At 72.3% G+C, this 57,671-nt stretch carries 45 protein-coding genes (2 of these 45 running past the window's edge); 11 read left to right on the top strand and 34 right to left on the bottom strand.

Annotation, left to right across the window (positions count from 1 at the left end; all coding sequences use genetic code 11):
* The 3 genes from ACGFI8_RS13100 to ACGFI8_RS13090 form a co-directional block, all read right to left on the bottom strand.
* Nucleotides 1–596 carry the 5' portion of a hypothetical protein gene (locus tag ACGFI8_RS13100; protein WP_392803807.1) on the bottom strand. 205 nt of this gene lie to the left of the window's left edge, so the window shows 596 of its 801 coding nt (coding positions 1–596); it begins with the start codon at nt 594–596; the stop codon falls past the left edge of the window.
* A 355-nt stretch (nt 597–951) separates the two neighbouring features.
* Entirely contained in the window at nt 952–3,489 is a 2,538-nt protein-coding gene (locus ACGFI8_RS13095; protein ID WP_392803805.1) for an ATP-dependent Clp protease ATP-binding subunit, read from the bottom strand.
* A 424-nt stretch (nt 3,490–3,913) separates the two neighbouring features.
* Nucleotides 3,914–4,270 carry an Lsr2 family protein gene (locus tag ACGFI8_RS13090; RefSeq protein WP_392803803.1) on the bottom strand — a complete coding sequence of 119 codons (357 nt, stop codon included), beginning with the start codon at nt 4,268–4,270 and terminating at the stop codon, nt 3,914–3,916.
* Between the two features lie 400 nt (nt 4,271–4,670).
* On the opposite strand from ACGFI8_RS13090, the gene ACGFI8_RS13085 reads away from it, so the two are divergent.
* Nucleotides 4,671–5,393 (top strand): class I SAM-dependent methyltransferase, encoded by a 723-nt coding sequence (locus ACGFI8_RS13085; protein WP_392803801.1) that lies wholly within the window; start codon nt 4,671–4,673, stop codon nt 5,391–5,393.
* Here the strand turns inward: ACGFI8_RS13085 and ACGFI8_RS13080 are convergent.
* A complete protein-coding gene (locus ACGFI8_RS13080; RefSeq protein WP_392803799.1) occupies nt 5,390–6,151 on the bottom strand; it encodes a type III pantothenate kinase in 762 nt (253 codons plus the stop codon). The two genes, ACGFI8_RS13085 and ACGFI8_RS13080, sit on opposite strands and share 4 nt — an antisense overlap.
* Before the next feature lie 44 nt (nt 6,152–6,195).
* On the opposite strand from ACGFI8_RS13080, the gene ACGFI8_RS13075 reads away from it, so the two are divergent.
* Nucleotides 6,196–8,136, top strand: a complete 1,941-nt coding sequence (locus ACGFI8_RS13075; protein WP_392803797.1) for a hypothetical protein — start codon at nt 6,196–6,198, stop codon at nt 8,134–8,136.
* An 11-nt stretch (nt 8,137–8,147) separates the two neighbouring features.
* Here ACGFI8_RS13075 and nadC read toward each other — a convergent pair whose 3' ends face one another.
* The 7 genes from nadC to ACGFI8_RS13040 form a co-directional block, all read right to left on the bottom strand.
* The gene (gene nadC / locus ACGFI8_RS13070) at nt 8,148–9,026 is read right to left on the bottom strand and encodes a carboxylating nicotinate-nucleotide diphosphorylase (protein WP_392803795.1); all 879 of its coding nucleotides are present in this window, start codon (nt 9,024–9,026) and stop codon (nt 8,148–8,150) included.
* A gap of 7 nt (nt 9,027–9,033) precedes the next feature.
* On the bottom strand, nt 9,034–10,659 hold the full coding sequence (locus ACGFI8_RS13065; protein WP_392803793.1) for an L-aspartate oxidase: 1,626 nt from the start codon (nt 10,657–10,659) through the stop codon (nt 9,034–9,036).
* Between the two features lie 121 nt (nt 10,660–10,780).
* Complete coding sequence (locus ACGFI8_RS13060) at nt 10,781–11,650, bottom strand: septum formation family protein (protein WP_392803791.1); 870 nt, start codon at nt 11,648–11,650, stop codon at nt 10,781–10,783.
* Between the two features lie 62 nt (nt 11,651–11,712).
* Nucleotides 11,713–12,618 (bottom strand): septum formation family protein, encoded by a 906-nt coding sequence (locus ACGFI8_RS13055; RefSeq protein ID WP_392803790.1) that lies wholly within the window; start codon nt 12,616–12,618, stop codon nt 11,713–11,715.
* Nucleotides 12,619–12,798: 180 nt separating this feature from the next.
* On the bottom strand, nt 12,799–13,221 hold the full coding sequence (gene panD / locus ACGFI8_RS13050; protein ID WP_392803788.1) for an aspartate 1-decarboxylase: 423 nt from the start codon (nt 13,219–13,221) through the stop codon (nt 12,799–12,801).
* Nucleotides 13,218–14,027 (bottom strand): pantoate--beta-alanine ligase, encoded by an 810-nt coding sequence (gene panC / locus ACGFI8_RS13045; RefSeq protein ID WP_392803786.1) that lies wholly within the window; start codon nt 14,025–14,027, stop codon nt 13,218–13,220. The genes panD and panC overlap by 4 nt, the downstream gene beginning before the upstream one ends.
* Complete coding sequence (locus ACGFI8_RS13040) at nt 14,024–14,923, bottom strand: Rossmann-like and DUF2520 domain-containing protein (RefSeq protein ID WP_392803784.1); 900 nt, start codon at nt 14,921–14,923, stop codon at nt 14,024–14,026. Before ACGFI8_RS13040 ends, panC begins: the two co-directional genes overlap by 4 nt.
* A 206-nt stretch (nt 14,924–15,129) precedes the next feature.
* Here ACGFI8_RS13040 and ACGFI8_RS13035 point away from each other — a divergent pair, with 206 nt between their 5' ends.
* Nucleotides 15,130–16,605, top strand: a complete 1,476-nt coding sequence (locus ACGFI8_RS13035; protein WP_392803782.1) for an RNA-guided endonuclease InsQ/TnpB family protein — start codon at nt 15,130–15,132, stop codon at nt 16,603–16,605.
* Here the strand turns inward: ACGFI8_RS13035 and ACGFI8_RS13030 are convergent.
* A complete protein-coding gene (locus ACGFI8_RS13030; RefSeq protein ID WP_392804094.1) occupies nt 16,602–17,147 on the bottom strand; it encodes a TetR/AcrR family transcriptional regulator in 546 nt (181 codons plus the stop codon). The two genes, ACGFI8_RS13035 and ACGFI8_RS13030, sit on opposite strands and share 4 nt — an antisense overlap.
* Nucleotides 17,148–17,419: 272 nt before the next feature.
* On the opposite strand from ACGFI8_RS13030, the gene ACGFI8_RS13025 reads away from it, so the two are divergent.
* Nucleotides 17,420–18,709 carry a D-arabinono-1,4-lactone oxidase gene (locus ACGFI8_RS13025; RefSeq protein ID WP_392803780.1) on the top strand — a complete coding sequence of 430 codons (1,290 nt, stop codon included), beginning with the start codon at nt 17,420–17,422 and terminating at the stop codon, nt 18,707–18,709.
* A gap of 40 nt (nt 18,710–18,749) precedes the next feature.
* Here the strand turns inward: ACGFI8_RS13025 and topA are convergent, their stop codons facing one another.
* The 6 genes from topA to ACGFI8_RS12995 all read right to left on the bottom strand — a co-directional run bounded on the left by topA (nt 18,750) and on the right by ACGFI8_RS12995 (nt 26,835).
* Nucleotides 18,750–21,542 carry a type I DNA topoisomerase gene (topA, locus tag ACGFI8_RS13020; protein WP_392803778.1) on the bottom strand — a complete coding sequence of 931 codons (2,793 nt, stop codon included), beginning with the start codon at nt 21,540–21,542 and terminating at the stop codon, nt 18,750–18,752.
* A 273-nt stretch (nt 21,543–21,815) separates the two neighbouring features.
* Nucleotides 21,816–22,808 carry a hypothetical protein gene (locus ACGFI8_RS13015; protein ID WP_392803776.1) on the bottom strand — a complete coding sequence of 331 codons (993 nt, stop codon included), beginning with the start codon at nt 22,806–22,808 and terminating at the stop codon, nt 21,816–21,818.
* Entirely contained in the window at nt 22,799–23,323 is a 525-nt protein-coding gene (locus ACGFI8_RS13010) for a hypothetical protein (protein ID WP_392803774.1), read from the bottom strand. Before ACGFI8_RS13010 ends, ACGFI8_RS13015 begins: the two co-directional genes overlap by 10 nt.
* Before the next feature lie 92 nt (nt 23,324–23,415).
* Entirely contained in the window at nt 23,416–25,788 is a 2,373-nt protein-coding gene (locus ACGFI8_RS13005; RefSeq protein WP_392803772.1) for a sodium-translocating pyrophosphatase, read from the bottom strand.
* 209 nt (nt 25,789–25,997) lie between these two features.
* Complete coding sequence (locus ACGFI8_RS13000; protein WP_392803770.1) at nt 25,998–26,474, bottom strand: ATP-binding protein; 477 nt, start codon at nt 26,472–26,474, stop codon at nt 25,998–26,000.
* A 4-nt stretch (nt 26,475–26,478) separates the two neighbouring features.
* The gene (locus ACGFI8_RS12995; RefSeq protein WP_392803768.1) at nt 26,479–26,835 is read right to left on the bottom strand and encodes an STAS domain-containing protein; all 357 of its coding nucleotides are present in this window, start codon (nt 26,833–26,835) and stop codon (nt 26,479–26,481) included.
* Between the two features lie 153 nt (nt 26,836–26,988).
* Between ACGFI8_RS12995 and ACGFI8_RS12990 the strand changes: the two genes are divergently transcribed.
* Nucleotides 26,989–29,205 (top strand): DEAD/DEAH box helicase, encoded by a 2,217-nt coding sequence (locus tag ACGFI8_RS12990; protein ID WP_392803766.1) that lies wholly within the window; start codon nt 26,989–26,991, stop codon nt 29,203–29,205.
* 189 nt (nt 29,206–29,394) lie between these two features.
* On the opposite strand, the gene ACGFI8_RS12985 is transcribed toward ACGFI8_RS12990, so the two are convergent.
* From ACGFI8_RS12985 to ssd, 7 genes are all read right to left on the bottom strand, one after another.
* Nucleotides 29,395–29,751, bottom strand: coding sequence for an Rv3654c family TadE-like protein (locus tag ACGFI8_RS12985; RefSeq protein ID WP_392803765.1), 357 nt, complete (start codon nt 29,749–29,751; stop codon nt 29,395–29,397).
* Complete coding sequence (locus tag ACGFI8_RS12980) at nt 29,748–30,293, bottom strand: TadE family type IV pilus minor pilin (protein ID WP_392803763.1); 546 nt, start codon at nt 30,291–30,293, stop codon at nt 29,748–29,750. Before ACGFI8_RS12980 ends, ACGFI8_RS12985 begins: the two co-directional genes overlap by 4 nt.
* Nucleotides 30,290–30,469, bottom strand: a complete 180-nt coding sequence (locus ACGFI8_RS12975; protein ID WP_392803761.1) for a DUF4244 domain-containing protein — start codon at nt 30,467–30,469, stop codon at nt 30,290–30,292. The genes ACGFI8_RS12980 and ACGFI8_RS12975 overlap by 4 nt, the downstream gene beginning before the upstream one ends.
* A 71-nt stretch (nt 30,470–30,540) precedes the next feature.
* On the bottom strand, nt 30,541–31,146 hold the full coding sequence (locus tag ACGFI8_RS12970; protein WP_392803759.1) for a type II secretion system F family protein: 606 nt from the start codon (nt 31,144–31,146) through the stop codon (nt 30,541–30,543).
* Nucleotides 31,146–32,063, bottom strand: a complete 918-nt coding sequence (locus tag ACGFI8_RS12965; RefSeq protein ID WP_392803757.1) for a type II secretion system F family protein — start codon at nt 32,061–32,063, stop codon at nt 31,146–31,148. Before ACGFI8_RS12965 ends, ACGFI8_RS12970 begins: the two co-directional genes overlap by 1 nt.
* A complete protein-coding gene (locus ACGFI8_RS12960) occupies nt 32,060–33,448 on the bottom strand; it encodes a TadA family conjugal transfer-associated ATPase (RefSeq protein WP_392803756.1) in 1,389 nt (462 codons plus the stop codon). Before ACGFI8_RS12960 ends, ACGFI8_RS12965 begins: the two co-directional genes overlap by 4 nt.
* Entirely contained in the window at nt 33,445–34,563 is a 1,119-nt protein-coding gene (ssd, locus tag ACGFI8_RS12955; RefSeq protein ID WP_392803754.1) for a septum site-determining protein Ssd, read from the bottom strand. Before ssd ends, ACGFI8_RS12960 begins: the two co-directional genes overlap by 4 nt.
* Before the next feature lie 688 nt (nt 34,564–35,251).
* Between ssd and ACGFI8_RS12950 the strand changes: the two genes are divergently transcribed.
* Nucleotides 35,252–36,085, top strand: coding sequence for an HAD family hydrolase (locus ACGFI8_RS12950; protein ID WP_392803752.1), 834 nt, complete (start codon nt 35,252–35,254; stop codon nt 36,083–36,085).
* Between the two features lie 287 nt (nt 36,086–36,372).
* Here the strand turns inward: ACGFI8_RS12950 and ACGFI8_RS12945 are convergent, their stop codons facing one another.
* Nucleotides 36,373–37,116 (bottom strand): oxidoreductase, encoded by a 744-nt coding sequence (locus tag ACGFI8_RS12945; protein ID WP_392803750.1) that lies wholly within the window; start codon nt 37,114–37,116, stop codon nt 36,373–36,375.
* Nucleotides 37,117–37,236: 120 nt separating this feature from the next.
* Here ACGFI8_RS12945 and acs point away from each other — a divergent pair, with 120 nt between their 5' ends.
* The gene (gene acs, locus ACGFI8_RS12940) at nt 37,237–39,201 is read left to right on the top strand and encodes an acetate--CoA ligase (RefSeq protein WP_392803748.1); all 1,965 of its coding nucleotides are present in this window, start codon (nt 37,237–37,239) and stop codon (nt 39,199–39,201) included.
* Between the two features lie 874 nt (nt 39,202–40,075).
* Here acs and ACGFI8_RS12935 read toward each other — a convergent pair.
* From ACGFI8_RS12935 to ACGFI8_RS12925, 3 genes are all read right to left on the bottom strand, one after another.
* Nucleotides 40,076–41,449 carry a DUF1501 domain-containing protein gene (locus ACGFI8_RS12935; RefSeq protein ID WP_392803746.1) on the bottom strand — a complete coding sequence of 458 codons (1,374 nt, stop codon included), beginning with the start codon at nt 41,447–41,449 and terminating at the stop codon, nt 40,076–40,078.
* A 22-nt stretch (nt 41,450–41,471) separates the two neighbouring features.
* On the bottom strand, nt 41,472–43,460 hold the full coding sequence (locus ACGFI8_RS12930; protein WP_392803744.1) for a DUF1800 domain-containing protein: 1,989 nt from the start codon (nt 43,458–43,460) through the stop codon (nt 41,472–41,474).
* A 257-nt stretch (nt 43,461–43,717) separates the two neighbouring features.
* The gene (locus ACGFI8_RS12925) at nt 43,718–44,806 is read right to left on the bottom strand and encodes a C45 family autoproteolytic acyltransferase/hydolase (RefSeq protein WP_392803742.1); all 1,089 of its coding nucleotides are present in this window, start codon (nt 44,804–44,806) and stop codon (nt 43,718–43,720) included.
* A gap of 61 nt (nt 44,807–44,867) precedes the next feature.
* On the opposite strand from ACGFI8_RS12925, the gene ACGFI8_RS12920 reads away from it, so the two are divergent.
* Complete coding sequence (locus ACGFI8_RS12920; RefSeq protein WP_392803740.1) at nt 44,868–45,791, top strand: alpha/beta fold hydrolase; 924 nt, start codon at nt 44,868–44,870, stop codon at nt 45,789–45,791.
* Between the two features lie 575 nt (nt 45,792–46,366).
* Here the strand turns inward: ACGFI8_RS12920 and ACGFI8_RS12915 are convergent.
* Together ACGFI8_RS12915 and ACGFI8_RS12910 are read right to left on the bottom strand one after the other, a co-directional pair.
* A complete protein-coding gene (locus tag ACGFI8_RS12915; RefSeq protein WP_392803739.1) occupies nt 46,367–46,732 on the bottom strand; it encodes a hypothetical protein in 366 nt (121 codons plus the stop codon).
* Nucleotides 46,729–51,432, bottom strand: a complete 4,704-nt coding sequence (locus ACGFI8_RS12910) for an SseB family protein (protein WP_392803737.1) — start codon at nt 51,430–51,432, stop codon at nt 46,729–46,731. Before ACGFI8_RS12910 ends, ACGFI8_RS12915 begins: the two co-directional genes overlap by 4 nt.
* Nucleotides 51,433–51,636: 204 nt before the next feature.
* Between ACGFI8_RS12910 and mycP the strand changes: the two genes are divergently transcribed.
* Nucleotides 51,637–52,887, top strand: a complete 1,251-nt coding sequence (mycP, locus tag ACGFI8_RS12905) for a type VII secretion-associated serine protease mycosin (protein ID WP_392803735.1) — start codon at nt 51,637–51,639, stop codon at nt 52,885–52,887.
* Between the two features lie 411 nt (nt 52,888–53,298).
* On the opposite strand, the gene ACGFI8_RS12900 is transcribed toward mycP, so the two are convergent.
* The gene (locus tag ACGFI8_RS12900) at nt 53,299–53,592 is read right to left on the bottom strand and encodes a WXG100 family type VII secretion target (protein ID WP_392803733.1); all 294 of its coding nucleotides are present in this window, start codon (nt 53,590–53,592) and stop codon (nt 53,299–53,301) included.
* A 25-nt stretch (nt 53,593–53,617) separates the two neighbouring features.
* Nucleotides 53,618–53,941 (bottom strand): WXG100 family type VII secretion target, encoded by a 324-nt coding sequence (locus ACGFI8_RS12895; RefSeq protein WP_392803731.1) that lies wholly within the window; start codon nt 53,939–53,941, stop codon nt 53,618–53,620.
* A 135-nt stretch (nt 53,942–54,076) separates the two neighbouring features.
* On the opposite strand from ACGFI8_RS12895, the gene ACGFI8_RS12890 reads away from it, so the two are divergent.
* Nucleotides 54,077–54,874, top strand: coding sequence for a DNA adenine methylase (locus tag ACGFI8_RS12890; RefSeq protein WP_392803729.1), 798 nt, complete (start codon nt 54,077–54,079; stop codon nt 54,872–54,874).
* Nucleotides 54,875–54,902: 28 nt separating this feature from the next.
* Here ACGFI8_RS12890 and eccB read toward each other — a convergent pair whose 3' ends face one another.
* Entirely contained in the window at nt 54,903–56,249 is a 1,347-nt protein-coding gene (gene eccB, locus ACGFI8_RS12885) for a type VII secretion protein EccB (protein ID WP_392803727.1), read from the bottom strand.
* Between the two features lie 67 nt (nt 56,250–56,316).
* Here eccB and eccE point away from each other — a divergent pair, with 67 nt between their 5' ends.
* Nucleotides 56,317–57,671, top strand: partial view of a type VII secretion protein EccE gene (gene eccE / locus ACGFI8_RS12880; RefSeq protein WP_392803725.1) — the 5' portion only. Its footprint extends 556 nt past the window's final position; the window shows 1,355 of its 1,911 coding nt (coding positions 1–1,355); the start codon lies at nt 56,317–56,319; its stop codon lies beyond the right edge, outside the window.

Here is a 57,671-nt window from a genome sequence, read left to right as displayed (position 1 = left end):
CGCGCGAGCCGTCGCACGACCTCCCGGTCGTCGCCGTCCAGCCCCGCGAGCACGGCCGGCACGAGATACTCCGCGAGTCCCTGCTCGACCCGGGCGAGTGTCCGCAGCCGCTGCCGCCGCTCCGCGTCCGGCTGCTGCGCCAGCCACACCCCCGCCAGCGCGACGAGCCCGGGCCACCCGTTGGTCAGCAGGTGCAGGTCGGGCGCGAGCGCATCGGCCGCCTCGGCGTCCCCGAACGCCCCCGCCAGCACCTGGTACGTCTCGTCCTCCGCAAACACCAGCTCCCGCGCCGAGATCCGCTCGACCCCGGCGATCCCCGGCTCGTCGTCGGCCGCCACGACGACCCCGCGCCGCCTGGCCAACCACTCGAGCCCGGACCCGTCCGCCACGGTGACCCCGTCGATGGCGAGCACCCCGCCCGTTTCCCACTCGCCCGGGCTCTCCTCGGCGAGCTCCCATTCGCCGTGGTTCCAGCCGGCGAGATCGACCATCGCCCCGCCCCGGGCGGCCACCCAGGCGTCCAGCAGGGTGCTCTTCCCGGCGCCCGCCCCGCCCACGACGACGACCATGCCGTCCGCGGCGTCGAGCCGTCCCATCAGCGCGGGCCGCAGAATCGGCCGCGCGCCGGACCGCCGCCCGAATCGTCCGGACCCGAACGAAGGGCGCCCCTTACTCACGCGGGCAACATACCCGCCGCTCACCCCGCAAACGCACGCCGCGTCCCCCTCAACCCCTCCCGCGCCGCATCGCGACTCGCCGCCTCGCACGAAAGAAGCAGCAACCGCGGTGGCCGCTGCAGGGAAGCTGCGCGGTGGCGGAAGAGCGACGCGGAAAGGCCCCCGTCCCAAAGAGGACGAGGGCCTTTCCAAACGCTCGTGGCCGGACCGCGGTAGCCGATCTGCGCGGAAGCCGCGCGGCGGGGAAAGACCCCGCCGCGCGGACCGTCAGACGTTACGCGGCCGGCTCGTCGGCGGAGCCGCCGCCGGACAGCTCGGCCGGGACCGCGTCGGGCACCGCGCCCGGGCGGTCGGCGCCGTCGAAGACCAGCTTGGCCTTCTCGAACTGGGCCGGGTCGCCCTCGCAGTCGATGACCACGATCTGGCCCGGGCGCAGCTCGTTGAACAGGATGCGCTCGGACAGGGCGTCCTCGATCTCGCGCTGGATCGTGCGGCGCAGCGGCCGCGCGCCCAGCACCGGGTCGTAGCCCTTGTTGGCCAGGAACTTCTTGGCGTTGTCCGTCAGCTCCAGACCCATGTCCTTGTTGCGCAGCTGGGTCTCGATCCGGGCGATCATCAGGTCGACGATGCCGAGGATCTGGTCCTGCATGAGCTGGTGGAAGACGATCGTGTCGTCGATACGGTTGAGGAACTCCGGGCGGAAGTGCTGCTTCAGCTCGTCGTTGACCTTCTGCTTCATCCGCTCGTAGTTGGACTCGTTGTCCTCCGACGCCTGGAAGCCCAGGGACACGGCCTTGGCCACGTCGCGGGTGCCCAGGTTGGTGGTCAGGATGATCACCGTGTTCTTGAAGTCCACGATGCGACCCTGACCGTCGGTGAGCCGACCGTCCTCGAGGATCTGCAGCAGGGTGTTGAACACGTCCGGGTGGGCCTTCTCGATCTCGTCGAAGAGGACCACCGAGAACGGCCGGCGGCGGACCTTCTCGGTCAGCTGGCCGCCCTCGTCGTAGCCCACGTATCCGGGAGGCGCGCCGACGAGGCGGGACACCGTGTACCGGTCGTGGAACTCGGACATGTCGAGCTGGATGAGCGCGTCCTCGGACCCGAAGAGGAACTCGGCGAGCGCCTTGGACAGCTCCGTCTTCCCGACGCCGGACGGGCCGGCGAAGATGAACGAGCCGGACGGGCGCTTCGGGTCCTTCAGGCCGGCCCGGGTGCGCCGGATCGCCTTCGAGACCGCCCTGACCGCGTCCTCCTGGCCGACGAGGCGCTTGTGCAGCTCGTCCTCCATGCGCAGGAGGCGGGCCGTCTCCTCCTCGGTCAGCTTGTACACCGGGATGCCGGTCCAGTTGGCCAGCACCTCGGCGATCTGCTCGTCGTCGACCTCGGAGACGACGTCGAGGTCGCCGGCCTTCCACTCCTTCTCGCGCTGCGCCTTCTGGCCGAGCAGCTGCTTCTCCTTGTCCCGCAGCTGCGCGGCGCGCTCGAAGTCCTGCGCGTCGATGGCGGACTCCTTGTCGCGGCGCACCTGAGCGATGCGCTCGTCGAAGTCGCGGAGGTCTGGCGGAGCGGTCATCCGGCGGATGCGCATCCGCGCGCCGGCCTCGTCGATCAGGTCGATCGCCTTGTCCGGCAGGTAACGGTCGGAGATGTAGCGATCGGCGAGGGTCGCCGCGGCCACCAGGGCGGCGTCGGTGATCGTCACGCGGTGGTGCGCCTCGTAGCGGTCCCGCAGGCCCTTGAGGATCTCGATCGTGTGGGCGAGGGACGGCTCACCCACCTGGATCGGCTGGAAGCGCCGCTCCAGCGCCGCGTCCTTCTCGAGGTGCTTGCGGTATTCGTCCAGGGTGGTCGCACCGATGGTCTGCAGCTCGCCACGGGCCAGCATCGGCTTGAGGATGCTCGCCGCGTCGATCGCGCCCTCCGCGGCACCCGCACCGACGAGCGTGTGAATCTCGTCGATGAACAGGATGATGTCGCCGCGGGTGCGAATCTCCTTCAGAACCTTCTTCAACCGCTCCTCGAAGTCACCGCGGTAGCGGGAGCCGGCGACCAGCGCGCCCAGATCGAGGGTGTAGAGCTGCTTGTCCTTGAGCGTCTCGGGCACCTCACCCTTGACGATCCGCTGGGACAGCCCCTCGACCACCGCGGTCTTGCCCACGCCGGGCTCGCCGATGAGGACCGGGTTGTTCTTGGTACGGCGGGACAGCACCTGCATAACCCGCTCGATCTCTTTCTCCCGGCCGATGACCGGATCGAGCTTGCCCTCGCGCGCCGCCTGGGTGAGGTTCCGACCGAACTGGTCGAGCACCAGGCTCGTCGACGGGGCAGCCTCGCCGGGAGCGCCGGTGCCGGCCGCGGCCGGCTCCTTGCCCTGGTAGCCGGAGAGCAGCTGGATGACCTGCTGGCGGACCCGGTTGAGGTCTGCGCCCAGCTTGACCAGCACCTGGGCGGCGACGCCCTCACCCTCCCGGATCAGGCCGAGCAGGATGTGTTCGGTGCCGATGTAGTTGTGCCCGAGCTGCAGCGCCTCCCGCAACGACAGCTCCAGCACCTTCTTGGCGCGTGGCGTGAACGGAATGTGTCCGCTCGGCGCCTGCTGGCCCTGGCCGATGATCTCCTCGACCTGCTGGCGGACACCCTCCAGCGAAATGCCGAGGCTCTCGAGCGCCTTGGCCGCCACGCCCTCACCCTCGTGGATGAGGCCGAGCAGGATGTGCTCGGTGCCGATGTAGTTGTGGTTGAGCATCCGGGCTTCTTCCTGCGCCAGGACGACAACCCGTCGTGCTCGGTCGGTGAACCGCTCGAACATCCCTGCTCCTCACGTGCCGTGTCCGTCGCCGCCGCTTCTACGCGGAACCCCCGTCGAGCGGGGGTCGCCACGCCGAAGCTCTGTCGGACGCCAACGTGACCGTGCCATCACTCTATCGCCGCGGGCCGACACATTGCGGGTGTGCGGCGTTGCCGCACCTCCACATCCGGGGCGCCGGGACCCACGATCTCTAGTTGCCTACCCTCCGGGAACCGCGTGTACCCGGTGCTTCTGCCCAACGTTCGCATCTCCTGGCCTGTTCCAGCACTCCCGCCGGTACGCCAAGAGCGAAATCGGGCGACCCAACGGCGAACACCCACCGTAACTGAACCGCTACGATGGGTGTCTGAACTCTCTAGAATCGAACAGCTTGGCCTGAACGTCCCCTTAGCAGACCTCGACCGGACGAAACGGTCAACGGGGGCTATCGGCCCGCTTCGGCGTTATAGCGGTCAACGATTTCCTGCTTGATGCGACCCCGGTCGGACACCTTGATGCCCTTGTTCTGCGCCCATTCCCGAATCGCCTTGTTCTGCTCGCGATCCGCGGCGGCACCACCCCGGCCGCGCGCGCTGGCCGCGCGCCCGCCGACAACGACGCCACCCCTGCCGACCTTGGTCCCGGCGGCCAGGAACGGTCCGAACGCATCGCGCAGCTTCGTTGCGTGCTTCTTGGACAGGTCGATCTCGTACTGCACGCCGTCGAGCGCGAACTTCACCGTCTCGTCGGCTTCTCCGCCGTCGAGGTCGTCGACCAGCACGTGGATGGTCCGCTTGGCCACTGTCATATTCCCTTCAAAGAAGCCCGCCCGCGATGTGCGAATGCAAAGATAACGCAGTAAGGCCGCGCTACGTCAACGGTACGCCGAAACTACCTCGCCCGCACCAGAAGAAAGCGATCGTTTCCGGCACGCGAAGGCGATCGATTCCGTGCCATCCCGCCACCGACCACCGGCGCGGATGTACGGAATGCCACCGGGCTGACGCAATGCGCAAGTCGGCGCCGATCCCCAAGCCCCGCCCGGCGCCACCCGGCAGGTCAGCGCGTCGGAAATAGCCCGGAAGCAATGCGGGCGTACAGATCCGTGTCGGGCACCTTGCTATGTGTGACCAAGTGCAGTGTCATCTAGCAACTGCAACATGGCACCGGAGGAGAATTCGGCAGGCGCGTACGGTTGGGGCGTGGACTTCGCAAAACACGCGTCCTCGTTCGGCGCGGCCGCCGCCCTCTACGACCGAATCCGCCCGCGCTATCCGGAAGCGGCGCTGCGCTGGGCGCTCGGCGACGAGCCACGCGCCATTGTCGACCTGGGCGCCGGCACCGGCATTCTGACCCGCCAGCTGGCCGAACTGGGCCACCGCGTCATCGCGGTCGAGCCGGACGACGAAATGCGCCGGCAGATCGGCGGCGATGCCCGGCCCGGCAGCGCCACCGCAATTCCGCTCGGCGATGCCACACAGGACGCCGTCACCGCCGGCCAGGCATATCACTGGTTCGCCGGCGAGCCCGCCCACGCCGAGATCGTCCGCGTGCTGCGCCCCGGCGGCTTCTTCGTGCCGATCTGGAACGTGCGCGACGAGTCGGTGCCGTGGGTGGCCGAGCTGTCCGAGGTGTTCGACGGCCACCGGGCCCGCTCCGTCATCGACGAGCGCCATCTGCCCCCGGAGCAGTTCGGACCCCTATTCGCCGCCGCGGAGCTGCGCCTTTTCCACTGGAGCACGCCGCACACCGCCGATTCCCTGGTCGAGCTGATCCGATCCCGCTCCTATTATCTCGTCTCCGACGACGACACCCGCGCCGCCCTGGAGCGGCAGGTCTGCGAGCTGGCTTCGCGCGAGTTTGGCGAACGGGAATACTTCGATCTGCCATATGTCACATACGCATATCGCGCCGCGAAGGTCTAGGTGTTGCGCTCGAATATCAGGCGGAGACCGATCAGCGTGAGCATCGGCTCGTGATGCGTCACACTCTCGCACTCCCCGATCACGATCGACGCCAGCCCGCCGGTGGCGACGACCGCCTTGACGTTGCCGCCGAGCTCCGCGGTCACCCCGCGCACCACCCCGTCGACCTGGCCCGCGAAGCCGTACACGACGCCGGCCTGCAGGCACTCGACCGTGTTCTTGCCGATCACCCGCGGCGGCTTGACCAGCTCGACCTTGCGCAGCTGCGCGGCGCGGTCGGCCAGCGCGTCGACGGAGATCTCGATGCCCGGGGCGAGGACCCCGCCCAGGAACTCGCCCCGCGCGGACACCACGTCGAAGTTGGTCGAGGTGCCGAAGTCCACGACGATCGAGGGGCCGCCGAAGAGGGTGTACGCCGCCAGGGTGTTCGCCACCCGGTCGGTGCCGACCTCTTTCGGGTTGTCGATGGCGAGCTGAACTCCGGTGCGCACGCCGGGTTCCACGATCACCGTGGGGACGTTCCCGTAGTACCGCTGCAGCATCGTGCGCAGCGAGCGCAGCGCGGCGGGGACCGTCGAGCACGCCGCGATCCCGGTCAGGGACACGGCGTCGGTGGCCAGCAACCCCCGGTAGAGCAGGCCGAGCTCGTCCGCGGTCGCGCGGGCGTCGGTCTTGATCCGCCACGAGTGGACGATCTTCTCACCCTCGAACGTGGCGAGCACCGTGTTGGTGTTTCCGATGTCGATGCACAGCAGCACCCCGGAAGCCTAACCAACGACCGTTCAATTACGATCGCGTGCCAATGATCTCGAACGCCCGCACGCTGCTCGCACTGCTCCCGGTGGTCACGCTGGCGTTCGCCGCCGTCGCGCTCCGCCCGCGCGCCGAGGCCGATCGTCGCCTCGCGGTCGTCCGCGCCGCCATCGCCGTCGCGTGCGGCACGGTGCTCGGCGTCGAGCTACTCTCCCTGCTCAACCTGGTCTCCGCGGGCCCGGTGATCGCCGTGTGGTGCGTTGCGGCGGCCGCGACGGGCTGGCTGGCCTGGCGCGGCAAGACCGACATCCGGTCGTTTTTCACGAAAAGTCCACCCGACGCCCGCGTCCGCGTCCTCATGGGCGCTGTCGGGCTCCTCGTCGCCGCCGAGCTCGTCCTGGCCCTCGCCTCGTCGCCGAACAACTACGACTCCAACAGCTACCACCTGCCCAAGATCGAGCACTGGATCGCCGACGGAAACGTCGGCAACTTCGCCACCGCGCAGACCCAGCAGCTCATCCTCGTGCCCGGCGCCGAGTTCCTGCTGCTCCAGCTGCGCCTGCTCACCGGCGGTGACGGCACCCTCAACCTGCTGCAGTGGGCCGCGGGCCTGCTCGGCGCGCTCGCCCTGGCCCGCTGCGCCGCCCAGCTCGGCGCCGGCCGGGCCGGCCAGTGGCTCGCCGCGGCCGTCTTCCTCACCGCGCCCGCGATCGTCCTGGAGTCCACCAGCACCCAGAACGACCTGGTCGTCACCGCCTGGATCGCCTGCGCCGCGACGATCGCCCTGGACGCGCGGCGCCGCCCCGCCACCGCCGCCGACGTACTCGCCCTCGCTGGCGCCGCTGGCCTGGTCATGGTGACCAAGTCCACCGGCCTCATGGCGCTGCTGCCGGTGCTGGCCTACTGGGCGGTCTGCCAGCTCAGGCGAAAAAAGATCAAGCCGACGTTGTACGGCGGGTGCGCCGTCGCCGCCGCCTGCGCCCTGCTCGCCGGGCCCTCGCTGCTGCGTGTCCAGGAGGCGTTCGGCTCCCCGTTCGGGCCGCCCGGCTACCGCACCGCGCTCTCCACCACCCGCCACGACCCGCCCGCGGTGCTGGTCAACGGCCTGCGGCTGGGCGCCTCGACGCTGCTCACCCCGGTGCCGCAGGTCAACGCCGCGGTCGGCGGCGCGGTCGTGCGCATCGCCGGCCTCGTCGGCGTGGACCCGAACGACCCGGCGATCACCCAGTGGCGCAGCGTGTTCCCCGGCGACCGGTGGAAGCCCGACGAGGACCGCTCGCCGTACCCGGTCCAGTCCGCCCTCGCCCTGCTCGCCACCGCGCTCGGCCTGTGCTTCCGGCGCACCCGGGGCTACGCCGCGATGGTGCTCGGCGCCCTCGTCCTGACGGCCGCGATCGTGAAGTGGCAGGACTGGGGCAACCGCCTGATCCTTCCCGCCTTCGCCGTCGCGACGCCCCTGGTCGGCTTCTACCTGGAAAAGGTGACAGGCCCGAACGACGACGCGGACCCGGGCGGGCGAGCCGGCCGGGCCGGCCGGGCGGGCCGGATCGTCGCCGGGGTGCTCGCGGCGGTCGTCGTCGGGGCCGGCGCCGTCCACGGATACGTCGCCGTGCTCTACGGCCAGCCGCGCCGCCTCGTCGGGCAAGGGTCGGTCTTCACGCTGGACGACTGGCAGGAGCGCTTCGTGCGCATGCCCGACCAGGCCGCCGGGTACCGCACCGCGATCGACCAGGTCCGCGCCAGCGGCGCCCGGCGGGTCGGGCTCGTGCTGGACGGGGACCTCTGGGAGTACCCCCTCCAGATCGAGCTGCGCGACAAGCAGCTGATCGAGCTCGAGTCCCGGGTCCCCAGCGAGCCGGCCGGGAGCGTCACGACGGTCGATGCGGTCATCTGCGTCTCCACCCAGGAGCTGTGCCGGGGCATCGTGCCGCAGGATTGGCGGTACAACCGCATCGACCAGTTCGTGACGACGGCCTTTCCGTCCCGTTAGGCTCCCGTCACTCAGTGCAGCCGCAGGTCCATCGCGATGTCGAGGATCGGCGAGGAGTGGGTGAGGCCGCCGACCGACAGGTAGTCGACGCCGGTCGCCGCGTACTCCGCGGCCGTGGCCAGGGTCAGGTTGCCCGTCGCCTCCAGCTCCGCCCGCCCGCCGACCGCGCTGACCACCTCGCGCAGCAGCTCCGGCCGCATGTTGTCCAGCAGCAGGAACGTCGCGCCGGCCGTGACCGCCTCGACGGCCTCGCCGACCGTGGTGATCTCCACCTGCACCGGCACATCCGGGAACGCCTCACGAACGCGTTCGTACGCGGCCGTGATCCCGCCCGCCGCCAGCTTGTGGTTGTCCTTGATCATGGCGACGTCGTAGAGCCCCATGCGCTTGTTGGTGCCGCCGCCCGCCCGGACCGCGTACTTCTCCAGGACCCGCAGGCCCGGCGTGGTCTTGCGGGTGTCGAGGACCAGCGCCTTGGTGCCCTCCAGCAGGTCCGCCCAGCGGCGGGTGTGGGTGGCGACGCCGGACATGCGGCACAGCAGGTTGAGGGCGGAGCGCTCGGCGGTGAGCAGTGCCCGGGTGGGCCCACTCACCGTGGCCAGCACATCACCGCGGGCCACCCGCTCGCCGTCCCGCCTCCTCACTTCCGCGGTGGTACCGCCGGACGCCGCCTCGAACACCGCCACCGCCACCCACAGGCCGGCCACCACGCCGTCGGCCCGGGCCACGATGTCGGCCTCGTCGGTCTGGTCCTCCGGAACGGTCGCCACGCTGGTCACGTCCAGGCCCTCGGGCCCGAGGTCCTCGGCCAGGGTGCGCCGTACGATCTCGTCCACGGCCGCGGGGTCGAGCCCCACCTTGCGAAGCTCGGCCTCGGTCTGGATCCTCACTGCGTCTTCACGCGTCCTCCCAGGTCTCGGTCAGCGCGCCGGCGTCGTCAAGGGCGGCGAGGAAGTGGCCCCGGTAGACGTCGCTGGCGTCTGGAAAGTCCTCCCGCCAGTGGCATCCCCGGGTCTCCTGCCGCTGCGTTGCGGCGGCGACCAGGGCACTGGCGACGGTGAGCAGATTGGTGGCCTCCCAGGCGGCCACGTTCGGGGTCGTGCGATCGAGCGACAGCTTCGTGAGCGCCTGCCCGGCCTGGTCGAGCGACTCGGCGCTGCGCAGTACCGACGCGTGCGCCGACATCGCGGCCTGCAGGTGCGGCCGGATCGACGGGTCCGCGGACCAGGCGGCGCGCTCCGGGGTGGCCGGGTCCGCCTGCCGGGGCAGGTCGCGCGCGATGTCCTCGGCGATGCGCCGGGCGAAGACCAGCCCCTCCAGCAGCGAGTTGGACGCCAGCCGGTTCGCGCCGTGGACGCCGGTGCAGGCGACCTCGCCGCAGGCGTACAGGCCCGGGATCGACGTCCGCCCGCGCAGGTCGGTCCGCACGCCGCCCGACGCGTAGTGCGCGGCCGGCGACACCGGGATCAGGTCGGCGGCCGGGTCGACGCCCGCGGCGCGGCAGGACGCCACGATCGTCGGGAACCGCGTCTCGAGGAACTCGCGGCCCAGGTGCCGCGCGTCCAGCCACACGTTGTCGGTGCCCTCGGCGCGCATGACCCGGTAGATACCCTTGGCCACGACGTCGCGCGGCGCCAGCTCGGCGAGCTCGTGCCGGCCGACCATGAAGCGGTTGCCCTCGGCGTCGCGCAGATACGCGCCCTCGCCACGCAATGCCTCACTCACCAGTGGCTGCTGGGAGTCGCGGTTGCCCAGCGCGAGCGCGGTCGGGTGGAACTGTACGAACTCGATGTCGGTGACCCTCGCCCCGGCCCGCAGCGCGAGCGCGACGCCGTCACCGGTCGACACGATCGGGTTGGTGGTGGCGGCGAAGATCTGCCCCATGCCCCCGGTGGCCAGCACGACCGCCCGCGCCATGACCGCGCCGACGCCGTCCTCGGCGCCCTCGCCGAGCACGTGCAGGGTCACCCCGCAGGCCCGCCCGCCGGCGTCGGTCAGCAGGTCCAGCACGAGCGCGTGCTCGATGAGGCGGATCCACGGGTCGCGGTGCACGGCGGCGTGCAGCGCGCGCTGCACCTCGGCCCCGGTCGCGTCGCCGCCCGCGTGGATGATGCGGTTGGCGTGGTGCCCGCCCTCGCGCGTCAGCATGAGCGAGCCGTCGGTGTTCCGGTCGAACTCGGCGCCCCACCGGATCAGCTCGCGCACCCGGGTCGGCCCCTCGCGCACGAGCACGTCCACGGCCGCCGGATCGCAAAGCCCGACCCCGGCGACGAGCGTGTCCTGCGCGTGCGCCTCGGGCGTGTCGAGCGGATCGAGCACCGCTGCGATCCCGCCCTGAGCCCACCGCGTCGACCCGTCATCGATGTTGACCTTGGTAACGACGGTGACGTGCAGCCCGGCCTCACGGAGGTGGAGCGCGGCGGTCAGCCCCGCCACCCCGGATCCGATGACCACGACGTCGGTCGGCTCGGCCCACCCGGGCTGTGGCCCGTCAAGCCGGCGCGGCACGATCGGCCCGTTCATGCCTTGAGTCATCCCTACAGTCAACATCACTCATACGGACGGCGGGTGGTGATGCTCGTCGCCCTCCCGTATCCCCTTCTCACGCTCGGTAATGCCACGAGGTCACCGGTCCGGCGGGTCGTCAGGCCAGTGGGAGTGGGGCCGAGCCGATGCCGCGCACGGTGGCCTTCAACGGCTTGGGGCTCATCAGGTAGCACGCGAACGCCTGGTCGCTGCCCAGCCAGTCCGACGCCGTCTTCGGGCCGGCCGAGCCCGGCGCCAGATCCTCGCGCGAACCGTTCTCCGGCAGGCCCAGGTATTTGAGGCCGACCGTCGTGCAACCCTTCGCCGTCGCCGACTTGACGGCCGCCTCGTCGAACGGGGCCTCCGGCGGGGTGATCGTGTACACGCCCGAGTACTCACCGTCGTGGGTTTCGGAGCACCCGACGTACCGAAGCAGATCTCCGCTCCGCTGCACACAAGCGATCGCGAGCGGTGAATCCTGCGCGAGCGCCCCCTTGAGCGTCCCCTCGTGGGCGGCGAACTGATCGCCGGTCGGGCCGGTCACCTCGGCCACGCCGCAGCCGAAGAACCCGTCGGTCGCGGGCTTGACCCACGACGCCACGATCTGCACCCGCGCCTCGTGCCAGCCGCCGGCGAGGAAGAGCGGCCCCTGCACGAGGCAGGCGCGGCGCGCCTGGGCGTAGAGCAGCGCCTGCGTGATCTTGACGTCGTCGCCCTTCGCGTCGTCGAGGCGATGCAGCAGGTCCTTGCCGACCTGGCCGACGTAGAACAGCTCGACGGTGTGCGCCCCGGCGCAGTCGACCGGGTCACCGACCCACGGCAGCGCCGCCTTGACCCCGTCGGCGTCGACCTTGTAGCAGGTCCCGGCCTTCGGCGCGCCGGCCGGCGGGCTGCTCGGGATGTCCCGCCCCTGTCCGCGCTCGTACATCCAATACACGCCGCCGCCGAGTAGCGCCACGACCACGACGATGAGGGCCACCCGCTTCATGAGGAAGCAGTCTGCGTTACCCGCCGGTAACTGTCCAGTCACGCGCCCGGCGTGAGACGGCGCTAAATCGTGCCGCTGCCGACGTTCTTGATCGAGCGCGACACCGTCTTCTTGTCGAAGAGCATCGCGTAGCAGCGTGCCGAGCGGTTGCCGCGGCTCCAGTTCTCCTCGTCGACCATCCAGAAGCCGATGCCGACCTGCTGGTGGTTGGTGAGCTGCGACGCGGTCATCCCCAGGTACTTCGCCCCCAGCGCCTCGCAGCCCGGGCGGATCGCGGTCTTGCGCTCGTCAGCGTTGCTCGGGAACGGGCGGTCGTTCGAGGTGTACGTCCCGACGTACTCCATGTTGTGTGTGCTCGTGCACGCCGTCGGCGTGTAGTCCAGCCACGTCTTGCCGTCGGTGTCGTAGACCTCCATCGCGCAGGTCAGCGCGAGCGGCTTGTCCCCCGTCAGCGTGCCCTTGAGGCTGCCGGTGCGGTTGACCGGCTTGTCGCCGTCGCTGACCACCTCGGCCAGGTCACACCGCAGGTAGCGGGCGCCGCTGGCCCACTGCGTCGAGGACGGGACCAGGACCAGCAGCTCGAGCCGGCCGTCGTGGTAGTCGCCGCCGAGGAACTTCTCGGCCTCGGTCGCGCACTTGGTCCAGCCGTCCTTGAGCGCCGCGCCCTTCGGCGGGGTCGTGCCGCTGGCCGCGCTGCCGGTGAGGTCGCCGACGTAGAAGGTCTCGCTCCCGTGCGAGGCCGAGCACGAGTCCGCCGGCTTGAAGGAGAACAGCGTGGTGGTGTCGGTCGCGAAGTAGTCGACGGAGGTGGTGTAGCAGGCGTCGACCGGCGGCAAGGGGACCTTCGGCGTGGCGAGCATCTGCCAGTTGTTGGTGAGGTCCCGGTCCGTGCCGGCGGGCGTGCCGCAGCCGGCCAGCAGGGCCAGGGCCATCGCCGGCACCAGCGCCGAGATCAGCTTGCGCGCCATCCTCGTCCGTCCTCCCCCAGCTCGGCAGATGCCATCCTGTCCGATGCCCGATCGGCCAGGAGCCGGACCGGGCGCAGGCAGTCTGCCCAACCATAGACGCGATTGGCAACACCGCGATAAAGGCCACGAAGCCAATGAAGGCGACGAAACCAGTAAAAGCGACGAACTCGACAAAGGCGGCTAGCGCCGAACGAGGTCGCCCCGGACGGGAGCACCCACCATTCCGGGCGCGGCGCCGGCCGCGTCTTGGTCGAGCGAGATCACGCGGTTGTCGGCGTCGACGTGCACGATGCGGGGCTGGTAAGCACGGGCGGCGGCGTCGTCGAACTGGGCGTACGAGATCAGGATGACCAGGTCGCCCGGGTGCACCAGGTGGGCGGCGGCGCCGTTGATGCCGATGACGCCGGACCCGCGCGGCCCGGCGATCACGTACGTCTCCAGCCGCGCCCCGTTGGTGACGTCGACGATCGCGACCTGCTCGCCGGCGAGCAGGTCGGCGGCCTCCATGAGGTCCTCGTCGACTGTCACGGATCCGACATAGTGAAGGTCGGCCTGGGTCACCGTGGCCCGGTGGATCTTCGACTTGAGCATCGTGCGGATCACGGCAGGTCCACTCCAAGGTTGTCGATCAGTCGCGTGGCGCCCACCCAGGCGGCGGTCAGGAGCCGAGCCGGGCCGTGCTGCGGCGCGGGACCGAGCATCGGGTCGGTGAGCACCAGGTAGTCGAGCTTGACCTCGGGGACCTTGGCGAACTCGGCCAGGCCCGCCTCGACGTCCCCCGCGGCCGCGGCCGCCCGCAGCGCGCGGTGCAGAACCAGCGCCGCCTCCCGCTCGGCCGGGGCCAGGTAGCGGTTGCGGCTGCTCAGGGCCAGGCCGTCGGGCTCGCGCACGGTCGGCACGCCGCGCACGTCGATCGGCAGGTCGAAGTCGCGGGCCATCGCCCGGATCAGGCCGAGCTGCTGGTAGTCCTTTTCGCCGAAGTACGCCTGGTCGGGCCGCGTCAGCTGGAACAGCTTGTTGACCACGGTGAGGACCCCGTGGAAGAAGCCGGGCCGGCTGGCGCCCTCCAGCACGACGCCGAGCGGGCCGGGGTCGACGCGCACGGCGGGCTCGCCGGACGGGTACATGACCTCGCGCGTCGGGGCGAAGACCAGGTCCACGCCGCAGTCGCGGGCCATGTCGAGGTCGGCCTCCAGCGTGCGCGGGTAGCGCTCGAAGTCCTCGGTGGGGCCGAACTGCAGCGGGTTGACGAAGATGGTGAGCACGAGCGACCCGGCCTCCGCGCGGGCCCGGCGCAGCAGCGCCTCGTGCCCGGAGTGCAGCGCGCCCATGGTCATCACCACGGCGACGTCGCCGGTCAGCGCGGCGCGCCCCGCCCGCAGCTCCGGACGGGTGGAGACGACCTTCACGCGGCACGCTCCTTGGCCGCGTCGCGCAGGACGTCCAGCATCGGCTCGGCGTCGATCGGGCGCAGCCGGCCGGCGGCGATGACCCGGTCGGCGGTGCGCCGGGCCAGCGCCAGGTACGGCGGCACGGACCCGGGCGCGACGGCGTCGAGGGCCCGCAGGTGCTTGGCCACGGTGCCGGCGTCGCCGCGGGAGACCGGGCCGGTGATGGCGGCGTCGCCGAGGCGCAGCGTGTTGTCGAGCGCGGCGCCCAGCAGCGGCGCCAGGACCCGCTCGGGCTCCTGCACGCCGGCGTCGCGCAGCCGGTCCATCGCCTCGCTGACGAGCGTGGCCAGGTGGTTGGCGCCGTGGGCGAGCGCGGCGTGGTACAGCGGCCGCCGCTCCTCGGCGATCCACTCGACGACACCGTGCAGGTCGGCGACCAGCGACTCGGCCATGGCGCGCAGCTCGCCGGGGGCGGTCACGCCGAAGGAGACGCCGGCCGCGAGCCGGTCGAGGTCGGCCTCGGTGCCGGTGAACGTCATGGCCGGGTGCAGCGCCAGCGGCAGGGCGCCGGCGGCGACGACGGGGGCGAGCACCGCCAGGCCGTGCGCGCCGGAGGTGTGTGCGACGACCTGACCGGGGTGCAGCGCGCCGGTCTCGGCCAGGCCCTTGACCAGGCCGGCGAGGACGTCGTCGGGGACCGCCAGCAGCACGAGGCCCGCGGCGGCGGCGACCTCGTCGGCGGGCAGGAGGCGCGCGTGCGGCAACAGGCGCTCGGCGCGGGACTTGGAGGCGGCGGAGACGCCCACCGCGGCGATCACGGTGTGCCCGGCTCGCTCGAGCGCGGCGCCGAGCACCGCACCGACTCGACCGGCACCGATGATGCCGATGTTTTGCCTGTTCACAGCGCTGTTCATCGGAAAGATCCAGTCCTCTTCAACGGGGTACCGGTCGATCAGAAGTATGCGCTGCAGCGGGCAAAGCGGACAGGCGTTGTGGGATTGTCAACAGCGCGTCTCGTCCGCCTCACCCCCCGCAAAACCGCAGCTAGTGCGGTGGCCATAAACGTTGGCAGGGTGGCGGCGGGGCGGGTTCTGTCGTACGTGTGTGCTAGAACCTGTGGGTGCCTCGTCGTCGGGATCCGGATGCGCCGCGGGTGGTGTACCGCACCGCCCGGGTCGGCCTGCGCCTGACCCGGGCGCAGCGGCACCGCTGTTTCGGGCTGCTGCGCTCGGCCGGCGACGTCTGGGCGTGCGTCCTCGAGGTCAATGCGTGGCGGCGGCAGCGCCGCGACCCGCCGCTGGTGGCCTATCAGGCGTTGTGCCGGGAGTTGGCGGCGGCCGGGCCGGGCACGTTCGGCGAACTGGACAGTGTGGGTGCCCGGTCGGTGCTGCGCCGCTACTCGGACGCCTGGTTCGCCGCGGCGAAACGCCGCCGGGGCGGCGATGTGACGGCGCGGTTTCCGCGGCGGCGACGTGGCCTGGTGCCGGTGCGCTGGTATCACGGCACGTTCACCCTCGACGGGCAGCGGCTGCGGCTGCCCGCCGCGGTCGGGTGTGCGCCGTTGTGGCTGCGGCTGGACCGGGCGGTGCCGTACCCGGTGGGGCAGGTGCGGTCCGTGACGTTGCTGGCCGAGGGTGGCCGGTTGTGGGTGGAGGTCACCGCCGAAGTCCCCATCGCCGCATATCCGCCGGGTGTCGGTCCGGATGCGGGCCGGGTGGCCGGGGTCGATCTGGGGGTCATCCATCCGTATGCGGTGGCCGGGCCGGACGGGCAGGGGTTGCTGGTGTCGGGGCGGGCGATCCGCGCTGAGCATCGCATGCACCTGGCCGACTCCAAGGCCCGCCGCCGTGCGGTCGCGGGCCGGGCGCCCACGCCTGGGCAGCGGGGGTCCAGGCGGTGGCGGCAGTACCGGCGCCGAGCCCGGCAGGTGGAGGGCCGGCACCGGCGGCGGGTCCGGCAGGCCCAGCACGAGGCCGCCAAGACCGTCATCGCCTGGGCCGTCGAACACCGCATCGGCACCCTGACCGTCGGCGACCCGCGGGGTGTCCTCGCCCTGGACGCTGGGCGGCGGCACAACCTGCGGCTACGGCAGTGGCAGATCGGCCGGGCCATCGCCGTGTTGCGGGACAAGGCCGAACTGGCCGGCATCACCGTCCAACTGGTCGACGAGCGGGGCACGTCCTCGACCTGCCCCGCCTGCCGGCAGCGCATCCGCAAACCGGCCGGGCGGACCATGACCTGCACCACCTGCCACACCTCGGGGCACCGTGACCTGTTCGCGGCGGCCACCATCGCCACCCGGACCCCTGCCGGTGGCGGCAACAGCAGCACGGCGGCGGTCCTGCCGCACGTGATCACGCACCGTCGAGCCGGACGGCACCTGCCCGGTGCCGGTCGGTCCCGGCGTGACCCCCGCCGACCACACCGACCACCACCCGCACCAGCGGTGGCGGCCGGCGCGGCGGTCATGGGGTCGGTTGGCCGGCTGAGGCCCGCCCCACCGCACACAGCGGTGGGGAGTCGCTCGACCGCACCCCGCGGCGAGGAACCACAAACCCCAACCCAACCCGGTAAACGTTTGTGGTCACAGCACTAGAGCCGGTGGTGCAGGTACTCCCTGATCAGCGCCTTGGCCTCGCCGAGCACGACGGGATCCCCGTCCTGCGAGCGCCGGAACGCGAGCTTGATCAGCGCGTCGGCGGCCTCGACCGCGATCGCCAGCACGAACTGCAGGCGCTGGGCGTCGAGGATGCCGAACCGCTCGATCAGCAGTCCGGCGAGTTGCGAGACGATGACGTCGTTGTTGTCCCGCTCGTCGTCGAGCAGATGGATGTCGACCACATCGCCGAAGTGCAGGGTGCGGAACCCCGGCACCGTGCGGTGCATGTCGATGTACTCGTCGATCGCCGCGTCGACGGCGTCCCACCAGTGCGAAATGTCCTCGTCGGCCAGCCGGGCGCCGAGGCGCTCCAGGTAGCCCTCCAGGCTGCGCAGCGTGAGCGCCTGGACGATGGCCCGCTTGTCCGGGAAGAACTGATAGACGGAGCCGATCGCCACCCCCGCCCGCTCCGCCAGTAGCGTCGTGGTGAGCCCGTCGTAGCCAACCTCGTCGACGAGTTCGGCGCAGGCGTCGAGCATCCGCCCGACCCGCGCCACGCTGCGCCCCTGCACCGGCACCCGGCGCAGCGGCTTCGTACCGGCGCCGGCCACAGTCTGCGTCGCCACCCGGTCTTCCCCCCTTTGTCTCGTCGGATCTGACCGGTAACTCCCGCTCAGACCCGCCTTTGAAACCTACTCACGTCAACGACCGGGCACGATCGACGGATAGCCCATTTCACCCTTGTGATTGACCTGGGTCTTGCACGCCGGGAGCATTGACTGGGGGCATACGTGAAGGGTACTCAGGTTTCGTGACATCTCCGTGGTCCAACTGGGCCGGCAACCAGACCGCGACCGCCGCCCGCGTCGCGCACCCGGCCACCGCCGCCGAGCTGGGCGAACTCCTCCGCGCCGCGGCCGGCGACGGTCTGCGGGTCAAGGCGGTCGGCAGCGGCCACTCCTTCACGCCGGCCGCCCTGACCGACGGGGTGCGGGTCGAACTCGACCGGATGGCGTCCCTCGTCCGGGTCGACGGGGACCTCGTCACGGTGCAGGCCGGCATGCCCCTGTCGGTGCTCAACGCGACGCTCGCCGCGCACGGCCTGGCCATGCCCAACCTCGGCGACATCGACGCGCAGACGATCTCGGGCGCGCTGTCGACCGGCACGCACGGTACCGGTGCCGGATTTGGTTGCCTGTCCACGTTCATCGAGGCGCTCACGCTGGTCACGGCCGATGGCGCCGAGCTGTCCTGCTCGGCCACCGACAACCCGGACCTCTTCGCCGCGGCGCGGGTCAACATCGGGGCGCTGGGCGTGCTGAGCACCGTCACGCTGCGCTGCGCTCCGGCGTTCACGCTGCGCGCCGACGAGCGCCCGGCCATGCTCGGCGACGTGTGGTCCGGCCTGCCGGAGCACATCGGGGCCAACGACCACTTCGAGTTCTACTGGTTCCCGTACACCGACCGGGTCCAGATGAAGCGCAACAACCGGGTGCCGGCCGCGGACTCGCCGCTGCCGGGCTGGCGGCGCTGGCTCGACGACGACTTCCTGTCCAACACGGTCTTCGGCGCCGCCTGCCGTCTCGGCCGCGCATTTCCGGCGACGGTACCGCCGATCAGCCGCATTTCGGCGCGTGCGCTGTCGGCGCGCACCTACACGGCATCCTCGCACGAGGTGTTCTGCACGCCCCGGCGGGTCAAATTCGTGGAGATGGAGTACGGCCTGCCCCGCGAGGCACTGCGCGAGGCGTTCGACGGGCTGCGGGCGGTGATTGCCGGCCTGCCGTACAAGATCCAATTCCCGGTGGAGGTCCGCTTCACCGCCGCCGACGACATCTGGCTGTCGCACGGCTACGGGCGCGACAACGCGTACATCGCGATCCACCAGTACGTCGGCGCGCCCTACGAGGAGTACTTCCGCCGGTTCGAGGCGGTGACCACGCCCCTGGGCGGGCGGCCGCACTGGGGCAAGATGAACTTCCGCACCGCCGAGTCGCTCGCCCGGGCGTATCCCCGCTTCGCCGACTTTCAGGCGGTCCGGGACAAGCTCGACCCGAACCGCCTGTTCGCCAACGCCTACACCGAGTGCGTCCTGGGTTAGTCCAGGGTTAGTCCTGGGCTAGTCCAGGCCTAGTCCAGGGCTAGTCCTCGGAGGGGGCCGCCTTGCGCGTCGAGGTGGCCTTCTTCGGCGCGGTCTTCTTCGCCGGGGCCGCCTTCTTCGCCGCCGTGGTCTTCTTCGCGGCGGTCGTGGTCTTCTTGGCCGCCGTCGCCTTCTTCTCCGCCGGAGCGGCCTTCTTCGCCGTCGAGCGGGCCTTCTTCGGCGCCGGGCCCTTCGCGCGCTTCTCGGCCAGCATCTCGCTGGCCTCGTCGAGCGTCAGGGCCTCGACGGTCTGGCCGCGGCGCAGCGAGGCGTTGAACTCGCCGTCCGTCACGTAGGGCCCGAACCGGCCGTCCTTGATGACCAGCGGCTTCTCGGTCGCCGGGTCGTTGCCCATCTCGCGCAGCGGTGGCTTGGCCGCCTGCCGGCCGCGGGTCTTCGGCGCGGCCAGCAGGGTCAGCGCCTCGTCCAGCGTGAGCGTGAACAGCTGTTCGTTGTTCTCCAGGGACCGGGTGTCGGAGCCGCGCTTGATGTACGGCCCGTAGCGCCCTGGCGAGGCGGTGATCTCCTGGTCCTCGGCGTCGTGGCCGACGACTCGCGGCAGCGACAGCAGCCGCAGCGCCTCCTCCAGGGTCAGCTGCTCGGGGTTCTGCGTCTCGAACAGCGACGTGGTCTTGTCGCCGCTGGACACGTACGGGCCGTACCGGCCCGACTTCACCACGATCGGCTCGCCGGTCTCGGGGTGTTCGCCCAGCTTGCGCTCGCCGCCGGTGCCGCCCACGAACAGCTCGCCGACCTTCTCCGGGGTGAGCTCGTCGGGGGCGATGCCCTCGGGCACCGGGGCGCGGTCGCCCTCGTCGCCGTCGGGCGCGCCGGGGACGAAGCGCTGCAGATACGGGCCGTAGCGGCCGACGCGAACCACGACGTCGCGGCCGGCGTCGTCGCGGAACAGCGGGATCGAGTTGATGCCGCGCGCGTCGATCTCGCCGAGGCGCTCGGTCACCATCCGCTTGAGGCCGCCCTGACGCGCCACCGAGCCCTCGTCGCCGGTGTCGCCGCCGAAGTAGAACGGGCGCAGGAAGTCCACCGTGCTCTCGTCGCCGTTGGCGATCTCGTCGAGCACGTTCTCCATCGAGGCGGTGAAGTCGTAGTCGACCAGCCGCGGGAAGTGCTGCTCCAGCAGCCCGATCACGGCGAACGCGAGGAAGGACGGGATCAGCGCCTGGCCGCGCTTGAACACGTAGCCGCGGTTGTTGATCGTCTCCATGATCGACGCGTAGGTCGACGGGCGGCCGATGCCGAGCTCCTCCATCGCCTTGACCAGCGACGCCTCGGTGTAGCGGGGCGGGGGCTGGGTGGTGTGGCCGGTCGGGGTCAGCCCCTGCTCGGTGACCGGCTGGCCCTTGACCAGCACCGGCAGCCGCCGCTCGGTGTCGTCGGTCTCGGCGGACTCGTCGTCGGTGGACTCCACGTAGGCGCGCAGGAAGCCGGGGTCGGTGATCGTCTTGCCGGTGGCGCCGAAGTCGACCGACTCCTGCTGCGGGGTGACCGCGTTGATCCGCACCGAGGTCGAGTTGCCGACGGCGTCGTTCATCTGCGAGGCGATGGTCCGCTGCCAGATGAGCTCGTAGAGGCGCAGTTCCTCGCCGTTGAGCTCCTTGGCGACGTCGCCGGGTGTGCGGAAGGAGTCGCCGGCCGGGCGGATCGCCTCGTGCGCCTCCTGGGCGTTCTTGACCTTGCCGGTGTACCGCCGGGGCTGCGCCGGAACCGCGGCGGCCCCGTAGAGGTCGTGGATCTGCTGGCGCGCCGCCGCGATCGCCGACTCGGAGAGGTTCACCGAGTCGGTACGCATATAGGTGATGTAGCCGTTCTCGTACAGCCGCTGCGCGGTGCGCATCGTGTTCGCCGAGGACAGCCGCAGCTTGCGGGCGGCCTCCTGCTGCAGCGTCGAGGTGATGAACGGCGGATACGGCTTGCGGCGGTAGGGCTTCTCCTCGACCCGGGTGACCGTGAACGGCCGGCCCTCCAGGCGCGCGGCCAGGCCGCGGGCGCCCGTCTCGTCGAGGTGGATGACCCCGGCGCCGGGCCGGATCTGGCCGGTCTCGGGGTCGAAGTCGCGGCCGGTGGCGACCCGGTCGCCGTCGATCGCGATCAGCGTCGCGTTGAACGTGCGCGGGTCGTTCTCGGCCAGCAGCTTGGCGACGATGTCCCAGTAGTCGGCGGAGCGGAACTTCATCCGCTGCCGCTCCCGCTCGACGACGATGCGGGTCGCCACGGATTGCACCCGCCCGGCTGAGAGGCCGGGCTGGACCTTCTTCCACAGCACCGAGGACACGTCGTAGCCGTAGAGGCGGTCCAGGATGCGCCGCGCCTCCTGGGCGTCGACCAGCGAGCGGTTGATGTCGCGCGGGTTGGCGACCGCGGCCTGGATCGCCGGCCGGGTGATCTCGTGGAAGACCATCCGCTTGACCGGCACCTTCGGCTTGAGCGTCTCCAGCAGGTGCCAGGCGATGGCCTCGCCCTCGCGGTCCTCATCCGTGGCGAGGTAGACCTCGCTCGCCTGCTTCAGGAAGTCCTTGAGGCGGGTGATCTGCCGGCGCCGGTCCGCCGAGATGATATAGACCGGGGTGAAATCGTTGTCGATATCCACGCCGAGGTACGCCCACGGCTTGCCCTTGAGCGCGTCGGGCATGTCCTTCTTGCCCACCGGCAGATCGCGGACATGGCCGAAACTCGCCTCGACGACATAGTTCGGGCCGAGGTAGCCCGAAATCGTCTTGGCCTTCGCCGGCGACTCCACGATCACCAGCCGCTTCGTGTTGGCGGAGTTCGGCACAGTTCTCCCCGGTGCGGACGGACAGACGTCAAAGGTAACGCGCGCCCTTGCGCCGAGTTGCGCAATAGGACGCCCCGGCGCGGCTTGCGACACGCCGATCGGCGCCACGGTACACCCATGCACAACCGCGACCTGCCCGATCTTGCGAACGTGTCGCACTGCCTGCCGTATTTGTGGTGTTTTGTCCCCAGCGCGAGGGGCCAGTTTTCCGCAAATCACATCACCGGTACGGCACCGCCACCCTACGCGGAGTAGCCCAGCCGCCGCCTGGCACTATGCCGGCCAGCACCCCTCCGGCGCGTCCACCGGAGGCTCACCCACAAGCTCCGCAAGGCGAGTGATGCGCCGGAGTCCCACGATGCGGTACGCCGGGCCGCCCGAGTCCGCACCGACGAGCACGGCCGGCAGCCCGACCGCCATGAGCGCGTCGCCGACCGCGATCCAGTTGTCGGCGACCTGCCGGTCGATCCCCACCGGTTCCTCCTCGACCTCCCCCGCCACGTCCTCCGCGACGGGCTCGGTCACCCGCTCCGACACCGGGTCGAGCACGACGGTGGGCAGGTCACCGACCCCGGAATCGGGCCATTCATCCGCGGCGTCGTCGCCGAAGAACTCCTCGGCGTCGGCGAACTCGTCGGGCCCAGGATCGAAGGCTGTGATTTTGCTCTCGCTCTTGCGCTTGCGTACGTTCGGCCGCTCGGCGCGCTGCGGCCGGGCCGGAGGCCGCACGGCCGGGACCGGGGCCGGCGGCGCTGCCGGATCCGGCTCCGCCGCCTCCATCGCGACGGCCTCCCCAGGCTCGTCCGAATAGCCCGGATCATCCGGATCTTCCGGGGGCCGCAGGGGCCGCGGCGCGAGGCGCAGCAGGTAGGCGCGCGGCCCGTCGTAGCTGCCGGCCGCCGCGACCCACAGCCGCAGGCTCCGGCCGTCGAGCGCGAGCCCGCGCGGCGACACCTTGGTCCCCTCGTCGTCGAGCCACCGCGCGGCGAGCGGGGCCAGGGCGGCCGAGTACGCGGTGCGAAGCTGCCAGCGGTCCTCCTCGCCGGTCGGCTCGCAGCTCACCACCAGGCCGCGCGCCTCGAGCTCGGCACGCACCACCGCGCACCGCCACGCGTCGTCGACCACGATCGACACCCGGCCGGTGCCGCCCATCCGGCCGACCTGGCCGGCGCCGGCGAGCAGCCCCTCCAGGTCGATCGGCGCGGACGGGCGCGCCTCGACCCCGAACAGCGACAGTTGCCGGCCGCGGGCCGGCGTCATCGGCACTCGGGTACCTCGTCGAACGCCTGCTGCAGATCGGCCGGGCCGACGTGCGCCGGGTCGATCGCGCTGCGCTCGTACTCGTCCTTCAGCGTCGCGAACGCCGAACCGACGGCCGCGTAGAAGGTCTTCGCGTCGGCCGTGGGCAGGCCCGACACGGTGCGCTTGGCGTTGCCGTACGCGTCGCGGGCCTTGGCCAGCGACGCCGTGAACTGCTCGGCGACCTTCTTGCCGTCGGTGACCCGGGGCACACCTGCGCCGTCGACGCCGGCCCGGGCCTTCTCGCTGGCCGACTCGGCCCCGGCCAGCAGGTCCACGATGTTGGTCTTGATCTGCGCCGGCGTCTTGGCCGCCTGGAGCTGCTGCTGCGCCTTCGCGGTCAGGTCGGCGATCTCGGTGCGCCAGGGGGCCAGCGCGGTGCAGACCGACTTCGCCCACCGCTTCGGCTCGATCCCGTCGCCGCCGCACCCGGCCACCACGCACAGCAGGACGGCGGCGGCGAGGAGGCGGGCGGCGCGCATGGTGAGCAGCGTAGAACCGATCGTCTGTTCGAGAAAACGCGACGCTCCGGCCGAGACCGGCCGGAGCGTCGCGGTGTTGCGGATCGATGGGGTCAGGCGGTGACCTTCTCGGGAGCCGACTCCTCCGAGGCCGTGCCGTTGCCGGCGTCGACGGCGACCGGCTTGCGCTTGCTCAGCACCACCGCAACGACGATGACCAGCACCGCGGCGATCGAGATGACGTAGCGGAACGCGTGGTTGCCGTTGCCGACCGTGAGCGTGACCACGCCGGGCGCGATGAGCAGGGCGACCAGGTTCATGACCTTGATCAGCGGGTTGATGGCCGGACCGGCGGTGTCCTTGAACGGGTCGCCGACGGTGTCGCCGATGACCGTCGCGGCGTGCGCGGGCGAGCCCTTGCCGCCGTGGACGCCGTCCTCGACCAGCTTCTTCGCGTTGTCCCACGCCCCACCGGAGTTGGACAGGAACACCGCCATGAGCGTGCCCGTGCCGATCGCGCCGGCCAGGTAGGCCGCCAGCGGGCCGACGCCGAGGCCGAAGCCGACGGCGATGGGCGCCATGACCGCCAGCAGGCCCGGCGTGACCAGCTCGCGCTGGGCGTCGCGGGTGCAGATGTCGACGACCTTGCCGTACTCCGGACGCTGCGAGCCGTCCATGATGCCCGGGAACTCGCGGAACTGCCGCCGGACCTCGAACACGACCGCACCCGCCGAGCGGGCCACAGCGTTGATCGCGAGGCCGGAGAACAGGAACACGACCGCGGCGCCGATGAGCAGGCCGACCAGGTTGCCCGGGTTGGCCACGTTGAGCAGGATCGCGGTGGCCGCGTCGTCGGCCGCCTTGCCCGCGTTGCCGAGGGCGGTCTTCATCGTGTCGGTGTAGGAGCCGAACAGCGCCGTCGCGGCGAGCACCGCGGTGGCGATCGCGATGCCCTTGGTGATCGCCTTGGTGGTGTTGCCGACCGCGTCGAGCTCGGTCAGCGTGCGGGCGCCCCGCTCGTCGATGTCGCCGGACATCTCCGCGATGCCCTGCGCGTTGTCGCTGATCGGGCCGAAGGTGTCCATGGCGACGATGACGCCCACCGTGGTGAGCAGGCCGGTGCCGGCCATGGCGACCGCGAACAGCGACAGGGTGATCGAGCCGCCACCGAGCAGGAAGGCGCCGAAGACGCCCGCCCCGATGACGATGGCCGAGTAGACGGCCGACTCGAAGCCGACGCTGACGCCCGCGAGCACGACCGTGGCGGGGCCGGTCAGCGCGCTCTTGCCGATGTCCTTGACCGGGCGGCGCTCGGTCTCGGTGAAGTACCCGGTCAGGGCCTGGATGATCGCGGCGAGCGCGATGCCGATGACGACGGCGATGATGGCGGTGACGTGCGGGCCGAACGGCGGGGCGTCGCCGCCCTTGAGCTCGATGATCCTCTTGAGCCCCTCGGTGTCGCCCGACAGGCCCGCCCACGTGCTCGGCAGGTAGAACAGCGCGGCGGCGCTGACCAGGATCGCGGAGGCGACCGCGGAGATGTAGAACGCCCGGTTGATCGCGACGAGGCCGTTGCGGTCGGACTTGCGCAGGCGGGTGAGCGCGACACCGAGGATCGCGATGATCACGCCGATGGTCGACACGATCAGCGGGAACACCAGGCCCTGCTCGCCGAAGGCGGCGCGGCCCAGGATCAGCGCCGCGACCAGCGTGACGGCGTAGGACTCGAACAGGTCGGCCGCCATGCCGGCGCAGTCGCCGACGTTGTCGCCCACGTTGTCGGCGATGGTCGCCGCGTTGCGCGGGTCGTCCTCGGGGATGCCCTGCTCGACCTTGCCGACCAGGTCGGCGCCGACGTCCGCGGCCTTGGTGAAGATGCCGCCGCCGACCCGCATGAACATCGCGAGCAGCGCCGCGCCGAAGCCGAAGCCCTCGAGCACGATCGGCGCCTTGTCCTTGAAGATGAGCACCACCAGGGACGCGCCGAACAGGCCGAGACCCACGGTGAGGAAGCCGACCACGCCGCCGGTGCGGAACGCGATCTGCATCGCCTTCTCCCGGCCGCCGTCCTCCCGGGCCGCCGCCGCGACGCGCAGGTTGGCGCGGGTGGCCAGCGCCATGCCGGCGCCACCGATGAAGGCCGAGAAGACCGCGCCGACGACGAAGAACGCCGACCGGCCGATCTTGATCATGGTTTCGTTGGTTCCGGCGTCGTTCACCGGGAGCAGGAACAGCAGCACCACCGCGATCACGACGAAGATGCCCAGGGTCTTGAACTGGCGCGTGAGGTACGCGGACGCGCCCTCCTGCACCGCCCCGGCGATCTCCTGCATCTTGGGTGTGCCCCGGCCGGTCGCGAGTACCGCCTTGACCAGTGCCGCGGCGAAGCCCAGCGCCACGAAGGCGATGACGAGCGCGACAGCGACGTAGGTCAGGTTGCTCCCGGAAAGGGAAATCTCGCCGCCAGCGACGAGTGATCCGGACATTCGTTGTCCTCCTGTACCGACACATGACAGCGCCGCGAGCGGTCAGGCCGGCGGCGGGTTCTCCACGCGGGGAGCCGTGCTGAGCGACCGAGGTACCCAATGACCAGGGACGTCATACACGATCGCAGTACTCTAGCCGCCCTGCGTGTTCGTGGTCACACCGACTTGCACGTTTAAACAAATCGCTTCCTGTCGATTTGCTCACGTCGCTAGTCGCTGGACCGCTCCAGAGGCCACGACATACGGACCTCAGTCCCGACACCATCGGATAATTCGGACACAGTCAGGTCGTCGACGAGGCCCGCGAGCAGGGCCAGACCCATCCGTGCGGCGACCGCCTCCTCCGCCAGCAGGTCGGGCGGGGCGGTCAGCGGCAGGGCCGGGTCGGACAGCAGGACAACAGCCTCGTCCTGAGGGGCGCGGGAGACCATCGCGCCATTGGCCGCGCGGTCGACCACGCGGACGGTGAACCGGTCGCCGTCGGCCATGGCGACGTCGACCAGGTCGTCGAGGCCGTGCGAACGGTGCAGCGCGACGGCCCGCGAGCAGGCCTCACCGATCGCGAGCCGGACCTCCTCGAGCAGCTCCTCGCCCACGCCGGCCCGCCGCGCGACGGCGACGCCGACGAGGCGCGCCGTGCGGACGTGGGCCGGCGCCGGCGAGAAGGAGAGACGTACCGTCGGCATGGACCTACGCCGGGGGGGGTTCGGTGCCCGCGCCGGTCGCGGCGGCCACGGTGTCGTACAGCTGGAACACGCGGTCCAGCGCCGTGATCCGGAAGATCTTGAGCAACCGCTCGTGCGAGCACACCAGGCCGAACGTGCCGTTGACCCCACGGAGCCGCTTGAGCGCGCCGACCAGCACGCCAAGCCCGGTCGAGTCGAGGAACTCCACCCGGCTGAGATCCACGACGACGTGCCGGGCACCCTGCTCGACAAGCTCGACGAGCTTCTCGCGCAGTCGCGGCGCGGTGTAGACGTCAACCTCGCCGCCGACCTCAAGCACCGTATGGTCGCCGGAGTCGTACGTCGACAACGACAGCTCCATGCGGACCTCCTCCTCTGGCGGCCAAAATGTGCGAGCCCTCCACGGGCATCTAACCATCGACGCCCGAGCCGGGCGACGCTCCACCCCCTTTCCCACATTTGGTCGGCGTGTATCGCAATCCGGCTTTCGAACAGGTGTTTTAGAGTGCTGGGCGTGCTGCTCCACACCGAAACGCTCCCCCGCCGCGACGGCGTCGTCGTCCCCTGGCCGGAGTGGGTGCCCGAGCCGGTCCGCACGGCCTTCGGCTTCCAGCCCTGGCGCCACCAGGCCCTCGCCGCCACCGCCGCCTGGGAGGGCACCCACACCGTGGTCGCGACCGGCACCGGCTCGGGCAAGTCGCTGGCCTACCAGGTACCCGCGCTCGCCCGCCTCCTCACCGACGAGCGGGCCACGGTGCTGTACGTCTCGCCGACCAAGGCCCTCGCCGCCGACCAGCTGCGCGCCCTGACCGACCTCGGCCTGCCCGGCCTCTACCCGGCCACCTTCGACGGCGACACCTCCCGCGAGGAGCGCGACTGGGTCCGCCGCCACGCCCGGGTCGTGCTCACCAACCCGGACATGCTGCACCACGGCATCCTGCCCGGACACGCCTCCTGGGCCCGGTTCCTGCGCGGGCTCGCCTTCGTCGTCGTGGACGAGTGCCACGCGTACCGCGGCGTCTTCGGCTCCCACGTCGCCCACGTGCTGCGCCGCCTGCGCCGCATCGCCGCCCGCTACCGCGCCACCCCCTGCTTCGTCCTGGCCTCGGCGACCTCCGGCGACCCGGCCGCCTCCGCCGAGCGGCTCACCGGCCTGCCGGCCACCGCCTTCACCGAGGACTCCTCCCCGCGCGGCCCGATCACGTTCAAGCTCTGGGAGCCGCCCCCAGCCACCCCAGCCACCCCCGACGGCCCGCGCCGCTCCGCGCTCACCGACACGGCCATCCTGCTCGCCGACGCCGTCTCCCGCGACGTCCGCACCCTGGCCTTCGTCCGCTCGCGCAAGGGCGCCGAGCTGGTCGCCACCATGGCCCGGCACAGCCTCGACGCGGCCTCACCCGGCCTCGGCTCGCGCGTGGCCGCGTATCGGGCCGGCTACCTGCGCGAAGACCGCCGCGCCCTGGAACGCGACCTCATGGACGGCACGCTGCTCGGCCTCGCCTCCACCAACGCCCTCGAACTCGGCGTCGACCTCACCGGCCTCGACGCCGTGATCATGTCCGGCTACCCCGGCACCCTCGCCTCCCTCTGGCAGCAGGCCGGCCGCGCCGGCCGGGCCGGCCGCGCCGCGACCTGCGTCCTCGTGGCCCGCGACGACCCCCTCGACACCTACCTCGTGCACCACCCCGAGGCCCTCTTCGGCCGCCCGGTCGAGGCCACCGTCTTCGACCCGGCCAACCCGCACGTGCTCGCCCCGCAGCTGTGCTGCGCCGCCGCCGACCTCCCCCTCACCCCCGCCGACCTCGCCCTCTTCCCCGACGGCACCCCGGCCGTGCTCGACGCCCTGGTCGCCGCGGGCCTGCTGCGCAAGCGCCCGTCCGGCTGGTACTGGACCGAGCGCGACCGCCCGGACGTCGACCTGCGCGGCGCCGGCGGCGGCCCGATCGCCGTCGTGGAGTCGGCCACCGGCCGCCTCCTCGGCACGGTCGACACCGGCTCGGCGCACCACCAGGTGCACACCGGCGCCGTGTACCTCCACCGCGGCGCCACCTACGTCGTCGACAAGCTCGACCTCGCCGACTCCACCGCGCTCGTGCACGCCGAGGACCCCGACTGGAGCACCCACCCGCGCGACGTCACCTCGATGACCGTCCTGGCCGTGCGCGAGTCCCGCACCACCGGCCCGGTCACCCTGTCCCTCGGCGAGGTCGAGGTCACCAACCAGGTGGTCAGCTACCAGCGCCGCCGCCTGATCTCCGGCGAGGTCATCGAGACCTGCCCCCTCGACCTGCCCGAGCGCATCCTGCGCACCGTCGCCGTCTGGTGGACCATCGACCCCGACGCCCTGGACGACGCCGGCATCCCCGACGTGGAATGGCCGGGCGCCCTGCACGCCGCCGAGCACGCCGCCATCGGCCTCCTGCCCCTCGTGGCCACCTGCGACCGCTGGGACATCGGCGGCCTGTCCACCGCGGCCCACGCAGACACCGGCCTGCCGACCGTCTTCGTGTACGACGGCCACCCCGGCGGCGCGGGCTTCGCCGAGCGCGCCTACTCCACGGCCGTCACCTGGCTGACCGCCACCCACGACGCCATCCGCGGCTGCCGCTGCGAGCACGGCTGCCCGTCGTGCGTGCAGTCCCCGAAGTGCGGCAACGGCAACAACCCCCTGAACAAGCCCGAGGCCGCCCGCGTCCTGTCCCTGGTACTCACCCACCTCCGATCGCCATGACCTCCCGCCACCGTGAGGGACTCGGACATCGCCAAACCCGAACCCCTCTCGGCGTGCCAGACTCAGCGCCTCATCCACACCTCCGTTTCTCCCTCCGATCGCGGTCCCGCGGCGCTCTGCTCCCTGAACGCCGCGAACCGAGGTCTGTCACGTGCCGGCCTCACACACCCGGCGCGGACCGCGCCGGCCTCATGCGGTCATGACGGGGCCGGCCCGTGCCTCGGCCCTGGCGGCGAGGCCCGTGAGCGTGGGGACCTCGACGGTCACCGTGACGACCGGCCCCGCGACCGCGCAGGAGGCGAGCCGCCCGCCGTTCTCGCCGGCCAGCCGCCCCGCCGCCGCGCAGGCCGCCGCCTCGCCCTCGCCCTCGACCGCCGCCATCGCCCCGGCGAGCGCCCCGGCATCGGCCGCGTTTCGGGCCCGGTGCCGGGCCACGACCACCCCGCCGCCGGTCACGAACCCGAGCGCGAACAGCACCAGCGCGAGCCCGACGCCGAGCATCAGGAGCGAGGCCGAGCCCCGATCGCCGCGGCCCGGCCCGCTCACGGCCCGGCGACGGCCTGCGGCTCGGTCATCGCCACCGCCCGCTCCTCGACGGTGAACCCGGACAGCATCGGCGCGGGAACCCGCATGCGTACGGTCACCCGCACCAGGTCCCCGTCGTGCTCCACCGCCACGTCGGCGCCCTCCACGAGGTCGGGCACCGGCTCGCCCCGCGCCACCGCCCGGGCCGCGACCCCGGCCGCGTCGAGGCAGTTCAGCTTCGCGAACAGGGCCGTGAACGTGACCATGCCGGTCACGAGAAGGACCACGATCACCGGCATCGCGATCGCGACCTCGAGCGCCGCCGAGCCGCGCTCCCGGCTGCGCCGGTGCCGGGCGGTCCCGCGGTGCCCGCGCACATGCCGCTCGGCCCGCCGCCGATCGGCACCGCGACGCCGCGCCGATGCCGGGCCGGGACCGAGGTTGGGGTTGACCTTGATGTTCGGGCCCGGGTTGAGGCCCGGGTTCGGGCTGGGGTCGGCGGCAGGCGCCGGCCCAGCAGCATGCAGGGCGGCGTGCAGTGCGGCGCGGCCGCGGGCGATCATGCGAGGCTCCGCATGACGATGCCGGTCAGGTGCGCCCGCACCTCCGCGGACGTGACGATGGCCAGCAGGACGCCGGCGAGGGCCACGCAGATGATCATCACCATCGCGTATTCGACGGTCATCGACCCCTCCTCCCCGCGGCGAACGGCGAGCAGGCGGGCCTTGATGGAGTACACGGTCAGATCTCTCCTTCTGGATCGGAACAGGACTGGATCGGAACCACGTCTTCGGGTCTGCACGCCGCGTCTCACAGCGCGGCGAACACGTCGTGGAGGACGGAAACGACCACCGGGACCACCCCGGCGAGCACGAACGCGGGCAGGAAGCACAGGCCCACCGGCAGCACGGCCAGGACGCCCACCCGGCGCACCGCGGCCTCGGCGGCGGCCGCCTTGGCCACACGCAGGTCCGCCGCCTGGCGATCGAGGGTCCGGGTCAGCGCGATCCCGTGCTCGGCGCTGCGGGTCGCCGCCCGGGCGAACCGCGCCCCGCCCGGCAGGTCCGCCAGGTGGGCCCACGCTGCGTCTGGGGCGGCCCCCAGCCGCAGCGCCCGCCCGGTGCGGGCCAGTCGCAGCCCGACCGGCCCGCCGAGCGCCTCGCCGACCGTGACCGCCGCCAGGTCGGGCGGCGCGCCGGCCCGCAGCGCCGCGGCCAGCAGATCGGCCGCGAACGGCAGGTCGGACCGCGCGGTCGCGCGCTCCCGGCGGGCCGAGGCCGGCTCGATCCGCCGCAGCAGCAGCCCGCACCCGACGGCGACCGCCGCGCCGACCACGAGCCCGCCCGGGCCACCGATCCCCACCGCCATGCTCAGCCCGGCCAGCACCGCCGCCGGCCACCGCAGCCAGGGGCTCATCAGCGCACCTCCGTGGTGGCCGCGTGGACCATCCGGGCGGTCCACAGGAACCCGCCGCACTGCAGCGCGACCGCGACGACGGCGCAGGCCGCCCCGAGCGGGGTGTGCAGCAGCTGCCGTACCGGATGGGTGTTCAGCGCCGCGCCCACCCACAGCCCGGCGAGCGGCAGCGCCAGCAGCACCGCGGTCGTGGCCTGCGCGGCCGACAACTGGGCCGCGACCCCGCCACGCAGCGCCTGCCCGGAGCGCAGGTCGGCGTCGACCCGATCGAGCAGGTCGGCGAGCGGGACGCCGAGAGCCTCGCTCAGCCGGTATGCCGCCTCCAGCCGCGCCTGCGCCACCTCGGCCGCCGCCTCCGCCCAGCGCCCGTGCCGGACCGCCGCCGCGCCCCGATCGCCATCGCCAGCCTTTCCACCGGCGGCCTTCGGGACCAGGGCGTTGGTCTTCGGCGTCTGGGCGCTCGTCGAGGTCTGCGCGGCGGCGCCGTCCTGGATGGTGCCCGCGCGCAGTCCCTCGGCGGTCGCGTCGACGGCGTCGAGCAGCGCGGCGACCCGCCGCTCGGCCTCCTGCCGGACCAGCCGGCGGCGGACGGTGACGAGGGCCATCAGGGCGTAGAGCGCGGCGACGACGGCCGCCACCGGCCCGGCGAGCAGCAGCGCCGCCCCGGACAGCAGGGCGATGACCGCGCCACCGGCCGTGACCGGGCGCCGCAGCAGCGCGACCCCGGCCCGCCGGCCGAGATCGCCGTGACGGGTCCGGCGCGCCACTCGCCCGCCGGGAACGGCGTCGCTCCCCGCAGCGGAGACGCGGGTCAGGCGGGCCAGCCGGGTCGCCGCCCGTCGTCGGCGCAGCCAGTAGGCCACCCAGCCGGCGGTGAGCGCCACGCCGGCCGCGATGGCCAGGTCGAGGGCGCTCATGACCAGCCTCCGCCCGGCGTGTATCGCCGGTGCCCCTCGGGCCGGGGCGGCTCCACGCCACGGCGCGACAGCAGCTCGTCGAGGTCCGTGGCGGCGGGCCCGGGGCCACTGCCGCGCCGCCACGCCGTCACCACCCCGGCCGTGTGCCGCTCCGGGTGCGGCGAGATCACGCAGATCTCGGTGAGCTCGCGCCGGCCCGACGGGTCGCGGTGCAGGTGGATGACGACCCGCAGGGCGGACACCACCATGGCGTGCAGCGCGGCCCGCGGCACCCCGCCGAGCAGCCCGAGCGCCTCCAGCCGCGCGGGCACGTCGGCCGGGGAGTTGGCGTGCAGCGTGGCCGCCCCGCCCTCGTGGCCGGTGTTGAGCGCACCGAGCAAGTCGACGATCTCCGCGCCGCGGCACTCGCCGACGACCAGGCGATCGGGGCGCATCCGCAGGGCCTGCCGGACCAGGTCGCGAAGCGACACGGCGCCGGCGCCCTCCACATTGGCCATCCGGGTCTGCAGCGACACCACGTGCGGGTGCATCGGCCGCAGCTCGGCGGCGTCCTCCACGACGATCAGCCGCTCGCCGGGCGACACCACCGACAGCAGCGTCGACAGCACCGTGGTCTTGCCGCTGCCCGTGCCCCCGGTCACCAGGTATGGCAGCCGCGCCGCCACCACGGCCCGCAGCAGCCGGGCCGCGCCCGGGTCGACGGTGCCGCACGAGACCAGCTCGTCGATGGAGAACGCCCGCTGCCGAAACGTGCGCAGCGACAGATACGGCCCGCCGAGCCCGACCGGCGGCAGGACCGCGTGCATCCGGGTGCCGTCGGGCAGGCGCACGTCCACGAACGGGCTCGCGTCGTCGAGGCGGCGGCCCGCGGTGGACGCGAGCCGCTGCGCGAGTTTGCGCACGTCCGCCGCGTCGCCCAGGGTCCCCATCACCCGGCGCAGCCCGCCGCCGCCCCGGTCGACCCAGACGTGGACGCCGTTGACGAGCACGTCGGTCACGGCCGGGTCAGCCAGCAGCGGGGCGAGCGGCCCGGCGCCGATCATCTCGCCGGCGAGCCGCCCGGCGACCTGGCGCAGCGTCTTCTCGCCGAGCAGTACCGCGCCCGGCTCGGCCCGCACCGCGGCGGCCACGGCGCCGGGCGTCGCGTCGGCGCCCTCGACGGCCATCCGGGCGCGCACACGCTCGGCCAGGGCGGGAACAGCGCCCCCGGGCAGCCCGGGAACGGCGCCGGCGGGAAGGATCGCGTCCGGTACGAGCGCCTGGGCCACATCCGGTGCCGGGCCCGCTGCGGAGTCCGGTGCGCCGGCCGCGAGGCGTGCGGGCAGCGCGGGAGAGGTCGCCAGGCGCGGGCCGACCCTCCCCCGTGAGCGCGGGCCGGTCCTCATGCCGCCGCTCCCCGGCCGGAGCCGAGGCCGTCGCCCTTGCCGAGGCCATCGCCACTGCCGAGGCCGACGTCCTCGAGGATCCGGCGGCACAGGCCGGCGAGCGGGCCGCGCCCGCCCGCGGCTGGAGGCTCGCCGTGCTCGAGGCGGCGGGGCAGTCCGGGCTCGGCGCGCAGCGTGCCGGCCAGCGGCAGGCCCAGCGAGCGCGCGATGTGCCTGGTGCGCAGCCGGCCCGGCGCGGGACCGCGCACGACGAGGTGCAGCGCGTCGGTGTGCGGGGTGAGCGTCGCGGCGACCCGAGCGGCGGCCACGCAGGCCCGCAGCTCGGCGGGGACCACGAGCAGCACCCGGTCCGCGGCCCGCAGCGCGAGGACCGCGGCGTCGTCGAGGCGGCGCGGCAGGTCGGCCACGACCAGGTCGCGGCCGCGGCTGCCGGCGTCCAGCGCGGTGGCCATCGCCTCGTGCGGCAGGCCGCCGGGGGCGTTGCGGTCGCAGGACAGCACGGCCACGTCGCCCCGGCTCGGCAGGGCGCCGACCAGCGTGGGCGGGTGGACGGCGCCGCTGGTGGCCGACAGCGCGGGCCAGCGCAGGCCGGCCACGTCCTCCCAGCCGAGGACCAGGTCGGCGCCGCCGCCGAGGGGGTCGGCGTCGACGAGCAGCGAGCGCAGCCCGACGTTGCCGGCGGTGACCGCCAGGCCCGCGGCGAGCACGGTCGCGCCGGCGCCGCCCCGGCCGCCGACGACGGCGAGGACGCGGCCGCGTGCCGCGGTGGCGACGGCGGCGTCGGACGACAGCCGCACCAGGCGGCGGACCAGGTATCCGACGCCGTCGGGGAACCGCACGATGTGGTCGGCGCCGACGGCCTCGGCGAGGGCGGCGAGCCGATCCATCCCTTGACTGCGGCTGACCAGCAGCACGCCACGGCGCTCCGGCAGCCGGGCGCGGGCGCACGCCGGTGCCGCCTCGTCGCCGATCAGGACGAGCGGTGCGGAGGGATATCGGTGGCGGGCCGCATCCGGGCCGGACGCGATGTCGAGGTCGAGGGCGAGCTCGGCGGCGAGGTCGACGACCTCTTCCAGCAGCGCGGGATCGTCGGAGACGAGCAATGGTCGGTGCACGGGAGGCTCCACGGTCGTGAGCGGTTCGACAAACTGCGCTCACCCTGGCGCCACCGGGCGGTCGTCTGCCGGCCGTCGAGGCTGAATCTGTGGATAACCCACCGCTTGTGGATAACCCCCGCCGACGAAGTTGATCTGCTATGAAAACCCCTACAAATCACCCCAGGACGGGCGTTCACTTCCGGCGGTACCGAATGAAAAAAGTGTGGGCGTGCACGCCGAACCGTGAACGCTCAACAAAGCACCGGGCGTCAATGCTGGCTACCGCCACCGATAGCGGCGAAAGTCGGCAGCCACCATCCAATAGGCCATCTGGCTGAAATCCGGCAACCTGCACGGAAGCGCCCTATATAGGGGACGACCCCCGCCGGGGGGTGACGGGGGTCGCCGGGGGTTCGGCTCCGGGGGGGTCGAGCCGAACCCGCTCAGCGGTCACGGGGGGTGCAACCGCCGAGGGTTCAATAACGGGCCTCTGTCTCGACGACATGAAACCTCGCAAACATAAGCATGCCTGAGTCGACCGCCATACGTCGAGTAGGACCGGCCCGCAACACGCCCAGGACACCAATCAATATTTCACTCTGGAGTAACTCCGACGTGACGGCCCGCAAGCCGACCGTGATCCAGTCGGGCTTCGGACCGGCTTGAGACAAGTCCGGACTCCGCGGACGGCCCCGCGCCGCTACACTTGCCCGCCGTGGGGCGTAGCGCCGCGTTTTTCGACCTGGACAAAACGGTGATCGCCAAGTCAAGCGCCTTGGCCTTCGGTCGACCGTTCTATCGCGACGGGCTGATCAGCCGCCGCGATGTCATCAAAGGCGCCTACGCGCAGCTGATTTTCCGGGTCGGAGGCGGCTCCGACGAGCAGACCATGGCGCGCACCAGGGATTACCTGGCCGCGCTGGTCAAAGGATGGCGCGCCGAGCAGGTGCGCCAGATCGTGCGGGAAACGCTGGACGAGCTGATCAGCCCGTATATCTATGCGGAGGCCGCCGCGTTGATCGAGGAACACCGCACCGCAGGCCGCGACGTGGTCCTCGTATCGACCTCCGGCGACGAGATGGTCCGACCTATCGGCGAGCAGCTCGGCATCACCGATGTCATCGCCACGCGCATGAACGTGGGCGAGGACGGGTGCTACACCGGCGAGATCGACTTCTATGCGGCCGGCCCGAACAAGGTGGTCGCGGTCAAGGAGCTCGCGACCGAGCGTGACTACGACCTGTCGGCGTGCTACGCGTACTCCGACTCAGTGACGGACGCGAGCCTGCTCAGCCTGGTCGGGCACCCGACCGCGGTCAACCCGGACCGGGGGCTGCGGCGCATCGCCGTCGAGCGCGGCTGGCCGATGCTCGAGTTCCGCCACCCGATCCCGCTGAGCCAGCGGCTGCGTGAGCGCCCGGCCGTCCCGGTGGCCGCGGCCGCGATCGGGCTCGGCGCGGTGGTCGCGATCGGATTCGCGCTGTACAGCAGATACCGCCGGGCCCGCGCCGCCCAGCTCGCCGCCGCGTCCGCGGCCTGAGCTCACGCACCGTCGCCACGCAGACCCCACCCGTCACATTCTGCGGGGCGGGGGTTCCGATCGTGGCGAGAGCGGCGTAGAAAAGAAGTGCGAGGTCAGACGGACCACACCGGCAGATCTCGTGCACGGCCGCCGGGCACCCACGAGCGATCAGCCGCGGTAGGCGCGTTGCAGCGGATCCGCGAGGACCGTTGTCAACGGACTTGAGGTGCACGCCTGGTAACCCGGCCGGACGTGTGTGACGGCGCCTCCTCCCATCGAGGCGCCGTCCACTACGTCCGGGTCTGTCACCCGCCGTCGATGGCCTTCTCGCAGACCTCGACCAACTCCTCCGCGGCCCGCTCGGCCGCCGCCGCATAGTGGCGCAGCCACGATCGGACCCCATCGGGTGTACCCGTGGCGAAGGCGTTGGCGGAGCCGACGTACTCGGGCTCGCGGCTTCGGTGCCCGACATCCATCGCGAGCAGTCCCCGCGGGTCGAGCCCGCCTGCGATCAGGGTCAGCCGGGCGGCGGCTCGCGCCACGACTCCGTTGGGCCCGGCGAAGGCCTTCAAGGCCAGCAATTCCCCGTGTACCACGGCCGCCTGCAACAACACCGGGGCGCTCGTGCCTCCGGCCACCAGCGCGGCCAGGGCGTCCAGCCGGGGCGCCACCTCGGGGTTGACCGGCCGGCCCAGCTCGCCGGGGCCCACAACGTCTCGCGCGACCAGCGTGTGCAGCCTGGCGAGCACCTGCCTCGGGGCCCGCGTCCACGTGCCCGTCAGGCCGTCCAGGGCCGCCGTGGCGCGCAGCGCGCCGTGCACGACAGGGTCGGTGACCACCCCCGCGCGTACGCCCTCCAGATCGAAGCCGTGCGTGTCGAGCGCGGCGCTGGCGACCGAGGTGCGCAGCGCGACCTCAGCGGCGACCGGACCGCCCGAGCGGCGCAGGGCGCGGTGGCGCATGGCGGCGTCGACGGCCGCGCGGGCCTGCTCGAGGGCGGGCGCGACATCGGCGAGGTCGAGCAGCGGTGCGAGGGGGTCGGATGGCACCCTCAGACGGTATCGTGCCACTACTGTGAACAAAGTTTAGAGAAAAGCCCGCTTCTTTTCTGTCGTACCCCCGAACTAGCCTGCTTGCGAGAGCTGGACCACATCGAGGAGCCATCACCGATGAGCGAAACCTTGGAAAACCTTCTCAACGAGACACGGCAGTTCCCGCCCCCTGCCGAGTTCGCCGCCGCCGCCAACCTCACCGAGGAGGCCTACGCCGAGGCCCGGGCGGACCGCCTCGCATTCTGGGAGCAGCAGGCGCACCGACTGAGCTGGGCCAAGGAGTGGGACCAGGTGCTCGACTGGTCCAACCCGCCGTTCGCGAAGTGGTTCGTGGGCGGGCAGCTCAATGTGGCGTACAACTGCCTCGACCGCCACATCGAGGCCGGCCGCGGCGACAAGGTCGCGATCCACTTCGAGGGCGAGCCGGGCGACACCCGCACCATCACCTACGCCGACCTGCACCGGTCGGTCTGCCAGGCCGCCAACGCACTGACCGACCTCGGCGTCATCGCGGGCGACCGGGTGGCGATCTACATGCCGATGATCCCGGAGGCGGCGGTCGCGATGCTGGCGTGCGCCCGCATCGGCGCGACCCACTCGGTGGTCTTCGGCGGCTTCTCGGCCGACGCGCTCAGCGGCCGCATCGACGACGCGAGCGCCAAGATCGTCATCACCGCCGACGGCGGCTTCCGCCGGGGCAAGCCCAGCGGGCTCAAGTCGATCGTCGACGAGGCCGTGGCCCGGACGCCGAGCATCGAGAAGGTGCTGGTGGTGCGGCGCACCGGCCAGGACGTCGAGTGGAACGCCGAGCGTGACCTGTGGTGGCACGAGGTCGTGGAGACCGCCTCCATCGAGCACGCCGCGCAGCCGTTCGACGCGGAGCACCCGCTGTTCATCCTCTACACGTCCGGCACCACGGCGAAGCCCAAGGGCATCCTGCACACCACGGGCGGCTACCTGACCCAGGTGAGCTTCACGCACCACGCCGTCTTCGACCTCAAGGCCGACAGCGACGTGTACTGGTGCACCGCCGACATCGGCTGGGTCACCGGCCACAGCTACATCGTCTACGGGCCGCTGTCCAACGGCGCCACCCAGGTCATGTACGAGGGCACGCCCGACACCCCGCACCGCGGGCGGTTCTGGGAGATCGTGCAGAAGTACAAGGTCACGCTCCTCTACACGGCGCCGACCGCGATCCGCACCTTCATGAAGTGGGGCGACGACATCCCCGCCGGCTTCGACCTGTCCTCGCTGCGGCTGCTGGGCTCGGTCGGCGAGCCGATCAACCCCGAGGCCTGGATGTGGTACCGCAAGCACATCGGCGGCGACCGCTGCCCCATCGTCGACACCTGGTGGCAGACCGAGACCGGCGCGATCATGATCTCCCCGCTGCCCGGCGTGACCGCGACCAAGCCCGGCAGCGCCATGCGCCCGCTGCCCGGCATCACCGCCGACGTGGTCGACGACCAGGCCGGCTCGGTGCCCAACGGCGGCGGCGGTTACCTGGTCCTCCGCGAGCCCTGGCCGTCGATGCTGCGCACCATCTGGGGCGACGACCAGCGGTTCAAGGAGACCTACTGGTCGCGCTTCGACGGCATGTACTTCGCCGGCGACGGCGCCAAGAAGGACGACGACGGCGACCTGTGGCTGCTCGGCCGGGTCGACGACGTCATGCTGGTCTCGGGCCACAACATCTCCACCACGGAGGTCGAGTCGGCCCTGGTCAGCCACCCGAAGGTGGCCGAGGCCGCGGTCGTGGGCGCCACCGACCCGACCACGGGCCAGGCGATCGTCGCCTTCACCATCCCGCGCGGCGGCGTCGAAACCGACGGCGAGGCCGGCGAGGCCCTGATCCAGGAGCTGCGCAACCACGTCGCGAAGACCCTGGGCCCGATCGCCAAGCCCCGCCAGATCATGCTGGTCCCGGAGCTCCCGAAGACCCGCTCCGGCAAGATCATGCGCCGCCTGCTCCGCGACGTCGCCGAAAACCGCAGCCTGGGCGACGTCACCACCCTGCAGGACTCGACGGTCATGGACCTGATCGCGTCGGGCCTGCAGTCCGGCAAGTCCGAGGACTGACCCTCGCGGCGCGGGCCCCGGCCACAGGCCGGGTCCCGCGCCCCGCCACCGCCACGCAACGCTCCACCGCCGCCACGCCACACCTTCGCCACGCACCGCAGCAGCCGAGCTCCGACGCCGCTCCGCCGCCACGCCCTGCCATCACCGCGCACCGCCGCCGCCACGCACCGCAGCGGCCAAGCTCCGACGCCGCTCCGCCGCCACGCGCTGCCATCGCCGCCTCGCCACGCCCCGTCATCGCCGCGCACCGCCGCCGCCACCATTTCGCCCGCCACGCCCTGCTGCCGCCGCGCACCACCGCCGCTCCGCCGCCACGCGCCGCCGTCGCAGCCCCCGCCATGCCACGTCATGTCATCGCCACGCACCGTCGCCGCTTCGCCCGCCATGCCCTGCTGCCACCACGCACCGCCGCCGTGGGCCACCGCCGCCGCAGCACAGTCCGCCATCACACTCTGTCACCGCTGCAGCGCACTCCACGACCGTCAATTGGCTGGTGGCGGTCGGCCGGCAGCAAGTCTCCGTGATCATGCGCTCAGCGGCGACGGCGCGCGGTATTTCGTGATCACGGAGTGAACGTGCTGGTCCTTGTACACTTCCACTCCACGATCATGGAGAACGTGCCGGCCGGTCGGCGGAGATCGCAGGCGCGGCCATCGTCGCTCGGCCTTGGCTTCGTCTGTGCATGATCGCGGAGACTTCCTGCCGACGGTCCGAGCTATGAGTGTCCGCGTTGCGGCCATCGCCGCGCCGAAAGCCGTCGATTGCCGGCGTCCCCGACACCGTTGGCGCAAAGGTGCACAAAAGCCGCGCGAAGACGGGTGAAAAAGGGGCGGCCCCCGGGACCGGGGCCGCCCCGTAGGACGCGTAGGTGGAGCTACGCGTAGATCTTGATCGGGGTGTACGTCTGGCGCGGGAAGATCTGGCCTACCTCGGCGTCCGTCAGGCCGAAGCGGCCCTGGGCCACGGAGCCGAACACCGAGAACATGTTGTTCATCTCCGGCAGGTCGCCGTTGACCAGGGTGTCCAGGCCGTTCCAGGTGCCGAGAAGCTTGCCGGCCAGCTTCTTGCCGGACAAGACGACCACGCCGCCGCCGTGGCCGTGGTCGGTGCCGCCGCCGTTCTCGGCGACGCGGCGGCCGAACTCGCTGGAGACCATGATTGTCACGTTCGAGGCCAGGTCGGGGCCGAGGTCGTCGAAGAACGCGGCCATGCCCGAGGCTAGCTCGCCGAAGTGCTGGGCCACGTAGCCGCCGCGGGTGCCCTGGTTCTCGTGGGTGTCCCAGCCGCCCATGCCGACGGTGGCGATGCGTACGTTCGCGCCGCCCTTGATCAGCTGGGCCAGCTCGCGGAACGCGTTGCCGACGCCGGTGTACTTGACGTCGTTGGCGGGGGTGTAGCCCTTCTGCGCGAGGTTGCTGGCGAGCGTGAGCGCGTCGATGCCGGCCCGGACCGGCGCCTCGATCGGGTGGTTGATCCCGGTGAAGAGGGTCTTGATGGCGTCCACGGTCGGCTGCCGGTACTTGCCGTCGCCGTTGACGTTCAGGGAGGCCACGCTGTTGAGGGCGAGGGCGCCCCCGCCGCCCACCAGGGAGCGCGGCAGCGTCGAGCCGATGCCGATCGCCCGGAAGGCGGTGCCCGGGCCGAGCTTGTCGGCCAGGTTGGTCAGCCAGCCCATGCCGCCGGTCTCGGCCGGCAGGCCGCCGAGCTGGCAGATGTCCTGCGCCGCGAAGTGGCTGCGGTCGAGCCGCCGGTCGCTGACCGCGGGGATGAAGGCCAGTTGCCCCGCGTCCAGGTACTTCTGGAGCGGCGCGAACGACTCGTTGAGCCCGAACCCGCGATCGAGCGGGATGGAGGTGCTGGCCGGCAGCGTGAAGCTGGGCCGCACGCGGTTGAGGACCGCGTCGTCCATGGGGGCGAAGAGCGAGAGCCCGTCGGCCCCGCCGTACAGGAACACGTGGATGAGCGTGCCGGTCGGGGTCGCCGCGAAGGACGCCTGCGTGGTCAGGAACTGGCTGGTCGCGAGCGCCGTCGTGGTGGCCGCCGCGCCGACGAAGAACCGGCGCCGGGTCACGCCCCGGCCGTCCTCCTGCTCGTCCTCCTGGCGCGCGAGGTCGAGGTACGAATCCCGGACGCTCTTCTGTTCTTCCCGCACCGCGACCGCCTCGGCCCGCAGCGCGGCCTCGAACCTGTTCGGACCGAGCCGCAGCAGGTCCGGGCACTCCGGATGGAGCGACTTCTGCTTCCGCACTGGCTTCTCCATGGTGTGCCGCCTACCGCAGGTAGTGGTGGGGAGTGGCGAAGATCGCGCGCACGACGGCGGCGATCGCGCCGTTGAACGTTGCGTCCACCGGGGTGGTGGCGGTCGTCGTCGGGCTGACGATGTGCAGGATCGCGGTCCTGCGGTCGTTGTCGAGGGTGACGTTGATGAGCTTCTTGGTGAGCGCGTCGAGGTAGGCGCCCGCGGTGCCCGGCGGGTTGGCGATGAGCGCCTCGGGCTTGGCCCACGTGAACTGGCGCCGGCCGCCGGTGATCGCGGTGTACGCGTCGTTCCACTGGTTGACCATGGTCCCGGCCGAGGTCCACGCGACGTACACGTCCGGGTAGCCGTTCGGCGTCGGCAGCTCCATCGGCGCGTGCCCGAACTCCTCGAGCTTGCGCATGATGTCGCCGAGGCCCTGGACCATCGGGCTCACGTTCGTGTTGTTCGACGTGAAACCGGCCGGGGCGTCGGCGCCGATCTCCAGCGCGCGGTACGTGGCGGTGAGGTATTCGCCGGGGCGGCGCACCTTCTGGCCGACGGACTCCCAGAACTCGGTCCGGGAGAGCATCGTCATCAGTACCGCGGGAATGTTGCTCTTCTTGTCGATGTACGTCTTGGCCATGGCATCGACGAGGGTCTTCGGCGGGACGTCGGAGACGAACCGGGTCGCCAGGTTCTGCGCCATGTAGCGGGCGGTGTTCGGGTGCAGCGCGAGGTACCGGAAGTACGCCTCCTGCACCGCCTCGCCCCCGGCGGCGTCGCCGTTCGGGTGCGAGAAGCCCATGATCTTCACGGGGCCGACGTAGTGCTGCTCGGGCCGGTAGACGTACTGGTTGTCGCGGATGCTGCGGCCGGTCTGCAGCATCGCGGCCTGGCGCACGTCGGTCTCGTTGTACCCGTTGAACGCGCCGACCGTGTAGAGCTCGAGGTTCTCCCGGGCCAGGTTCTCGTTGATCTGGTCCTTGGTCGAGTCCTGCTGGTCGAGGTAGCGCAGCAGCGCCGGGTGCCGGTTCGCGGCCACGAACATGTCGACGTAGTTGCCCAGCGCGTACTTGCGGATGACGTCGCGCTCGAACGCGGCCCGGGTCAGCTCGTTGCCGTCGTGGAAGGCGGCCACGTGCAGGTAGTCGCCGAAGAAGTCGACCATCATCTCGAAGAGCTGGCGGTCGGAGAACAGCTGCTTGGCGATCGCGTACCGGACGTTCTGGTCGTCGGCGTGAATGCCCTTCTTGTCCAGGTCGTCGCGCTGCGCCTTGAGCTGTTCGTACGTCATGCTCCACGTGACGAGCTCGGCGTCGGCCTTCTGCTCGCCGCGGGTCAGCGGGATCGTCTCCGGCTTGAGCTGCTTGTCGATCCAGCCGTTGATGCCCAGCTTGTTGATGTCGCTCATGACCTTGTTGTTCGGCCCGAACGTGAGCCGGCTGGCCAGGTGGCGGACCGAGTCCTTCTTCGGCAGCACCGTGTTGGCCTTGACGACCGCGTTCTTGGCGGCGTCGGCGGGGGTGCCGAACGAGGAGCCCGTCGTCGGGGTGTTCTTGCGGATGCCCAGGCCGGCGTTGCCGTTCATGAGGCTCTGGTTCTGGTCGACGTACGCCGGGGTGGTGGTGTCCGCGGCCGCGTCCGCCGGTGCCGCCGCGTCGGCGTCGCTCCCGCCGGGGTGCGAGCCCTTGCCGAAGAACTGGGTGACGGCGTACGCGCCGCCGCCGATCAGTGCGGCCGCGCCGCCGCCGATGGCGACCATCGCGGCGCGGCGGCGCCAGCTCGGCGGCTTGTCGTCGTAGTCGTCGTCCTCGTCGAGGTCGGGCAGGCCGCCGCGGCCGCGGGGCGTCGCGTTCGGGTCGTAGAAGTGCGGGCCGGAGCCGCCACGGTCGGCCCGCATCGAGCCCTGGCGGCGCCCGCCGCGGGGGTCGCTGTAACCCTGGCGGTCGTATCGACCGGTCTGGTCCTCGTACCCGGACTCGTAGTACGGGTCGGCGTACGGGTCGTAACGCTCGTTCATCTACAGGTCCCGATCAGACGATGTGGGGCGCGCGTGTCGTTAGCGGAAGGTAGTGGCTGCTCAGGAGCCGTTCAACCCACGCCTGAAGCGCGCTGATCAGGACTTAAGACACGGCCGGTGACCCAAGGTCACGGTCGCCGGGAAGCGCCCTCACGTACCGCGTCCGAGCTGCTGAAACACGCGTAACAAGAGATCATTCCGGCAGACATCAGCACAGATACATTTAAGACTGTTTTGCATCTCTCAAAGCGCCCGATTCAGGCGGTTTTGCCCACCCAGACGTCGTGGTACGCACCCGCCGTGCACGGCGGCCCGGCGGCGATCGACATGCGCCGTTCGTCAAGATCCATCACGAGCGAGTAGAGCGACTCGGTCCGGTCCCCCTCAGGAGCATCGGGCTCGTCGTGGCGGCAGATCGACTGCGGATGCCCGCCGTGGTCGCGCAGCACCGCGCGCAGCAACGGCTCGTCGATCGGCCCGGCGCCGAGGAGGCGTCGCGCCCGGGCGGAGCGGAAGAACGACGAGCCGCCGATGCCCTTGAGCGTGTCGAGCGCCGACAGCGCGGTCTCGAAGTGGTTCGTGTGCGTGAGCACGCCGTCGGCCGGATGCAGGAAGCCGACGTCGCCGGGGGCGACCTCGAGGTCGATCACTTCACCCGGGGTACCGCCGGGAAATGCCTGACCCACCAGCAGGTTGATGCTCGCGCCGCGCGGCGGGGCGCAGACGGCCTTGATCGCGGCACCGAGGTGCCGCGCCTCCAGCGCCGCGCGCAGCAGCACGTGGTACGGCACCCCGCCGTCGCGGCGGTCACGGTGCGTGCCGAGCATGTTCACGCAGACGCCCAGTCCCGCGTCGTTGAGCCCGGCCTTGGCGAGCATGCCGGCCTCGGTCAGGGCCAGGACCTCGCCGCCGCGCTCGTCACGGGTGGCGAGCAGCAGCGCGTAGGGCCGCTGGTCGGGGTGCCAGTCCCAGTTCTGCGCCAGCAGGGTGTGGCCGCTCGCGGTGCGCTCGCCGAGCACGCCGATCGCGGTGCACTCGTGCGGCTCGCCGCTGTAGATCAGCTCGGTGCGGCCGTTCAGCGCGTACACCTCGTCGACCGCCACGCCCGAGCCCTCGGCCACGCCGTCGAGCATCTCGGCGACCCGCGGCGCATGGCGGCGCGACGCCTCACGGAACAACGCACCGTAACCGCGCGCCCGCTCGGCGTCGATGCCGGCGACGCCGGCGAACCGGGCCATGTAGCTCGCCGTGTTCGCCGCGATGAGGTCGGCGGCCGCCGCACCGTACGCGATGCCGCACTCACGCGGCGTGCCGGATACATCGATCAGGGGGAGCGGCGGCTGCATGGCGAGAACGCTAGCCGCTCGCCTCGCAGGTTTTCGAACGGATTAGCCCTACGCTGAGCACATGAAGCCCACGGTTGACGACACGTGCGTCATGATCGACGGGCCGTGGTCGCACCGCTTCGTCAGCGCCAACGGCACGCGCTTCCACGTGGTGGAGGCGGGCACCGGGCCGCTGGTGCTGTTCCTGCACGGTTTTCCCGAGTTCTGGTACGCCTGGCACAACCAGCTACCGGCCGTGACCGACGCCGGCTTCCGCGCGGTCGCCGTGGACCTGCGTGGCTACGGCGCGAGCGACAAGCCACCGCGCGGTTACGACGGGTACACGATGGCCGGCGACGTCGCCGGGCTGATCCGCGCCCTCGGCGAGCGCAGCGCGATCCTGGTCGGCGCCGGCTACGGCGGCATGATCGCCTGGGCGACCGCCGCGTTCCACCCGAAGATGGTCCGGCGACTGGTCGTGCTGGGCGCCGCGCACCCGCTGCGGCTGCGCGCCGGCCTGGCCACCGACCCGCGGGGCCAGCTGGCGGCGGCCAAGCCCGTCCTGCGCTTCCAGGTGCCGCGTTTCGAGCACGTCCTGACCAGGCACGACGCGGCGCTGGTCGGCGAATACCTGCGCCGCTGGGGCGCGCCGGACTGGGTCACGCGCGAGGGATACCGCGACTACGAAGCGTACTGCCGCGCGGCGATGCGGATCCCACAGGCGGCGTTCTCCGCGCTGGAGACCTACCGGTGGGCCGTCCGGTCGGCGCTGCGCCTGCAGGGGTACCGCTTCGTGAAGCTCCTGCAACAACCCGTGACCGCGCCGACACTGCAGCTGCACGGGGCGCTGGATCCGGCGGTGCTACCGCGCACGGCGCAGGGCTCCGGGCGATACGTGCTGGCCGAGTACGAGTGGCGGCTGCTGTCGAACGCGGCGCACTTCCCGCACCTCGAGCAGCCCGAGCTGATCAACGGCGAGATCATCCGGTGGGCCAAGGCCGGTTGAGATTTTGCTATGGCTCGGGTCCGCGCGACTCACCGGCGTTCCGCGCTCGGCCGTCGATATAGTCGATGAATACGGGTGCTGAGCTGGACAGACACGGTTATCCCCGGTGACACGGCGTGTCACTAGGGTCGGACGTTCTCGCAGCTCAGCGCGCTGCGCTCCGGCGAGAACAACCGCTCCGCGACCGGTCGGTGTCGATCATCGTAACGAACCGATGTGCGCCGCGGATGGGGGCGCCGCGAGTTACGGCTTGGCAGGGCGGGGTCTAACATCGCTGGAACGGGAGCCGACCGAGCATTCGATGCCATCTCCAGGTGGCTCTCGCCGACGCCGTGAGCTGGGACTATGGCACCGCCTAGTGACACGGCCCGCCGCCTAGTATCAGCGCGTTCTTCGAGCTCAAGCAGCGTTTCCGCAGACTATATCGACGGCCGAGCGCGGAACCCAGGACTCACGACCGTTCCTCCCGTGAGCGCCTGGTCTGGGTCGGTCGGCGCGAAGCCTCATCGAGCCAGACTGGGCGAAGCGGTCGGGCCTGGCGGCCCTCCCTGCCAGGTCCGCGGTGCCAAGAGCCGTTACACGCGGTATTCGCGCAGCTCGCTGACCTCGGCGCGCGGCGCCCAGCCCTGGTACACGCCGTAGTCGAACTCCTCGAGCCCCAGCTCGGCGGCGACCGGCGCGCGGCCGCCCGTGTACTCGACCCGGAACCAGCCGTCGTGCTCGCCGAGCACGATGAACGGCTGGTCGCGCCAGAAGCAGGTGGTGCGCACGTACACGAGGTCGTCCACCTCGTCGCGGGGCACGATGCGGCGGTGCCGGCCGGGGCGCACCTCCTCGAAGCCGTCGCTCGCGTCCGGGCGGTAGAGCCGGACGTCGTCGCCGTCGGGGCTGGCCTCGTACTCGGCGCCGTGCCAGCGCGCCGCGTAACCGTCGCGGATCACGACCGGCCGGCCTTCCGCCACGCCGGCCCGTCGGCGTCGAGGCGGGCGATGAGGTCCTCCCGCCCGTCCCGGCGCACGCGCCACAGCTCGGCGTTGTGCGGTAGCCGCGCACTGTCGACCTTGAACTCCGCGATCACGTCACCGGTCTCGCTCGGGGCGAAGCCGTTGCCGCGGAACGGTGGCCGCTCGATGACCCAGCCCTCCATCGCGCGCATCGCATCGTGCGACGACCCGCCGTACGGGATGCGGTACAGGTCGCCGCGGTAGGCGATCCAGCGCAGCACGTAGGCCTCGTCGGCGTCGGGCTTGAACGAGGACCCCGCGTAACCGAGCCCGAGCGCGTTGTACAACTGCTCGGGCGTCTGCAGGTGCGCGACCTCGCCGGCGCGGTGCACGAACCCGGAGACCCGGTCGTAGTTGCGCTCGAGATAGTGCGAGAGCTGCTCGGGCGAGATCGGCTTCTGCATGACCTGCTCGCGCCCGGAGCCCGGCGGCTCGTACGCGGGCCGCGGGGCGGCCTGCGGCGCCGGCCTGGACGACTCCGGGGCGGGCTGCTCATCCGGGTCGTCGACGCCGAGCCCGAGCTCGGTCGCCCACGTCGCGAGCTGCACGACCTCGGTGCCGGGCAGCACGGCCCCGGCCGGCGACTCCGGGTTGATCGCGACCGCCAGCTGGTCGCCGGGCGGCCAGTGCCGGATGAGCCGGGTGAACTTGATCCAGCTGCCCTGCGCATCGGCGCCGAGCCGCTCCGTCATGCGCTCCTGCGACGTGAAGACGACGAGGTGCGGCAGGCCGTTCATGTGCTCGGTGCGCCAGTTCGCCGGGGTGACGGGCCCATCGCCGGTCCAGAACGGAATCAGGACCTTGGCCAGCAGCAACGTCGAGAGGAACCGGTCGGTACTGTTGGCCTGCACCGCCTCGAGCAGGTCCTTCTCCACCGTGTTCGCCGGGCGGAAGTCCGAGTCGGCCGGCTTCGGCCGCGGCCGCACCGGCGCCACGACCTCGGCGTCGACGATCTCCTCGTGCAGCCGCAACCGCGCGTCCTCGACGACCTCCGGCTCGTACACCGGCTCGTGCGTGGGCTCGCGGACCGGATCGACGTGATAGGTGGTCGGCTCGGCCCGCTCCCCCTCGTACGTCCACGAGAACCCGGCCTCGCTCCCACTCGCGCCCGGCGTGGGGTCCCCGCCCGCGACCGGAAGGTCCGCGAAGTCCTGCTGGAAGTCGGGCCGCTCGGCGGCGCCCTCCTCGAAGAACGACCGCAGCTCGGGCGACGGCTCAGCCCCCGACGGCGCCGCCTCGCGAGCCGCCTTGGGCAGGAAGAACGACCCGCTGTTCTCCTTGTCCGCCTCGCTGGCCCACGACTCGTCAGCCTGGGTCTCGGGAGTGGACCCCTCGCTCGCTCGCGCTTCGCTGGCCCACGACTCGCTGCTGGACGCCTCGCTCGCCCACGATTCGCCGACCCGTGTTTCGCTCGACTGCGGACTGGCGGAGGCCTCACTTGCTCGCGCCTCATTCGCCCACGGCTCGCTGGCCCGTGGCTCGCTCGCCCACGGCTCGCTCGACCGCGCCTCGCTCGCCCACGGCTCGCTGACCCGTGGCTCGCTGGCCCATGGCTCGCTCGACCACGCCTCGCTCGACCAGGGCTCGCTGGCCCCTGTTTCGCTCGCCCACGGCTCGCTGGCTCGCGCCTCGCTCGACCAGGGCTCGCTGGTCCACGGCTCGCTTGACCAGGGCTCGGCGGGCCGCGCCTCGCTCGCCGGCGGTTCGGTGGGCTGCGATTCCTCCGGCCGCGGCTCGACCAGTCCGGTCTTCGCCAGCGACTCGACGCCGGACGCGAACGACGGCTGGGCCAGGTCGTCCGGATCGGGGTCGGAGCGCAGGTCGGCAAGGGCGGCGTACGGGTCCCGGATCGGCGGCTCGTCCGGCCGCGAGTCGGCGAACGCGTTGAACGGCCGCGCCTCCGGCTCGTCGTCGAAGAACGGCCGCTGCTCGTCCTCCCGCGGCGCCTCGCCCTGGTCCCCGAGGAACGACCGCGGCGCGTCGGCCTCGCCGCCGAAGGACGACCGCGTCGGCTCGGCCCGATCCTGGAAAAACGACGACTGCACCTCGGCCCGCCCGCTGAACAGCGACGACGCCTCGGTCGAAGGTCCGGACCTTTGCTCCTGCCACGGCTCGGCTTCCTGGCGCGGCTCGGCCCCGCCACCCTGCCACGGCTGCGCGGCGCCTTCCTGGCGCACCTCGGCGCTCCCCGCAGCCGACCACGGCTCCGCACCCGACTCCCGATGCGCCTCGGCCCCCGGCCACGAGTCCCCGTCCGGCTCCTGACGCGCCCCGCTAGCCGCGCCGGTCCAGGGCTCCTCACGCGCCTCGCCCATCGCGGCCGTCCAAGACGGCGACGCCTGCTCCTCACGCAGCTCGCTCGTCGCGGCCGTCCACGACTGCGACGTAGGCTCCTGACGCGGCTCGCTCGTCGCCGTCCAAGACGGTGACTCCTCGCGCGGCTCGCTCATGGCCGTCCAAGACGGCGACGCCTGCTCCTCGCGCGGCTCGCTCGTCGCGGCCGTCCACGACTGCGACGAAGGCTCCTGACGCGGCTCGAACGCGGCGGGCCCGGACGCCCCTGCGGCGGGCTCATCGGCGAAGAACGGATGGTCGTCGAGGGCCGCCCGCCCGAACCCGGCGCTCCGCGCCCCGGCTGCGACGTCACCGAACGGCGCCGGACCGGGCTCGGCGACGGGCGCCTCGCCGGCGCTGCCGGGGCGAACCTCGGCGGAGCCCGCCCACCCGGACCTGATCGGCTGCGTGCTCTCGCCGGGCGGCATGGTGTCGCCCAGCGCGGGCCGCTCGTCGGCGGCCGGCCGGAACGCGCCGGGATCGACCAGGTCGGGCCGCGACGGCAGCGCGCCGCCGGGGCGGTAGGGGTCATCGGCACCGGGGCGGCGCGGCAACGACTCGCCGGGGCGGTACGAAACCGGCTCGCCCGACACCGGCCGCGACTCCCCGGCCCGGTAGGTCGCCGGCTGGCCGGAGACGGGTCGCGACTCGCCCGCACGATACGGGTCCTCGAAACCGGGGCGCTGCGGCAACGACTCGCCCGGGCGGTACGAAACCGGCTCACCGGACGCGGGTCGCGACGGCAACGGCCCCCCGGACCGGAACGCGGCGGGATCCTCGGCGCCCGGCCGCGGCGGCAACTGGCCCCCGGGCCGGAACGCGGTCGGTGGCTCCGGCTCGATGCGGCTGGGCTGCGGCTGGCGGGTCGGCAGCGGCGGGCCCGCCGGGCGCGGCAGGTCCGGCGGCGGCTGCCAGGCGGCCGGAATGACCGGCTCGGCGTGCTCGGTGAAGATCTCGCCCAGGCTGCGCGCGGGCTCGCGGCGCGGCCAGTACCGGCGCGGGTCGCCCCCGGCGTCCCCGCCCGCCTCGCCACCGACGGGCCGCGACGGCAGGCCGGACTCGCCACCGCCGACGGGGCGGGACGGCAGGCCGGACTCGCCACCACCGACGGGCCGCGACGGGAAACCCGGTTCACCGCCGCCGACCGGGCGGGACGGCAGACCTGGATCGCCCCCACCGGCGGGGCGCCTCGGCAGGCCCGACTCGCCTCCCATCGGTCGCGCCGGGTGGGCCGGAAGTCCCGGATCGCCGCCGCCGACCGGGCGAGTCGGCAGGCCGGACGAGGGGGCGCCGTTCTGCGGCCGGGTGGGCAGGTCGGTGCGCGCCGCTGGGCCGCGGTCGAGGCCGGCGAACAGCTCGCGCTCGCCCGGTACGTCCAGCCGGTCGGACTCGTCGAACAGCCCGCGGGAGGCGGCGCCGGGGAAGGAGGCCCGGCCTCGCGCGGCGCCGGCACCCGAGGTCGGCGCCGGGGACGTGGGCGCGCCGTTCTCGGCCGGCGGCGGGACCGCGGGCGCGCCGCCGGCGAATGAACTCGGCGGCGTTGGCGCGAACGCGGAACGACCCGCGGAGCGCTCGAAGTGAATGGGGCGATCCGCCCGGGTCGGTAGAAACGCCCCGGGAGGCGCCACGTCGGGCGGCGGGACCTCGCGCCGGGGCGGAACGGACGAAGGCGGCGCAGATGACGGGGGCACAGACGACCCAGGCGGGGCGCTCGACACCGGCGCGACGAATGGGCCCGAGGCAGGTCCGCCTTGTCCCGCACGCCCGGCTTGCCCGGCCTGGTCGGCCTTCATCCGCTGGCGCTCGATCGGCGTGGGAGCGGGCTGGTTCGGCACGCTTCGCACCGGTACCTGCGCGACCGCCCGGGTGCGCGAGCTGGCCTGCTCCATGCGGGCGCGCGCGCCCAGCGTGCGGCCCGGAAGGCGCACGTCGCCGCGGCTGATCTGGGTCACGAACCACGACGGCAGGTAGCCCTCGATCGGCAGCCCGGGATTGACCGCCAGCCACCAGTCGACGTTGGGCCAGATGCCGGCGAGATCACGGAACGGCACCCGGCGGTGCGTGCCGGGATGGCCCGCCAGGCACTCGTGCAGCGCGGACGGCGAGGTGAAGGCGAGCACATGCGTGCGGCCCTCGGTGGTCCACGTGCCCCAGCCGCCCTCGCTGGAGGCTGAACCGTCGGGCGCGATCGGCAGCAGGACGTCCGTGCGCGCCAGGATGCGGAAATACTGCTCCTGGTCGTTCGTGCGCAGCGCGTCACGCATGGCGACCTCGGCCTCGGTGGCCGGCTCCCACTCGCTCAACGGCCACCCCCTCTTCGGGCTCGGAAACCGCCGCGTCGCCGAAACCTAACCTATATGGCCACGGCAATTCGAGGGGTACGACGCGGGCAAGCGCTCCGGCCAGCATAGCGATCGAAGCCCCGCCGCTCACAGCGCTGTCTCATTCGCGGCACCCGCACGGGGGAGTTTCCGGCGGGGCAACCCATCGATGCCCGATTGCCTAGCATGGTGCGCATGCCGCGGAGGTACGCGATGTCCGGTTTGGCGGTTTTGCTGAGCCTCGCGGGATGTCTCGCCGCGGATCCCGTTGCCGCCCGGGCGCCGGCCGCCTGCCCAGGCCCGGTCCGCCGGCCCGCCCCGGCGCCGTCGGGGACGCCATGGACCCAGCAGCGGTACGACCAGACGCGCCTCAACGCCCTCGCCGACGGCCGCGGCATCGTCGTGGCGGTGATCGACTCGGGCGTCGACGCGCGCAACGCCCAGCTCCAGGGCGCCGTGCAGGCCGGCCCGGACCAGCTCGACGGCGGTAGTTCGGTGCTCGACTGCGTCGGCCACGGCACCGGCGTGGCCGGCATCATCGCCGCCCGCCCGGTCGCCGGCTCCCCGTTGCGCGGCCTGGCCCCCGCCGCGACGATCCTGGCCCTGCGCGTCAGCGAGCTGATCGAGGGCGAGGACGGCGGCGCGACCGGCCGGCCCGGCACCCCCGCCGGCCTGGCCAACGCGATCCGCGACGCCGTCGCCCGGCACGCCCAGGTGATCAACCTTTCCCTGGTCTCCTACCGCGACGACGCCGTCGTCCGCGACGCCGTCAGGTTCGCCCTGGACAACGACGTGGTCGTGGTCGCCGCCGCGGGCAACGGCGCCGAGCAGGGCAACAGGACCCCGTACCCGGCCGCCTACGACGGCGTCATCGGCGTGGGCGCGACCGCCCCCGACGGCCAGCGGCTGCCGACCTCGCAGACCGGCCCGTACGTCGACCTGGTCGCCCCCGGCACGCAGATTGTGACAACCGCAACACCCGACGGCTGGACGACCATGGACGGCACCAGCTTCGCCACCCCGTTCGTCGCCGCGACCGCGGCACTGCTGCGCCAGTACCGCCCCGAGCTGACCGCCGCCCAGGTCTCCGCTCAGCTGAAGGCCACCGCCGACGGCGGCCGCGCGGGCCCCGGCTACGGCGCCGGGCTGCTCAACCCGTACCGCGCTCTGACCGAGCACCTGGGTGCCTCCCCGAAGCCGGCCGCCCAGCCTCTGGCCCAGACCGCAAGGCACCCGAACGCCGACCGCGAGTCCGAGGCCCGCCACCGAACGATCCTCCTGGCCCTGACCGGCCTGGGCGCGGTCCTGGTCGCGTTCCTCATCGCCGCGGTACTCCCCCGCGGCCGCCGCCGCGCCTGGCGCCCCGGCGTGCGCGAACTCCCGCCAGCCACGGCTCCCGACCCCGACCCGACCGCCCCAGCCTTCGGCGGCCCATGACTCCGCCCCGGGGTTGGCCCGAAACGCCCGCGCGGCCGACTGGAAACGCCTGCCGAGCGGAATTGGCCCTGAGTCCCCGCCGATCGCGGCGGTCGCGGCGCGCGGGGTCTTCCATCATCACAGAGTGAACGTGCTGCTCCTTGTACACGTTGACTCCGTGATCACGGCGAACCGCGCACGCCGGTCGGCGCAGATCGCACGCCCGGCCAGCGCCGCCCGGACTTGGTTCATCGAGATGCCAACGGGGCGCTCAGAATGATGATTTTTCCGAAAGTTGGGCGCTTGCGCCTGACTTTCGGAAGCGACGGCACCCTGGAGCCGGGGGGCGACGGCACCTGGAGAAGGCAAGGCGGCGCCCCGCCCGCCGCGTGAACGGAGGAGGGCGCCGCCGGAGTTACCGATCGCGATGGCTCAGCTGCCGCCGCCCGGGAACAGGTGGGTGTTGCGCAGCTCGGTCTCGCGGTAGCGCTGCATCGAGTCCTCGACGCCGACCTTGATGTCGCGCAGCATCTGGGCCAGGTCGGCGCCGGCGCGCTCCCAGTTGGCCTGGCGTGCCGAGTAGGCGTCCTTGGCGTCGCCCTGCCAGCCGGCCGTGAGGCGCTTGCCAAGCTGGGACACCTCGTCGAGGCGGGCGTGCAGCGTGTTGAGCGCGGACTGGATGGAGTGGCTCGCGTGCTCCAGGGCGCCGAAGTCGACTACCAGCATGTCGTCCATGTGAGATGCCTCCAGGTCAGCCGAGTGCGGAAAGGTCGGCGCGGCCGGCGCGGCGCATGGTGCTCGCCGCCTCGGTGTCGGTGGAGTCGTAGTTCTGCCCCGCCGTGCGGAGCCCCTCCGCCGTGTCCAGAAGGCTTCGGTTGAGCACATCCTGATCGTTCTTGAATGCGGCCTTGACCGCCTCGAACGACCGGCCGCCGGCGCCCTGCCAGCCCCCGCGCGTCACTTCCAATTCGCGCATCAGCGTGTTGAGCATGCTCTGCAGTTCCCCGTTGACCTGCTCGAACCGCTGGGCCGCCGCATTGAGCTCGGCTTGCTGGGCCTGTGTCGTCTGGGCCACCGGCGATCACCCCGTTTCTCGTTAGTGGACGTTTGGCATGGCCTCGCCCGACGGTATCGGCAACCGGCGATGCCTCACCACCCCCGATCGCAAGCTGTGGATAACTTCCGGCATTTCGCCTTTATGATGTGCGGCATGGCGGAGGGCCGGTCGTTCATCAAGTGGGCCGGCGGCAAAACACGCTATGCGGCGCAACTGGTGGCGGCCGCCCCCGCGTTCACCGGGCGGTACTGGGAGCCGTTCATGGGCAGCGCGGCCGTCTTCTTCGAGCTCAGGCCGGCCAAGGCGGTGCTGTCCGACGCCAACCCGGAGCTCGTCGCGTGCTTCCAGGCGGTCGCCGCCGACCCGGAGACGGTGATGGCGCGCCTCGACGCCATGCCAAACACGCCGGAGCAGTTCGAGCTGGTCAGGCGGCAGGACCCGGCCCGGCTCGGCACGGTCGAGCGCGCGGCCAGGGTCATCTACCTCAACAAGACCGCGTTCCGGGGCCTGTGGCGGGTCAACCGTCGCGGCGGGTTCAACGTGCCGTACGGGGCTTACGACAGGCCGTACTATCGCCGCGAAACGCTGCTCGAGGCCTCCCGCGCGCTCGCCGGAGTCGACGTGCGGCTCTGCGACTTCGCGGACGCCCTGCGCGAGGCGGCGGCCGGCGACTGGGTGTTCCTCGACCCGCCCTACCTGCCCGAGGGCGGGTTCGCCGACTTCAAGCGGTACACCGCGGGCCAGTTCCGCGACGCCGACCACGAGCGGCTCGCGGCCGAGATGCGCGACGCGTCAGATCGCGGGGTACTGCTGACGATGACCAACAGTGACACCGAGGCAACGCGGCGCATCTACGCCGGGTTTCACGCCACCCGCATGGCGACCCGGCGCGACATCAACCTGCGCGCCGCCGCCCGGGCAAGCTTCGACCTGGTCCTCACCAACTATTGAGCCAACTACTGAGCCGGCTACTGAGCGACTACTGGGCCGGTTGGGCGGCCGCGGCCGGGTCGAGTGCCGGGCCGGCGGGCAGCAGCGCGACCACCTGGCTGGGCACGTCGACGGGCTGCTGACCCGCGTACCCGAGCGCGCCCAGCGCATCGGGCACCGGCACGGTGTGCCGCCGGCCGAGGTCGGTGACCAGCATGAACACGCCCGTTTCGGTCCGCACCAGGGCGCCTGATCCGGCTGGTACCACGACCCGGTCCGCCAGCACCGCACCCTCCGCCGTCGCCGAGGCGGTCCTGAGCGCGTGGGACAGGTCCGGCGGGGTGGCGCCGACCGTGATGGCATCCGCGGTACACACCTCGTTGGGCTGCGTGTCGAGCAGCTCCGGCGGCGCGGCGGGCAGCGCGCCGTCTCCGCCGCGATCCGGCGCGAACGGCTTGACCTGCCCTCCCCGGACCAGCGCGGAAAACTCGGCCGGGCTCAGCGGCATCAGCTTGCCGCCGCCCTGCACGCTCTGCGTCTCCGGGGCCGCGAGCAGCAGCGCGGCCTGCAGCGGCGTGACGGAGGCGAGGCCGTCGGCGGTGACCAGGAACGCGTCGGTGCGGGAGCCGGACGTCACGCCGTACAGCTGGCCGACCTTGCCGGCCGGGGCGGTCCTGCCACGGTCGGGCACGGCCGGCGTGACGAGGTCGGTGCCGGACGGCACGGCATGCAGCAGCGCCTGGGCCACCGCGACCTGCGGGCGTGCCGACCATACCAGGGCGGGCAGCGCGGCGCCCGGTTCGCGGATGAGGTGCTTGTGGCCGTGCCACACGAGGTATGTCTGCTGGCCCGGACCGTTCACCAGCAGGCCTTTCTCTCCCAGGGGTGCACCGCCGGAAGGCCCGCCGCCCACGAAGAGCACCGATCCGTCGGCGGTCGAGCAGACCGTCCACGCCCCCTTGCGCAGGCCGTTCGCGGCGGGCAGCGAGGCGGGCGCGCCCGGAATGCCGAGCGTCTCGCCCCGGGGCGCGCCGGCCAGCGCACCGCGCGGCACCACGACCGTCGGCGCGCCGGCGGCATTGAGGATGAGCAGCGCCGACGCCTGGTTGAGGACGGGGTGGAGCACCTCGTCGCGGAACACGTACAGCGCTCCCGACTCCTGCTCGACGATGATCGCCTTGTCGTTGCGCCATTTGCCGGAACCTCCCGGGCGCAGGACCGCGAACGCCGCCGCCCCGCCCACGCCCAGCGCCGCGAGCAGCACGCCGACCAGCGTCGCGCCCGCGACCCGGCGAAACGGCGGCTGAGCGGGGTCGGTGTCCCGCATCACCAGAGCCGACACCACCCGCTGGACCATGAATTGGTACGAATGCAGCTGGTCCTGCCGCGACGCCATCGGCCCCCCAAAACTGTCGTACCGGCGCCCTACGATAAGCCCGTCACTGACATCGGCGGGGGACGATATGTCGACACGGACGCGAATAGTTCTCGGGCAGGCGGCGATCGCGCTCATGGTTGTGGCCTGGGCGACGGGCCCGGCCTGGGCGCTGGTCGCGCTGCCGTTCGCCCTGGCCGCCCTGGTCCTGGCCGTCGCGCGCTTCCGGCACCGCCCGCTGTCCTCGTGGATCGGCGACGGCATCCGCTTCCTCGGCCGGCGCCGCACGCTGCCCGCGGGCGCCGGCGGCGCGGGCCTGCTCGCCCTGGTCCGCCCCGGTGCGGCGACCTCGTCGATCGACGTCGACGGCACCGACGTCGGCGTGCTCGAGGACACCGACGGCCTGGCCGCGATCGTGCGCGTCGGCGACCTGTCGGGCCTTCTGGGCACCACCCTGCCGCCGCTGCCGCCACTCAGCGCGCTGCTGCCGGCGCCCGCCCGGGACGTCCCGGAGGTGCGCGTCCAGCTCCTCGTCAGCGCCGTCACCGTCCCGGCCCCGTCGACGACACCGGCCGCGACCTCCTATCGGCAGCTCACCGACGGCCGGGTGCTCGCGCACCAGCGGGTGCTCGTGGCGGTGCGGGTGCGCCGGGCCGGCGGATATCGACGCGCGGATCTGGAGGAGTCTCTCGTCGTTGCCATGCGCCGCGTGTGCCGCCTCCTCGCCAAGGCCGGCCTGCCGGCACTGCCGCTGTCGGCGACCTCGGCGCTCGCCGCGGTGACCGAGGCCGCCCAGCACGACCCGGCCCATCCGGTGCAAGAGACGTGGACCGGCCTGCGCGTCGGCGGCCTGCACCAGGCCACGTTCCGCCTGAGCCGCTGGCCCGAGCAGGGCCCGCCGATGAGCCAGCTGCTGACCTTGCCGACCTCGATGACCACGCTCTCGCTCGCCGCCCAGTCCCCGGACCCGCCCCCAGCCCGCGCACCAGCCCAATTCGCCACCTCAGCGAGCGCCCCTTTGGGCGTGCCGGCGGCTGGCCTCGTGGGTGTGCCAGCGGGCGGCCTGGCGGGTGTGCCAGCGGGCGGCTCGTTGGGTGCGCAGGTGGTGCGGGCCGAGCTCGTCATCAGGCTCGCCGCCCCGACCGCGACGACACTCGCCCACGCGACGACGGCCCTGCACCGGCTCGCCACGAGCCTCGACGCCAGGGTCGCCCGGCTCGACGGTGTCCAGCTCGACGGCCTGGCCGCCACGCTCCCGCTGGGCGGCGGCGCGACCGGCGACGACGCCGTGCTCGCCGGCCTGGTCACCGGCCGCGACGGCCTGACCCTCGACGGCGGGCGCTCGGCGAGCGTCACCGCCCCGCGCCTGTCCGCCATCGAGCCGGTCGTCGGCGGCGAGGGCGTCATGCTCGGCGTCAACCGCCGCGGCGAGCCGGTGGTGAT

It is taken from the genome of Dactylosporangium sp. NPDC048998 (assembly GCF_043197855.1).
Classification (GTDB): domain Bacteria; phylum Actinomycetota; class Actinomycetes; order Mycobacteriales; family Micromonosporaceae; genus Dactylosporangium.
This window is presented reverse-complemented; position numbering and strand designations above follow the sequence as displayed.

Excerpts from the sequence above, each read along its gene's own strand:
- ACGFI8_RS13040 (WP_392803784.1), bottom strand. The coding sequence starts at position 14,923 with ATGAACAGCGCTGTGAACAGGCAAAACATCGGCATCATCGGTGCCGGT.
- acs (WP_392803748.1), top strand. The coding sequence starts at position 37,237 with ATGAGCGAAACCTTGGAAAACCTTCTCAACGAGACACGGCAGTTCCCG.
- ACGFI8_RS13095 (WP_392803805.1), bottom strand. The coding sequence starts at position 3,489 with ATGTTCGAGCGGTTCACCGACCGAGCACGACGGGTTGTCGTCCTGGCG.
- ACGFI8_RS13060 (WP_392803791.1), bottom strand. The coding sequence starts at position 11,650 with ATGAAGCGGGTGGCCCTCATCGTCGTGGTCGTGGCGCTACTCGGCGGC.
- ACGFI8_RS13005 (WP_392803772.1), bottom strand. The coding sequence starts at position 25,788 with ATGTCCGGATCACTCGTCGCTGGCGGCGAGATTTCCCTTTCCGGGAGC.
- ACGFI8_RS12930 (WP_392803744.1), bottom strand. The coding sequence starts at position 43,460 with ATGAACGAGCGTTACGACCCGTACGCCGACCCGTACTACGAGTCCGGG.
- mycP (WP_392803735.1), top strand. The coding sequence starts at position 51,637 with ATGGTGCGCATGCCGCGGAGGTACGCGATGTCCGGTTTGGCGGTTTTG.
- ACGFI8_RS13055 (WP_392803790.1), bottom strand. The coding sequence starts at position 12,618 with ATGGCGCGCAAGCTGATCTCGGCGCTGGTGCCGGCGATGGCCCTGGCC.
- ACGFI8_RS12970 (WP_392803759.1), bottom strand. The coding sequence starts at position 31,146 with ATGAGCCCCTGGCTGCGGTGGCCGGCGGCGGTGCTGGCCGGGCTGAGC.
- ACGFI8_RS13010 (WP_392803774.1), bottom strand. The coding sequence starts at position 23,323 with ATGCGCGCCGCCCGCCTCCTCGCCGCCGCCGTCCTGCTGTGCGTGGTG.
- ACGFI8_RS12965 (WP_392803757.1), bottom strand. The coding sequence starts at position 32,063 with ATGAGCGCCCTCGACCTGGCCATCGCGGCCGGCGTGGCGCTCACCGCC.
- ACGFI8_RS12980 (WP_392803763.1), bottom strand. The coding sequence starts at position 30,293 with ATGATCGCCCGCGGCCGCGCCGCACTGCACGCCGCCCTGCATGCTGCT.
- ACGFI8_RS12995 (WP_392803768.1), bottom strand. The coding sequence starts at position 26,835 with ATGGAGCTGTCGTTGTCGACGTACGACTCCGGCGACCATACGGTGCTT.
- ACGFI8_RS12920 (WP_392803740.1), top strand. The coding sequence starts at position 44,868 with ATGAAGCCCACGGTTGACGACACGTGCGTCATGATCGACGGGCCGTGG.
- ACGFI8_RS13030 (WP_392804094.1), bottom strand. The coding sequence starts at position 17,147 with ATGCTCGACGCCTGCGCCGAACTCGTCGACGAGGTTGGCTACGACGGG.
- ACGFI8_RS12890 (WP_392803729.1), top strand. The coding sequence starts at position 54,077 with ATGGCGGAGGGCCGGTCGTTCATCAAGTGGGCCGGCGGCAAAACACGC.
- eccB (WP_392803727.1), bottom strand. The coding sequence starts at position 56,249 with ATGGCGTCGCGGCAGGACCAGCTGCATTCGTACCAATTCATGGTCCAG.
- ACGFI8_RS12960 (WP_392803756.1), bottom strand. The coding sequence starts at position 33,448 with ATGAGGACCGGCCCGCGCTCACGGGGGAGGGTCGGCCCGCGCCTGGCG.
- ACGFI8_RS12925 (WP_392803742.1), bottom strand. The coding sequence starts at position 44,806 with ATGCAGCCGCCGCTCCCCCTGATCGATGTATCCGGCACGCCGCGTGAG.
- ACGFI8_RS13075 (WP_392803797.1), top strand. The coding sequence starts at position 6,196 with ATGATCTCGAACGCCCGCACGCTGCTCGCACTGCTCCCGGTGGTCACG.
- ACGFI8_RS13065 (WP_392803793.1), bottom strand. The coding sequence starts at position 10,659 with ATGAACGGGCCGATCGTGCCGCGCCGGCTTGACGGGCCACAGCCCGGG.
- ACGFI8_RS13000 (WP_392803770.1), bottom strand. The coding sequence starts at position 26,474 with ATGCCGACGGTACGTCTCTCCTTCTCGCCGGCGCCGGCCCACGTCCGC.
- ACGFI8_RS12900 (WP_392803733.1), bottom strand. The coding sequence starts at position 53,592 with ATGCTGGTAGTCGACTTCGGCGCCCTGGAGCACGCGAGCCACTCCATC.